General features: G+C 59.5%; 48 protein-coding genes (1 of these 48 running past the window's edge). 41 read left to right on the top strand and 7 right to left on the bottom strand.

Translation table 11 applies throughout. The annotated features are described in order from the left end of the window. The 25 genes from tssK to QLG07_RS11135 all read left to right on the top strand — a co-directional run. Positions 1-89 carry the 3' end of a type VI secretion system baseplate subunit TssK gene (gene tssK / locus QLG07_RS11255; RefSeq protein WP_282469236.1) on the top strand. It extends 1,255 nt beyond the left edge of the window, so the window shows 89 of its 1,344 coding nt (coding positions 1,256-1,344); its start codon lies off the left edge, out of view; it ends in the stop codon at positions 87-89. Positions 90-106: 17 nt separating this feature from the next. Continuing rightward, complete coding sequence (locus QLG07_RS11250) at positions 107-1,348, top strand: DotU family type VI secretion system protein (protein WP_048914719.1); 1,242 nt, start codon at positions 107-109, stop codon at positions 1,346-1,348. Next, entirely contained in the window at positions 1,348-4,974 is a 3,627-nt protein-coding gene (gene tssM / locus QLG07_RS11245) for a type VI secretion system membrane subunit TssM (protein WP_282469235.1), read from the top strand. The genes QLG07_RS11250 and tssM overlap by 1 nt, the downstream gene beginning before the upstream one ends. A gap of 16 nt (positions 4,975-4,990) precedes the next feature. Further along, positions 4,991-5,701, top strand: a complete 711-nt coding sequence (tagF, locus tag QLG07_RS11240) for a type VI secretion system-associated protein TagF (protein ID WP_048914721.1) — start codon at positions 4,991-4,993, stop codon at positions 5,699-5,701. 8 nt (positions 5,702-5,709) lie between these two features. Then, a complete protein-coding gene (tssA, locus tag QLG07_RS11235; protein ID WP_282469234.1) occupies positions 5,710-6,711 on the top strand; it encodes a type VI secretion system protein TssA in 1,002 nt (333 codons plus the stop codon). Positions 6,712-6,758: 47 nt separating this feature from the next. After that, positions 6,759-7,295, top strand: coding sequence for a type VI secretion system contractile sheath small subunit (gene tssB, locus QLG07_RS11230; protein ID WP_048914723.1), 537 nt, complete (start codon positions 6,759-6,761; stop codon positions 7,293-7,295). A 3-nt stretch (positions 7,296-7,298) separates the two neighbouring features. After that, positions 7,299-8,798, top strand: a complete 1,500-nt coding sequence (gene tssC / locus QLG07_RS11225) for a type VI secretion system contractile sheath large subunit (RefSeq protein ID WP_048914724.1) — start codon at positions 7,299-7,301, stop codon at positions 8,796-8,798. Between the two features lie 174 nt (positions 8,799-8,972). Next, entirely contained in the window at positions 8,973-9,185 is a 213-nt protein-coding gene (locus QLG07_RS11220; protein WP_282469233.1) for a hypothetical protein, read from the top strand. 391 nt (positions 9,186-9,576) lie between these two features. Continuing rightward, positions 9,577-10,059: a type VI secretion system tube protein Hcp gene (locus QLG07_RS11215; protein WP_048914725.1), complete on the top strand. Its 483-nt coding sequence runs from the start codon at positions 9,577-9,579 to the stop codon at positions 10,057-10,059. Positions 10,060-10,467: 408 nt separating this feature from the next. Continuing rightward, a complete protein-coding gene (locus tag QLG07_RS11210; RefSeq protein ID WP_048914726.1) occupies positions 10,468-11,349 on the top strand; it encodes a peptidoglycan-binding protein in 882 nt (293 codons plus the stop codon). A gap of 11 nt (positions 11,350-11,360) precedes the next feature. Next, entirely contained in the window at positions 11,361-11,759 is a 399-nt protein-coding gene (locus QLG07_RS11205) for a lysozyme inhibitor LprI family protein (protein ID WP_048914727.1), read from the top strand. A 430-nt stretch (positions 11,760-12,189) separates the two neighbouring features. Continuing rightward, positions 12,190-14,061 (top strand): type VI secretion system-associated FHA domain protein TagH, encoded by a 1,872-nt coding sequence (tagH, locus tag QLG07_RS11200; protein WP_282469232.1) that lies wholly within the window; start codon positions 12,190-12,192, stop codon positions 14,059-14,061. Beyond that, positions 14,061-14,855 carry a protein phosphatase 2C domain-containing protein gene (locus tag QLG07_RS11195; RefSeq protein WP_133625125.1) on the top strand — a complete coding sequence of 265 codons (795 nt, stop codon included), beginning with the start codon at positions 14,061-14,063 and terminating at the stop codon, positions 14,853-14,855. The genes tagH and QLG07_RS11195 overlap by 1 nt, the downstream gene beginning before the upstream one ends. 17 nt (positions 14,856-14,872) lie before the next feature. Then, positions 14,873-15,868, top strand: coding sequence for a hypothetical protein (locus tag QLG07_RS11190; protein ID WP_048914731.1), 996 nt, complete (start codon positions 14,873-14,875; stop codon positions 15,866-15,868). 9 nt (positions 15,869-15,877) lie between these two features. Then, positions 15,878-16,705, top strand: a complete 828-nt coding sequence (locus QLG07_RS11185) for a type VI secretion system accessory protein TagJ (RefSeq protein ID WP_282469231.1) — start codon at positions 15,878-15,880, stop codon at positions 16,703-16,705. Further along, on the top strand, positions 16,702-17,268 hold the full coding sequence (tssE, locus tag QLG07_RS11180; RefSeq protein ID WP_099754723.1) for a type VI secretion system baseplate subunit TssE: 567 nt from the start codon (positions 16,702-16,704) through the stop codon (positions 17,266-17,268). Before QLG07_RS11185 ends, tssE begins: the two co-directional genes overlap by 4 nt. A 17-nt stretch (positions 17,269-17,285) precedes the next feature. After that, positions 17,286-19,160 (top strand): type VI secretion system baseplate subunit TssF, encoded by a 1,875-nt coding sequence (gene tssF, locus QLG07_RS11175; protein WP_282469230.1) that lies wholly within the window; start codon positions 17,286-17,288, stop codon positions 19,158-19,160. Then, positions 19,157-20,209: a type VI secretion system baseplate subunit TssG gene (gene tssG / locus QLG07_RS11170; RefSeq protein WP_282469229.1), complete on the top strand. Its 1,053-nt coding sequence runs from the start codon at positions 19,157-19,159 to the stop codon at positions 20,207-20,209. Before tssF ends, tssG begins: the two co-directional genes overlap by 4 nt. Before the next feature lie 57 nt (positions 20,210-20,266). Further along, the gene (gene tssH, locus QLG07_RS11165) at positions 20,267-22,879 is read left to right on the top strand and encodes a type VI secretion system ATPase TssH (protein WP_282469228.1); all 2,613 of its coding nucleotides are present in this window, start codon (positions 20,267-20,269) and stop codon (positions 22,877-22,879) included. 21 nt (positions 22,880-22,900) lie between these two features. After that, positions 22,901-24,334 (top strand): serine/threonine-protein kinase, encoded by a 1,434-nt coding sequence (locus QLG07_RS11160; protein ID WP_282469227.1) that lies wholly within the window; start codon positions 22,901-22,903, stop codon positions 24,332-24,334. 46 nt (positions 24,335-24,380) lie between these two features. Then, positions 24,381-26,312 (top strand): type VI secretion system tip protein TssI/VgrG, encoded by a 1,932-nt coding sequence (gene tssI / locus QLG07_RS11155; protein ID WP_133624647.1) that lies wholly within the window; start codon positions 24,381-24,383, stop codon positions 26,310-26,312. Beyond that, complete coding sequence (locus tag QLG07_RS11150; protein WP_282469226.1) at positions 26,309-26,743, top strand: DcrB-related protein; 435 nt, start codon at positions 26,309-26,311, stop codon at positions 26,741-26,743. Before tssI ends, QLG07_RS11150 begins: the two co-directional genes overlap by 4 nt. A gap of 3 nt (positions 26,744-26,746) precedes the next feature. After that, on the top strand, positions 26,747-31,333 hold the full coding sequence (locus QLG07_RS11145) for an RHS repeat-associated core domain-containing protein (protein ID WP_282469225.1): 4,587 nt from the start codon (positions 26,747-26,749) through the stop codon (positions 31,331-31,333). After that, positions 31,333-32,316, top strand: a complete 984-nt coding sequence (locus QLG07_RS11140; protein ID WP_282469224.1) for a hypothetical protein — start codon at positions 31,333-31,335, stop codon at positions 32,314-32,316. Before QLG07_RS11145 ends, QLG07_RS11140 begins: the two co-directional genes overlap by 1 nt. 106 nt (positions 32,317-32,422) lie before the next feature. After that, entirely contained in the window at positions 32,423-32,710 is a 288-nt protein-coding gene (locus tag QLG07_RS11135) for a hypothetical protein (RefSeq protein ID WP_187497924.1), read from the top strand. A gap of 120 nt (positions 32,711-32,830) precedes the next feature. On the opposite strand, the gene yghU is transcribed toward QLG07_RS11135, so the two are convergent. After that, positions 32,831-33,682, bottom strand: coding sequence for a glutathione-dependent disulfide-bond oxidoreductase (yghU, locus tag QLG07_RS11130; RefSeq protein ID WP_282469223.1), 852 nt, complete (start codon positions 33,680-33,682; stop codon positions 32,831-32,833). A gap of 132 nt (positions 33,683-33,814) precedes the next feature. Between yghU and QLG07_RS11125 the strand changes: the two genes are divergently transcribed. The 11 genes from QLG07_RS11125 to QLG07_RS11075 all read left to right on the top strand — a co-directional run bounded on the left by QLG07_RS11125 (position 33,815) and on the right by QLG07_RS11075 (position 45,291). Continuing rightward, the gene (locus QLG07_RS11125) at positions 33,815-34,453 is read left to right on the top strand and encodes a DNA-3-methyladenine glycosylase I (protein ID WP_133624629.1); all 639 of its coding nucleotides are present in this window, start codon (positions 33,815-33,817) and stop codon (positions 34,451-34,453) included. Between the two features lie 120 nt (positions 34,454-34,573). Continuing rightward, entirely contained in the window at positions 34,574-36,163 is a 1,590-nt protein-coding gene (gene prfC, locus QLG07_RS11120) for a peptide chain release factor 3 (protein ID WP_048914744.1), read from the top strand. 276 nt (positions 36,164-36,439) lie between these two features. Then, positions 36,440-37,054 carry a molecular chaperone OsmY gene (osmY, locus tag QLG07_RS11115; protein ID WP_048914745.1) on the top strand — a complete coding sequence of 205 codons (615 nt, stop codon included), beginning with the start codon at positions 36,440-36,442 and terminating at the stop codon, positions 37,052-37,054. Between the two features lie 124 nt (positions 37,055-37,178). Continuing rightward, on the top strand, positions 37,179-37,340 hold the full coding sequence (locus tag QLG07_RS11110) for a DUF1328 domain-containing protein (RefSeq protein ID WP_072166347.1): 162 nt from the start codon (positions 37,179-37,181) through the stop codon (positions 37,338-37,340). A gap of 91 nt (positions 37,341-37,431) precedes the next feature. After that, positions 37,432-38,484 carry a patatin family protein gene (locus QLG07_RS11105; RefSeq protein ID WP_282469222.1) on the top strand — a complete coding sequence of 351 codons (1,053 nt, stop codon included), beginning with the start codon at positions 37,432-37,434 and terminating at the stop codon, positions 38,482-38,484. After that, the gene (locus QLG07_RS11100) at positions 38,481-39,257 is read left to right on the top strand and encodes a TatD family hydrolase (RefSeq protein WP_282469221.1); all 777 of its coding nucleotides are present in this window, start codon (positions 38,481-38,483) and stop codon (positions 39,255-39,257) included. Before QLG07_RS11105 ends, QLG07_RS11100 begins: the two co-directional genes overlap by 4 nt. Positions 39,258-39,533: 276 nt before the next feature. Continuing rightward, the gene (deoC, locus tag QLG07_RS11095) at positions 39,534-40,313 is read left to right on the top strand and encodes a deoxyribose-phosphate aldolase (RefSeq protein ID WP_282469220.1); all 780 of its coding nucleotides are present in this window, start codon (positions 39,534-39,536) and stop codon (positions 40,311-40,313) included. Between the two features lie 175 nt (positions 40,314-40,488). Beyond that, the gene (gene deoA, locus QLG07_RS11090) at positions 40,489-41,808 is read left to right on the top strand and encodes a thymidine phosphorylase (RefSeq protein ID WP_282469219.1); all 1,320 of its coding nucleotides are present in this window, start codon (positions 40,489-40,491) and stop codon (positions 41,806-41,808) included. Between the two features lie 190 nt (positions 41,809-41,998). Continuing rightward, the gene (deoB, locus tag QLG07_RS11085; RefSeq protein ID WP_282469218.1) at positions 41,999-43,222 is read left to right on the top strand and encodes a phosphopentomutase; all 1,224 of its coding nucleotides are present in this window, start codon (positions 41,999-42,001) and stop codon (positions 43,220-43,222) included. A gap of 29 nt (positions 43,223-43,251) precedes the next feature. Next, entirely contained in the window at positions 43,252-43,971 is a 720-nt protein-coding gene (gene deoD, locus QLG07_RS11080) for a purine-nucleoside phosphorylase (protein WP_048914751.1), read from the top strand. A gap of 309 nt (positions 43,972-44,280) precedes the next feature. Then, positions 44,281-45,291: an NAD(P)-dependent alcohol dehydrogenase gene (locus QLG07_RS11075; RefSeq protein WP_282469217.1), complete on the top strand. Its 1,011-nt coding sequence runs from the start codon at positions 44,281-44,283 to the stop codon at positions 45,289-45,291. A 104-nt stretch (positions 45,292-45,395) separates the two neighbouring features. Here the strand turns inward: QLG07_RS11075 and QLG07_RS11070 are convergent, their stop codons facing one another. Continuing rightward, positions 45,396-45,773, bottom strand: coding sequence for a DUF4354 family protein (locus QLG07_RS11070; RefSeq protein ID WP_282469216.1), 378 nt, complete (start codon positions 45,771-45,773; stop codon positions 45,396-45,398). 132 nt (positions 45,774-45,905) lie between these two features. Beyond that, positions 45,906-46,565 (bottom strand): YtjB family periplasmic protein, encoded by a 660-nt coding sequence (locus QLG07_RS11065; protein WP_048914754.1) that lies wholly within the window; start codon positions 46,563-46,565, stop codon positions 45,906-45,908. A gap of 134 nt (positions 46,566-46,699) precedes the next feature. Between QLG07_RS11065 and serB the strand changes: the two genes are divergently transcribed. From serB to nadR, 3 genes are read left to right on the top strand one after another with little or no spacing between them, the layout of a single operon-like run. After that, positions 46,700-47,677: a phosphoserine phosphatase gene (serB, locus tag QLG07_RS11060; protein ID WP_048914755.1), complete on the top strand. Its 978-nt coding sequence runs from the start codon at positions 46,700-46,702 to the stop codon at positions 47,675-47,677. Between the two features lie 9 nt (positions 47,678-47,686). Beyond that, the gene (gene radA, locus QLG07_RS11055) at positions 47,687-49,069 is read left to right on the top strand and encodes a DNA repair protein RadA (protein WP_282469215.1); all 1,383 of its coding nucleotides are present in this window, start codon (positions 47,687-47,689) and stop codon (positions 49,067-49,069) included. A gap of 15 nt (positions 49,070-49,084) precedes the next feature. Continuing rightward, positions 49,085-50,317, top strand: a complete 1,233-nt coding sequence (gene nadR / locus QLG07_RS11050) for a multifunctional transcriptional regulator/nicotinamide-nucleotide adenylyltransferase/ribosylnicotinamide kinase NadR (protein WP_048914757.1) — start codon at positions 49,085-49,087, stop codon at positions 50,315-50,317. Here nadR and QLG07_RS11045 read toward each other — a convergent pair. Together QLG07_RS11045 and QLG07_RS11040 are read right to left on the bottom strand one after the other, a co-directional pair. After that, entirely contained in the window at positions 50,308-51,495 is a 1,188-nt protein-coding gene (locus tag QLG07_RS11045; protein ID WP_282469214.1) for a hypothetical protein, read from the bottom strand. The genes nadR and QLG07_RS11045 overlap by 10 nt on opposite strands. 208 nt (positions 51,496-51,703) lie before the next feature. Continuing rightward, on the bottom strand, positions 51,704-52,705 hold the full coding sequence (locus QLG07_RS11040) for a zinc-binding alcohol dehydrogenase family protein (protein ID WP_048914759.1): 1,002 nt from the start codon (positions 52,703-52,705) through the stop codon (positions 51,704-51,706). A 97-nt stretch (positions 52,706-52,802) separates the two neighbouring features. On the opposite strand from QLG07_RS11040, the gene QLG07_RS11035 reads away from it, so the two are divergent. Next, positions 52,803-53,699: a LysR family transcriptional regulator gene (locus QLG07_RS11035; RefSeq protein WP_048914760.1), complete on the top strand. Its 897-nt coding sequence runs from the start codon at positions 52,803-52,805 to the stop codon at positions 53,697-53,699. Positions 53,700-53,739: 40 nt separating this feature from the next. Here QLG07_RS11035 and ettA read toward each other — a convergent pair whose 3' ends face one another. Then, the gene (gene ettA, locus QLG07_RS11030) at positions 53,740-55,407 is read right to left on the bottom strand and encodes an energy-dependent translational throttle protein EttA (protein WP_048914761.1); all 1,668 of its coding nucleotides are present in this window, start codon (positions 55,405-55,407) and stop codon (positions 53,740-53,742) included. A gap of 205 nt (positions 55,408-55,612) precedes the next feature. On the opposite strand from ettA, the gene QLG07_RS11025 reads away from it, so the two are divergent. Continuing rightward, positions 55,613-56,557 (top strand): 2-hydroxyacid dehydrogenase, encoded by a 945-nt coding sequence (locus QLG07_RS11025; RefSeq protein WP_282469213.1) that lies wholly within the window; start codon positions 55,613-55,615, stop codon positions 56,555-56,557. A gap of 77 nt (positions 56,558-56,634) precedes the next feature. Here the strand turns inward: QLG07_RS11025 and deoR are convergent, their stop codons facing one another. Continuing rightward, positions 56,635-57,375, bottom strand: a complete 741-nt coding sequence (gene deoR / locus QLG07_RS11020; protein WP_048914763.1) for a DNA-binding transcriptional repressor DeoR — start codon at positions 57,373-57,375, stop codon at positions 56,635-56,637. Between the last annotated feature and the right edge of the window lie 296 nt (positions 57,376-57,671).

The following is a 57,671-nucleotide window of genomic DNA, read 5'->3' as shown; positions in this document are numbered from 1 at the left end:
AGAAGTCCGGGGCCTTTGCCCTGCATCTCGCCGGGGAGTTCCCGGGGCTGGAGATGGAATTCTGGGCAATCCGCAGTCACGCCGTCTGAGCAGGGAATGAATCACCATGAAACAGGAACGACACGCTGATGCGCAAGCCTGGGTTTCCGGGGCCAACAGCCATAACCCGCTGGTGGCGGCGGCCAATCCGCTGCTGAATGCTATCCCGCAAATCCGCCATTCGGTTTCCCACCCCGATCCCGCCGGTTTACGCCAGCGCCTGATCGATGAGATCCGCCAGTTTGAGATGAACTGCCAGCGCGCCGGGCTGCCGTATGAAGCGATTATCGGCGCCCGTTACTGCCTGTGCACCGCGCTGGATGAAGCCGCCGCGCTCACTCCGTGGGGTGGGCGCGGCGTCTGGCCGGGCAGCGGCCTGCTGGTGACATTTCACAATGAAACCTGGGGCGGGGAGAAATTCTTCCAGCTGCTGGCACGCCTGTCGCAGACGCCGCGTGAACAGATTGCGCTGCTGGAGCTGATTAACTTCTGCCTGCAGATGGGCTTCGAAGGACGTTACCGGGTCATGGATAACGGCCGCTCGCAGCTGGAAACCATCAAGCAGCGCCTGCTGCAGATGATCCGCTCAGTGCGCGGCAGCTATGCGCCGCCGCTGTCGGTCCACCCGGAAGATCACCCGGTGACGCGCAAGCTTTGGCGCCCGGTGGTGCCGCTCTGGGCCTGCACCGCCGTGGTGGGTTTCCTCGCCTGCCTGCTCTACATCCTGCTCAACTGGCGTCTTGGGGATTACACCAGCCCGGTGCTGGCCTCGGTTTATCAGACCGCGCTGCCGGAAGTCACTATCCACGATCCGGCGCCAGCGCCGCCTGCCGCGCTGGACCTGAAAACCTTCCTGCGCCCGGAGATCGAACAGGGGCTGGTGTCGGTGCGTGACGAAGCCGACCGCAGCGTGGTGACGCTAAAAGGTGATGGCCTGTTCAGCTCGGCGGCCACCTCGGTGAGCGACGGCTACGCCAGCGTGCTCAACCGCATCGCGGCAGCGATGAACAACGTCAGCGGGCGCATTCTGGTGGTGGGCTACAGCGACAATGTGCCAATCCGCAGCGCCCGTTTTGCCTCGAATTATGAACTGTCGCTGGCGCGCGCGCAGTCGGTCACCGAACAGCTGCAGCAGCATCTCTCCCAGCCGCAGCGCGTCAAAGCGGAAGGGCGTGGGGAGAGCAACCCCATCGCGCCGAACAACAGCGCCGCTAACCGCGCGCGCAATCGCCGGGTCGAGATCACCCTGCTGGTGGCACCGGGAAATACCCAGGCCCAGCTTAACGGCCAGGTGCAAGGAACTCACTGATGCTGAATATTCTGTTTGCCGTCTTAACCAACCGCCTGCTGTGGGGCTTTGTTGGTATCACCGCGCTGTCGTTTATTATCTGGGTGATTGGCCCGGTGTTTTCGATTGTCGATTCACGCCCGCTGGAGCCGGAAGTCAACCGCCAGATCAGTATTGGACTGCTCTACCTGGTGTGGGCACTGGGCAACGTGGTGCCGCGCCTCTATAACAGCTGGCTGAACCGTAAGCTGATGGGCAGCCTGAAAACCACGCCGGGGGAGTCGCCAGAGGGGGAGAGCCCGCGTCTGACCAGCGAAGACCGGGTGCTGGCGGAGCGCTTTAACGAAGCCTCCGAGCTGCTGAAAAAAGCGCACTTCTCTCACGCCAGCGGCCGCTCGCCGTTCTGGGCGCAGCGCTTCAGCCGTCAGTATCTTTACCAGCTGCCGTGGTATGTGATTATCGGCGCGCCCGGGGCGGGTAAAACCACCGCGCTGGTTAACTCCGGCCTGCAGTTCCCGCTGGCCGACCGCTTTGGTAAGTCCGCGCTGCGCGGCATTGGCGGCACGCGCAACTGCGACTGGTGGTTCACCAACGAAGCGGTGCTGCTGGATACTGCCGGGCGCTACACCACCCAGGAGAGTCAGCAGCAGCAGGACGCCAGCGAGTGGCAGGGCTTTATCGGCCTGCTGCGCAAATATCGCGGCCGCCAGCCGATCAACGGCGTGATCGTCACCGTCAGCATCTCCGACCTGCTGACCCAGTCGGCGGAGGCGTCGCAGCAGCAGGCGGTGGCGCTGCGCCAGCGCCTGATGGAGCTGCACGAACAGCTTGGTATTCGCTTCCCGGTCTATGTCCTGGTGACCAAAGCGGACCTGCTGAAGGGCTTCCGCGCTTATTTCGCCAAATTCGATAAGGCGCAGCGCGAGCAGATCTGGGGCTTCACCTTCCCGTGGGATAAAGCCCGGCTGGCCGACTTCGATCTGATGGCGGCCTTCACTCAGGAGTTCGCCCTGCTGCAGCAGCGGCTGGACGCCGGGCTGCCGGACACGCTACTGCAGGAGAGCGATGCCAAAGCACGCGCGGAAAGTTTCCTCTTCCCGCAGGAGTTCGCCGCGCTGCGCCCGCTGCTGGCCGACTACCTCGACACCGTGTTTGCCCGCTCCAACTTTGAAACCCAGTTCTCGCCGCGCGGCATCTATTTCGCCAGCGGCACTCAAGAGGGGCTGCCGTTTGACCGCGTGATGGGCGAACTGAACCGCGCCATGCAGCTGCCGCAGGATGACAGCGGCGTTCAGGGCAGCTGGCAGCAGGTCAGTAAAGAGGCGCCGATCCCCGGCAACAAAGGTCAGAGCTTCTTCCTGAAGGATATGCTGCAAAAAGTGGTGTTTGCTGAGGCCGGTCTGGCGGGCAGCAACCGCTGGTGGGAGCTGCGCAACCGCGCGCTGCTGTGGTCCGGCTATATCGCTCTGGCCGCCGTGCTGGTGGTGGCCTCGCTGCTGTGGTTCACCAGCTACGGCAACAACAAAAGCTACCTGCAGCAAGTCCAGGCGCGGGTGCCGGAAGTGGCGCGCCAGAGCACGGCGCTGCAGGGCAGCGACCCGCGCGATCTCTTTGCGCTGCTGCCGTTCCTTAATAGCGTGCTGCACCTGCCGGAGAGCGACGAGTTTGACCTTAACTCACCGCCGCTGACCCGCCGCATGGGGCTGTATCGCGGCGCGGAAGTCAGCGATGCCACCCAGGCGCTGTACCAGAAAGCGCTGCAGCAGATGCTGATGCCGCAGGTGGCGCAGCTGATTACCACCTGGCTGCGTAACGACAACGGCAGCGATGCCGACTACAGCTATGAAGCGCTGAAAGCCTATCAGATGCTGTATCAACCGAAACACTACGACGGCAAATTCCTGCACGCCTGGCTGATGCTGAATATCCAGCGCACTCTGCCGCAAAACGTCACTCAGGCGCAGGTGAAGCAGCTGGAGTGGCATCTCAGCCAGCTGCTGGGGAACCAGATTCAGGCCTCGCCGTATGCCCGGGATGATGCGCTGGTAAAGCGCGAGCAGGCGCTGATTAATCAGATGCCGCTGTCGCAGCGCGTCTACGGACGCCTGAAGCGCCTGCTGGAACGTGATGACAGCTTACGGGCGGTGTCGCTGGCTTCGCTCGGCGGGCCGCAGAGCGAGCTGGTGTTTTCGCGCAAGAGCGGGCGCTCGATTGCTGACACCCTCCCGGGGCTGTACACCCCGGACGGTTACTGGAACAGCTTCGACAAAAACATCGCTGCGGTGACCAAAGCGCTGCATGACGATGACCAGTGGGTGCTCGGCGGTCAGGTACAGGGCGAGACGCAGCAGCAGACCGATGCGGCGGTGCGCCAGCTCTATATCAGCGACTATATTCGCCAGTGGGACGGGCTGCTGCAGGATATCCAGCTCAACGGCAGCGCCGACCTGGCGCAGCGCATCAACAGCGCACGGCTGCTCTCCAGCAGCAGCTCGCCGCTGCGCAAGCTGGTGATTAACCTCAGCCACTATCTGGTGCTGGAAAAAGTCCCGCAGGGCGATGACAAAGCCGCTAAGCCCGCCGACAGCGTCAGCGATAACAGCGCCACGCGGACACTGCAGGCGCTGTTCCGCTCGCGCCAGAACAGCCCCGGCGCGGCGGTACAGCAGACGCCGGAGCAGGCAGTGGCTAACCACTTCGCGCCGATTATTGAGCTGGCCGATCCGCTGGAAGAGGGGGGTAAAACCATCGCCTTCGACGACTTCCTTAAGCAGATTGACGACCTGTATCGCTACCTGACGGCGGTGCAGGACGCCGCCAACAGCGGCATGCCACCGCCGGCGGGTGAGGCGATCAGCCACCTGCAGGCCAGTGCGGGCAGGCTGCCCGGCTCGCTGCAAAACATGTTTACCAGTATGGCGGTTGGCGCCAGCAGCGACACCCAGCGCCGTGACCTCGACAACGTGCGTAAACGCATCAACGTCGAAGTCGGCGGCTTTTGCCGCCAGGCGATAGCCGGGCGTTATCCGCTGGTGCGTTCCGGGCGCAGTGAAGTCACCCCGGACGATCTGGCGCGCATGTTCGCTCCGGGCAGCGGCCTGATGGACAGTTTCTTCCGCGATAACCTGGCCAACAAGGTGGATACCACCCAGTCGGCGTGGCGCTTTACGCCAGGCATTGATGGCAAAACCCTGCCGGGCGGCGAGAGTATTCTGCGCCCGTTCCAGCAGGCGCAGAGTATTCGCGACGCCTTCTTTGCCAACGGCTCTACCACGCCGTCATTCCGCGTGACGGTGCGCACGGTGCGGATGGATAACGACATTCTCACCCTGACGCTGGACGTTGACGGTCAGCTGCTGCGCTACAGCCACGGCCCGCAGGCGGTACAGCTGATGAGCTGGCCGGGCAGCGGCGGCACCAATCAGGTGCGTATGCAGCTCGGGCTGGCCAACGGCACCACCTCGACGCTGGTGACCAACGGCTCCTGGGCGCTGAACCGCTTCTTTGACCGCGCCCAGCAGAGCGCAGGCAGCAGCAGCCTGAGCCGCCAGGCCACCTTTAATGTCGATGGTCACCGTGTGACGCTTGAGTTCACCCCGAACAGTATCCGCAATCCGTTCCAGCTTCCCGGGTTCTCGTGCCCGTAGCCGTGAGGAGAAGAGAATGAGCCAGACGCCCGTGATTAGCTGGTACGGCAAATTGCCCAGCGCCGGAGATTTTCTTAAGCGCCGCTTTCCCGATGTGCTGTTTAACCAGTGGAGCCACTGGTTCCAGGTTGGCCTGCTTAACTGGCAGAACGGTGAGGAGCAGCCCTCAGAGAGCCGCCGTCAGTTTGCCAATGCCCCGGTATGGAACTTCGTGGTGCCGCCGATGCTGGGCAGCCAGCAGGTGCAGATGGGCTGCCTGCTGCCGGGTAAAGACAGCGTGGGGCGCCGCTACCCGCTGTGCGCGCTACTGAGCTTCAATCCGGCGCAGTGGTCGGCGCAGCAGCTGGCGCTGGCGGGGGAGTGGTATCAGCAGCTCGGGCGCACGCTGCTGCACGCGGTGCGCAACGGCTACTCCGCCGAACAGCTTGACCAGGTATTGCTGACCATCCCGGCACCGCCGCAGCCCGAACACTTAGACACCTCCGGCATTCTGGCGGTGATTGGTCAGCCGGCGGAAGAGAACACCCTCGGCTGGTCACAGGTGGCGGACTGCTTCAGCCCGCAGCAGTACACCAGCTTCTGGTGGACCAACCGCACCGACGGTTACCCGCTCTACACCCATCTGCACAGCGGCAACTTCACCAGCCAGCTGTTTACGATGCTGTTCGACCCGGCGGCGGGTGCCAAACCCGGTCGGAACGGCCTTTATCCGCCGATGTTTGAATAGGAAATCCGATGAATATCGATGCGCTTCTTACCCCTGTCAGCAGCGAGCAGCCCTGCGGCGAAAACCTCGAATATGACGCCGACTATATGGCGATGGAGCAGGCCTGCGCCGGTAAAGCCGAGCAGCAGTTTGGCGACACCATCATCCCGGCGGAACCCGCCGACTGGAACAAAGTCGAGCAGCTGGCCCTCAGCCTGCTGGAGCGCAGTAAAGATCTGCGCGTGATGCTGGCGCTGACCCGCGCCTGGACCCAGCTGAAAGGGCTGCGCGGCTATGCCAACGGCCTGCTGCTGGTGCAGCAGGCGCTGCTGCTCTACTGGGAGCCGCTCTGGCCGCTGCTGGAAGAGGACGGGCAGCACGACCCGTTCTACCGCGTTAACGCGCTGGCGGCGCTGAGTGATAAATCGGCGCTCAGCACCGCCCTGCGCCAGGCCGCGCTGATACGCCATGCGTCCGACGAGATCAGCCTGCGCGATGCCTGTTCGCTGCTCGACGGCAGCAAGACCGACTGCCCCGGCTATCCCGGCGGTTTAACCCGCCTGCAGGATGAGCTGGCGCGCGGCGGTCCCGGCCCTGAAGCGGTGGTGCTGATAGCCGAACGCCTGCTGACCATTCGTGAAACCGTCACCGAGCAGCTGGGCAACGGCGGCCTGCCGGAGATGGAGCAGCTGCTGAAAACCGTCAACACGGTGGCCGCCGCCTGTCAGAGCACCGATCTCAGCAGCCTGATCCCACCGCCTGCCAGCAGCAGCGCCGCTGAGCCAACGCCTAAGAGCGCGCCGCAGTCCGCCGACTGGCGCACGGTGCAGCTCAGCTCACGCGCCGATGCGCAGCTGATGCTGGAGAAGGTGAAACACTATTTTGTCCGGCACGAACCCAGCCACCCGGCGCCGCTGATGATTGAGCGGGTGCAGCGTATGGTCGAGCTGGACTTTATGGAGATCATCCGCGACCTCGCGCCGGACGGCGTGCATCAGCTGGAAACTCTTTTCGGGCGTCGCGATAGCTAACGCTTGCGGCGCAATATTTTGTACGCGCACATCCAATGGAGAACACCATGCCAGTCAGTAAATCCAGTGGGCAGAAATTCATTGCCCGTAATCGCGCGCCCCGCGTACAGATCGAGTACGACGTGGAGATCTACGGCGCAGAACGCAAAATCGAACTGCCTTTTATCATGGGCGTGATGGCCGACCTGGTCGGTAAACCCGTCGACGCTCAGCCGGGCGTGGACGAGCGCAAGTTCCTTGAGATCGATATCGATAACTTCGACGAGCGCATGAAGTCGCTGAAACCGCGCGTGGCGTTCCAGGCTGATAACACCCTGACCGGGGAAGGGCGTCTGAACATCGACCTGACCTTCAACAGCATGGAAGACTTCTCGCCGGACGCGGTGGCGCGCAAGGTCGAGCCGCTCAACCAGATGCTGGAAGCGCGCACCCAGCTCTCTAACCTGCTGACCTATATGGACGGCAAAAACGGTGCGGAAGAGCTGATCGCCAAAATCCTGCAGGATCCCACGCTGCTGCAATCCCTCAGCCACCTGCCGAAATCAGACGATGCCGCAGCGGACAGCAGCGCTAAAGAGGAGTAACTGATGAGCAACCCATCCCAGCAGTCGCTGGCGCAGGAGCAGCAGGCCTGGAGCCAGGACGAGTTCAGCGCGCTGCTGAACAAAGAGTTCCGCCCGAAAAGCGATCAGGCGCGTAATGCCGTCGAGAGCGCGGTCAAAACTCTGGCGCAGCAGGCGCTGGAGAACACCGTTACCGTCTCCAACGATGCTTATCGCACCATTCAGGCACTGATCGCCGAGATCGACGAGAAGCTGTCAAAGCAGGTGAACCAGATTATCCATCACGACGATTTCCAGAAGCTGGAAGGGGCGTGGCGCGGTCTGAGCTACCTGGTGAACAACACCGAAACCGACGAGATGCTGAAAATCCGCTTTATGAGCATCTCCAAGCAGGAGCTGGGCCGCACCCTTAAGCGCTATAAAGGCGTGGGCTGGGACCAGAGCCCAATCTTCAAGAAAGTCTACGAAGAAGAGTATGGCCAGTTCGGCGGCGAGCCGTTTGGCTGCCTGGTCGGCGACTACTACTTCGACCACGGCCCGCAGGATGTTGAGCTGCTGAGCGAGATGGCCCGCATTGGCGCGGCCGCCCACTGCCCGTTTATCACCGGTACCGCGCCGGGGGTGATGCAGATGGAGTCCTGGCAGGAGCTGGCAAACCCGCGCGACCTGACCAAGATCTTCCAGAACACCGAGTACGCCGCATGGCGCAGCCTGCGCGAGTCGGAAGATGCGCGCTACCTCGGCCTGGTGATGCCGCGCTTCCTGTCGCGCCTGCCTTACGGCATCCGTACCAACCCGGTGGACAGCTTCGACTTTGAGGAAGAGACCGACGGCGCGAATCACGGCAACTACACCTGGACTAACGCCGCTTACGCGATGGCGGCCAACATCAACCGTTCGTTCAAGGACTTCGGCTGGTGTACCTCGATTCGCGGCGTGGAGTCCGGCGGCGCAGTGGAAAACCTGCCGTGCCACACTTTCCCGAGCGACGACGGCGGCGTGGACATGAAGTGCCCGACCGAGATCGCCATCAGCGACCGTCGCGAAGCCGAGCTGGCGAAGAACGGCTTTATGCCGCTGGTTCACCGCAAGAACTCCGACTTTGCCGCCTTTATTGGCGCACAGTCGCTGCAGAAACCGGCGGAGTACCACGATCCCGATGCCACTGCCAATGCCCGTCTGGCCGCGCGCCTGCCGTACCTGTTCGCCTGCTGCCGCTTTGCGCACTACCTGAAGTGCATCGTGCGCGACAAGATCGGCTCCTTCCGCGAGCGTGATGAGATGGAGCGCTGGCTGAACGACTGGGTGATGAACTACGTCGACGGCGACCCGGCTAACTCCTCGCAGGAGACCAAGTCGCGTAAGCCGCTGGCCTCCGCCGAAGTGCAGGTGGAAGAGATTGAAGACAACCCGGGCTACTACGCCGCGAAGTTCTTCCTGCGCCCGCACTACCAGCTGGAAGGCCTGACCGTGTCGCTGCGCCTGGTATCCAAACTGCCATCGCTGAAGTCGAACGACGCGTAAGTCTACGCTGAATGTACCGGTGGCCGTTGGGTGCCACCGGGTTGTTAACCCTTTAAAAAGCATTGCTTCAAAGAGTCTGCGAAGGATTAACGCTATGCGAATCATAGAGTTGAATGAAGTGCATTAATCATTAGATTAGCAGTGATCTCATAATGATGTTTTCGAGGTTTTTGAATGTTTAAACGAATTGTTAAGTGGTTAACTGCTAATTTGATTATTTCTCTTTCAGGCTTATTGCTTTTTAGCTCACTGGGATATTATTTATTCTGGTTTGATTGGAATGTCAGTGCGTTGGATAATTTTATTCATACGGTGATTTTTGTTTTATTAATCACCGTATCAGTAATTGCCTACGCTATTGGTGAAAAGCTTAGGTTAAAAGATTGAACGCCTGTTGCGCTATTAAAGAAGACTTTCCAAAAAGTTAAGTGAAGGTTGAGGGTGGTATAAGTCAATAACCCAATGGCATAAGTCATTAATCCTTGACAGATTCCAACATGGTAGAGTAAATGACAATTTCATTTTTAATTTCCCGTGTTGTACACGATGCTGCTGGGATAAGAAAATTTAGCTATTAACTACTATGGGTTATTAATAGCTATCTCCTCTGACATATCCATTCAGTGATATTCAGAAGCAAGGCAGAGGTGAAATATGGACTGTTTTATTCAGCCCCATTGCTTTCCTGTTTGCCATATCAGTGCTTTATCTATACCCAAAGGTTTCCTGAAGGAAGCAGGGTAAAAGCAAAAACTTTAACTAATGAGAGTAGATAACCATGGCTATTGATATGTATATGAAGGTTGACGGTGTGACTGGCGAATCAAAAGATTCTAATCACACTGGCTGGATCGATATTGATTCATTCTCCTGGGGTGCTTCTCAGCCGGGCAACATGTCTGTGGGGGGTGGTGGCGGTGCCGGTAAAGTGAACTTTAATGACCTGCACATCAATGCAAAAATTGATAAAGCCGTTACTGCACTGCTGAAGAACTGCGCCAGCGGTAAGCACGTAGCAAAAGTAGAAGTGTCTGTCTGCAAAGCGGGTGGTACTCAGGTTGAATATACCCGCATTACGCTGGAAGACGTGTTGGTGACCAGCGTTCAGTTTGTGGGTTCAGAGCATGATGACACGCTGGGTGTGACCTATGCCTTCCAGGCGGCGAAAGTGAAACAGCAGTACTGGGAGCAGAGCACTTCCGGTGGTAAAGGCGCTGAGAGCAGCGCTGGCTGGAATATCAAAGAAAACAAAGAAGCGTAATGCTACTGCCCACTCGCTATGGGTGGGCATCTCCGAAAAGTTTCACGGCAACGCATCGAGTATTTAATCGGGTAGAGTGAACAACCGGGGCAGGATCGGGTCGACGTTTTGGAAAAACATGGCGGCCACCAGGTCCAGCGCCGGCTGTTTAGTATTTCAGTTGACCATAAATCAGACAAATGCTCAGTGACTAAGATGATTTAGAAGACGGCTCGTTATTGTGACTTAACCTCTGTATGCCGTGATAACAGGTAAAGACTAAGAATAATCAGAGAGATGAAAGGCATCTAGTCGGTGAGCCATGTGTCTGATACGTGCTGGATAATCCATGATGCCTCAGGCTGCCAGGATACCAGCCGATTTACAGGGATTCCCCCCGCAATTGAAACAGTAACGTGAGGAGAGTAAATGGCTATTATGGCTTCAGTCGGCCAGGGTGGTAAAAACCATTTCGGCGACGTTAAACAAGTTCAGCAGCTGCTTCAGCGCAATGGCTTCCCGCAGATCCGAGATGATGGCCGCATTGGCCCGAAAACCATTCAAGCGATTAAAGACTTTCAGTCGCGTTTTATGGCCCGGCCGGATGGGGTGATTGATGCAAATGGTAAAAGTTACAGTTATCTGATTCGGGGTAACGCACCGGGGCGTGTCGCACCGCCTGCGCGCTCAACGCCACCGGCTAACACGCCCGCCACCTCAGGGACGCTGACCGTCAGTGCCGGGCAGGTGACATTCGATGCGGAGGGGGGCGATAACCCCAGCCGAAACAACTTCAGCCGCCATATTCACTGTCCAAGCGATGATTCCGGAGTCACTATTGGGCGAGGCTATGACATGAAGATGCGTTCAGAGTCGAGCATTATCAGCGACCTGACGCAGGCGGGCGTGCCACTGGCTCAGGCTCAGCAGATAGCGAAGTCGCATGGCAAGAGCGGGGCCGCTGCTAAAGCATTTGTCAGGGACAATCGTGCCGCAATTGGAACTATCACTCATCAAATGCAAGTCCGCCTTTTCGAACTGATCTATCCACGTTATGTTGAGACGGCCCACCATTTTTATGATTTACGTACGGCGAATATCCCGCAAAGACCGACTTGGGAAAACCTCAAGCCCGCCGTGCGAGCCCTGACCGTGGATTTCGTTTATCAGGGCTTCAAAAGTGAAAATACCATGAAGAAATGTATGTCTAATGATATCGATACACTCATTAACTACATTGAAACCACACCTGAATTATCGCAGTATGAGGGTGGACGAAATCGCGTAGGTTTTTTGAAAAGAAATCGCTGAAAGGATTGTTTATGAATAAGAAGTTATTATCTGTCGCCCTGTTGTCATTATCATTTTCCAGCTTTGCGGCGCTGGCAGAGCAGGATTGTTCTAAGATGGATTCAACGGGTGGTGTTTATGATTGTGTCCAGAAGAATAAAGACGAGTCAGAGGTAGCGCTTAATAAAGCGTATGGCGAAGCAAAGAAAAAAATCACCGCTGCATACAGTAATGACGCAAGCTATGAAAAGCCCCTGCAGTTGGCTTTACTGGATGGACAGCGCGCATGGGTAAAATTTAGAGAGAATCAATGCAAAATGGAGTCCTTGGTCGCCGAAGAGGGCAGCTCTGCAAACAAAACCGCAGCTAACAACTGTATCATCAGAATGAATAAACAGCGCATCGCCCAGTTTGGTGAGATGCCTTACTAATCAATCCAATCCGGGCAGGCATAATGCGATTTATGGCTGCCCGGCAATAAAAAACTTCTGAAAGACACTCTCACGATTATGGTTCCTGCGTTATTCATAGCGGCAAAGCCTGCTGGTATTAAACCTTATAGGAAAAGCCTGATCGTTCGCTTCAGCGGCGATAACAGGTAATTAAGCTGTCAGACAGGAAAGAAAAATATTTTTTATTATTGATTAAGTGCGGCGTTATTAATGCCGCTACTTCCGCTGAAAAATGTTCGTCAGCTAACTACAGCCGAATGTGACCCGCATGAAACGCATTAAGCAGCTAGATAACATTCTCAAAAACTGATTTCCCCGCGCCCACCGCTACCTGAATTTCGCCCGTTTTAGTTTCCCTGCCGAGACGGGCGCAGTGCAGATGCCGAATACACCTGAGCAGGAACATCTTATGCGATTTACGATTATAACCACCAAACAGGGTCATCAGCCGCCGCAGAGCAGCTGCGATTTCTTGCCACCCGGCGGCACGATTGGCCGTGGCGTTGACAATAACCTGGTGCTGCCGGACGACGATCGCACCATCTCGCGGCTGCAGGCGATTGTGCACATCAGCGCCGACGGTGAGTGCCGTATCACCAACCGTGGCAACGTGACGCGCGTGCTGCTCAACGATATCCCGCTGGAGCGCGGCCGTCAGGTGGAGCTGCAGGATGGCGATGTGCTGGGCATTGATGACTATCGCCTGCAGGTCAGCGAGCTGGGCGAGGTAGCACGCCCGCTGGTGCAGCCAACGGTGGCCCCGACGGCTGCGCGCCCGCAAAGTGCAGCTGCGGCGCCTGCCGCTGCCCCGCTGGCAAAACAGGCCGCGCAGACTGCCGCCATTCCCAGCGAGATCTGGGACAGCCTGGCGCAGGAGTTCTCCATCTCTGACAACCTCTCCAGCCGCCGGCAGAATAAAAGTGCAGAGAGCTATGCCAACCCGCTCACCGCGCCCGCTGCCGCAGAGCGTAACCCGGCCGACCCGCTGGCGCAGCTGGGGCAGGGCAGCGAGCCGCTCAACTTCGATCGCCGCCAGCAGACGCCGGAGAGCCTGTTCGAGCCTGACCCGCTGTTCAAGCAGGAAAGCATCTTCGATGACAGCACCCCGAGCACGCTGTTCCAGCAGCCCGGTGCTAAAAGCCCGCTGCCGGACAGCAAGCCGCAGGATGAGCAGGACCCGCTGGCACTGTTTGGCGCCGGCAGCAGCCCGGCGCAGGTTAACAGCGACGACCCGCTGGGCCTGATGATGGGTAGCGCCGTGCCGCTGGCGCCGCTGGATGAGGAGCCTGGCCAGCAGAGCGCGCCGATAATTACGCCGCCGCCGCCGCCGCCGCACGTGCAGCCTGAAGCCGCCGCCCAGCCCGAAGCGCACGACGCGCAAAGCGCGCCAGCCGACGACCCGCTGCCGCCGCTCGACAGCGACTTCTCGCTGTTTGGCGCTGACGCCAGCCAGCAGCCTGACAACGCCGGGTTTGCCAGCTCGCCGCTGTTTGATGAGCCTGTCGATGCCGCACCCGCACCGCCGCCGCCGGACTACAGCGGCATTACGCTGCCGACCCCGCAGGCGATGGTGCGCCAGAGCGCCCCGGTGCCAAAAGGCCGCCTGCGCATTGACCCGGTCGCCAACAGCAGCCAGCAGAGCAGCGCCGCAGCGGGCGGTGAAACGCTGGATGGCGAGCTGCTCAACGCGCTGATCGGCGGCATGGGTTTGCAGGACCTGCAGCCGACGCCGCGTTTTGACCACGACTCCATCCAGGAGCTGGGGCAGATGCTGAGCATGTTCTCGCAGGGCACCGTGGCGCTGCTGTCGTCGCGTTCGATCCTCAAGCGCGGGGTGAAAGCGGAAATGACGGTGATCCTCGATGAGGCCAACAACCCGTTCAAGCTGCTGCCTTCCGGTAAGTCGGTGCTGATGCAGATGTTTGGCAGCCGCATGCCCGGTTTTATGCCGCCGAAGCAGTCGGTGCGCGATGCGCTGGTGGATCTGCAGGCGCACCAGCTGGGGATGATCGCCGGGATCCGCGCGCTGATCGCCTCCATGCTGCAGTCGTTCAACCCGCAGCAGCTGGAAGAAGAAGCGCGGGCAGAGGGAGCCACCTCGCGCCTGTCACTGCCCAGCAGCCGCAAGGCCGCGCTGTGGGATCACTTCACCAAACGCTATGGCGAAACCGCCGGTGAGATAGAAGACGACTTCCACACGCTGTTTGGCGAAGCCTTCCTCCACGCCTACGACATGGAAGTGAACCAGTACAAAGACTCTCAGATCAGATCGGAAGAATGATGAATATCACCATTGCCTCAATGTCGAACCAGGGTGAACGCGCCAGCAATCAGGATCAGATCGGCGAGATCGTCGGTGAGCGCTCGGCCTGCTTTGTGGTGTGCGATGGCGTTGCGGGCCTGCCGGGGGGCGATATCGCCGCCAGCGTGGCGCGTAACACCATTATGCAGCGCTTTGACGGGCAGCAGCATCTGAATGCCCAGCTGATCCGCGAGTACGTCAACGGTGCCAACGGCGCTATCCGCCAGCAGCAGAAAAGCGAACCGGACTATCACCGCATGGGCACCACGCTGGTCAGCCTGTTTATCGACCGTGACTACGAGCTGGCTTACTGGGCGCACGCCGGGGACAGCCGCCTGTATCTGTTCCGCCGCGGTTATCTCTACCACGTCACCACCGATCACAGCCTGGTGCAGCAGATGAAGGATGCCGGGCATCAGACCGAAGGGATCAACGGCAACCTGCTCTATTTTGCCCTCGGCATGGGCGATGAAGATCGCGATGCCAGCTACAGCGACGTGGTGCCGATTGAAGATGGCGACGCGTTTCTGCTGTGTACCGACGGCTTCTGGCACGGCGTTTCCCAGCACCATATGCAGCAGTCACTGCATATGGTCAACACGCCGGACGAGTGGCTGACGCTGATGCAGCAGATGATTAAGAAAAACGAACAACAGTCGGAGGGCAGCCAGGATAACTACAGCGCCGTGGCCGTCTGGGTCGGGGAGCCGCAGGACACAACGCTGCTGCACTCGCTGTCGGAAGCGGCGCAGTTTATTCCGCTGCGTGATTGAAACAGGAAATGGATGTTATGAAATATTGGCTGTCAGGTGCTCTCTCACTCCTGCTCGCGTCCAGCGCCTGGGCGCAGGACTATCAGATTGTGCAGTCCCGCTCGCTCAAGCTGGATATCTGGATCGACAACGTTAAAAGCAACAGTCCGCAAAGCTGGTGCGCGCGCGAACTGCCGCTGCGCATCGTCGCCAACGGCAAGAAAGATCCGGCGCTGCTGGATGATTTCCTGCCGCGCGTCGCCAGCCTGTTACAGAGCCAGTGCGCTTCGCTCAGCCAGATCCACTGGCAGATGAACGATAGCGCCGGAGCCAAACTGGCGCAGGGCAGCGCCAGCAAAGCGCAGGAGTGGGTTCCCGTGGTGACGCCGGAGGCGCCCGCAGCACCTGCCGTGGCTGCGGCGACACCGCCGGCCGAAGTGGCGCCCACGGCCCCAGCGGCAGAAGATCTCTCCCCACCCGCCGATACCACGCCGTGGATGCAGTTCAGCCTGATGGACGGCTGCCACTTCCGCACCTGGTGGCGCGGCGGCAGCCAGACCAGTGCACTGTTCGTTCCGGCCAAAGGCGGCGTCAGCTGCGGTGCTGATGGCTGGCTGAGCGGATCGGGGCAGATCACCCTCGTCGGGCACGGCGCCAGCAAAAGCCAGCGCATGAGCTTCCTACAGGGCTTCCCGGTGGCTGGCCTGAATAACAGAGCGCCAGCCCACGCGCTGCAGATACTGACGGTCAACAACCAGCGCATGGTGCTGAGCGATGAGAAACAGCCCGGCAGCTGGATGGTGGTGCCCTACGCGCCGGAGCTGAACGGTTTCCAGGCCCGCGGCGAGCTGGTAGTCCAGATCAGCGCGCAGGACGCGGCGGATAAAGCGCTGCTGCAAAAGCGCCTGAATGAGATACGCAATTTGTGGTCACCGTACCTGAGTAACAGCACCGACCTGACCATCAAACTGGTGGACGCGCTGCATCCGCAGCTGCAGGACCCGGCCGCCGGGGCATTCAGCACGCTTCATTAAGGAAAGATCATGCACTCTCTACAACAACTGATGGCCGGACAGTCCCTGAATGACACGCTGGCGCAGGTGGAAGGCCAGATCAAGCAGAAGCCCGCCGATGCTGACCTGCGCGCCAGCTTCGTCCAGCTGCTGTGCCTGATGGGGAACTGGAGCCGGGCGCTGACCCAGCTGAAAAGCTGGCGGGCGCTGAAGCCGCAGGCGCAGCCGACGGTCACGCTGCTGGAGCAGGCGATCGGCGGTGAGCTGAAGCGGGCGCGGGTGTTCAGCGGCGAGGATTCCCCACGCATGCCGGGCGACGGCTGGAGCTGGGCAGAACAGCTGTTACAGGCGCTGAGGGCCGATCATCGTGGCGACCACGCGCAGGCCCAGGCGCTGCGTGCCGCCGCCTTTGACGCTGCCGCGCTTAATCCCGGCCAGCTGCAGCGCCAGGGTGAGGAGCAGGCGCACGCTTTTGACTGGCTGATTGATGGCGATGGTCGCCTCGGGCCGCTGTGCGAGCTGATCGTTAACGGTGAGTACAGCTGGCTGCCGTTCAGCGCCATCAGCGAACTGCGTTTACAGCCCCCGGCCAGCGTCACCGACCTGGTGTGGCGCCACACGCTGGTACGGCTGATCGACGGCAGCGAACAGGTGTGTCAGATCCCGGCGCGCTACCCGCTGGCGCAGGACGACGACGACCGTTACCGGCTGGGATCGCTGACCGAATGGCGGCCCCTGAGCGCCTGTGAGCAGCAGTTCAGCGGCCACGGCCAAAAAAGCTGGCTCAGCGCGCAGGATGACTTTCCGCTGCTGAACCTGGAGACGCTGACCTTCGCCACTGCGGAGTCTGCATCATGAGCCAGCACAGCGGAGACGGGCACGACCTGCTGCACGGCGGCTATCGCCAGCGGCGCCAGCAGGAAAGCTTAAGCGCGCGCGACAAAATGCAGGCCTCGCTGCTCGACCGCCTGACCGATAACGCGCCCGATAAGCAGCAGGAGGCGGCTTACCACACGTTGATCTCCCACAGCTCGCTGCGCCGTAACGTACTGCGCGACCTGCAGTGGTTGTTTAACACCATCAACAACGAAGCCCAGCAGGACCTGCACCCCTTTCCGCAGGTTAAACGCTCCACGCTGAACTTTGGTATCGCGCCGCTGGCCGGGCAGCGCATGTCGGACATTGAGTGGCTGGATATCCAGCGCAAGCTGACGGCGGCGATCCTCAACTTTGAGCCGCGCATTCTGCCGGGCGGCCTGCAGGTGCGCTGCGTCTCCGACACCGGATCGCTCGACCTGCACAACGTGCTGTCGATAGAGATTAAGGGCCGCCTGTGGTGCGTGCCGTACCCGCTTGAATTCCTGTTTCGTACCGATGTGGATCTGGAAAACGGTCACTTTGAACTGAAAGATATCGGTTAATAAAGAAGGTCATTGTCATGGACAGCAAGCTGCTTGATTACTACAACCGCGAACTGGCCTACCTGCGTGAGATGGGGGCCGAGTTTGCCGGGCGCTATCCCAAGGTTGCCGGGCGTCTGGGGATGCGCGGCGATGAAGTGGCCGACCCTTACGTTGAGCGGCTGATGGAGGGCTTCGCCTTTCTCACCTCGCGCGTACAGCTGAAGATGGATGCCGAGTTTCCGCGTTTTTCCCAGCGCATGCTGGAGATGATCGCGCCGAACTATCTCGCGCCGACGCCGTCGATGGCCATCGCCGAGCTGCACCCGGACAGCCGCAAGGGGGATATCAGCGGCGGATTCTGCGTGCCGCGCGGCACCATGATGGACAGCCAGATCCTCAAGCAGAGCGGCGTGACCTGCAGCTATACCACCGCCCACGACGTGATGCTGCAACCGCTGGAGATAAAACAGGTCGAGCTGGGCGGCATTCCGGCCAATATCCCGCTCGGCCAGCTTGGGCTGAGCCAGCTGGGGGCGGTAAGCGCGCTGCGCATCCGCCTGAAGTGTGATGAAGCGGTGACGCTGGCACACCTTAACTTCGACAGCCTGATGTTCTTCCTCAGCGGGCCGGATATGCAGGCGCAGCAGCTGCTGGAGCTGGTGATGCAGCACTACGTGGGCGGTTTCTGCCAGAGCGTCACGGCCAGCCCGCGCCGCACGCTGCTGGATGATGGCGCGGTGCAGCAGGAGGGCTTCGCACCGGAACAGGCGCTGCTGCCGGATGACCTGCGTAACTTTGATGGCTACCGCCTGCTGCAGGAGTATTTTGCCTTTCCGGCGCGCTTCCAGTTTATCAGCATCAGCCAGCTGCGCCCGCTGCTGCAGGGCGCAGGGGAAGGGGAGCGTGAGTTTGATATCGTGCTGCTGCTGGATAAAAGCAGCGAGGCGCTGGAGCGGGTGATTGACCGCAGCCACCTGGCGCTGCACTGCACCCCGGTGATCAACCTGTTCCCGAAGGTAGCAGAGCGCCAGAAGCTGAATGACAGCGTGCATGAGTATCACCTGGTGGTGGATAACATCCGCCCGCTCGATTACGAGATCTTCTCGGTGCAGAAGCTGTACGCCAGCGGCGACAACCAGCGCGAGGAGCAGCTGTTCCGCCCGTTCTGGAGCACCTTCAGCGACGACGGCGGTAACTACGGCGCTTACTTTTCGCTGCGCCGCGAGCAGCGCACGCTGTCGGAACATGCGCAGCGCTACGGCACGCGCACCGGCTATGTCGGCTCGGAAGTGTTTCTCTCGCTGGTGGATGAACAGCACGCGCCGTGGCATGAAGATCTGCGCCACCTCAGCGCGGAAGTGCTCTGTACCAGCCGCGACCTGCCGCTGCTGCTGCAGCAGCAGCAGGGCAACTTTGTGATGCCGGACTCGGTGCCGATCCGCCAGCTGACGCTGCGCAAAGGGCCAACGGCGCCGCGTGCTGCGCTGGCCGAGGGCAAAATCGCCTGGCGGCTGATCAGCCATTTGCAGATGAACTACCTCAGCCTGATGGACGGCGATAACGGCCAGGGAGCCGCTGCGCTGCGCCAGATGCTTGGGTTATATGCCAATCTGGCCGATGCCCCGGTGGCGCGCCAGATTGAGGGCATTCGCCACTGCCAGCTTAAGCCGGTGTTCCGCCGGGTGCCGGAGCCGGGACCGATTGTGTTCGCCCGCGGCATCAGCGTTGAGCTGGAGGTGGATGAACAGGCATTTTCCGGCGCCAGCCCGTGGCTGCTCGGCAGCGTGCTGGAGCGGGTTTTCTCACGGCTGGTAGCGATTAACACCTTCACCGAAGTAACGCTCAACAGCCAGCAGCGTGGGGAGGTCGGCTACTGGGCGCCGCGCATGGGTAAAAGGACGCTGATATGACCGCGCAGGCTGCAAAAATTCATCGCCTGAAGCGCCTGCCCGCCGACTTCTGGCCCGCGCTGCAGGCCGCGCCCTGGCGTTACGACCTGTTCCAGCTGCTGCGGCGCATCGATGCACAGGGCGGGGAGCGTTATCCGCTGGGGCGTGCGCCGCTGCCGCGCCATGAACCGCTGCGCATCGGCCAGCTGCCCTCGCTGGCGTTTGCTCCCTCGACCATTGCCAGCGTTACGCCGCGCGACGGCAGCCCGCTGCATGAGGTGTCGATCTACAGCTTCGGGCTGTTTGGCCCTAACGGACCGCTGCCGGTTCACCTGACCGAGTACGCGCGTGAGCGCATCTATCACCAGCAGGACCACAGCTTCACTGCCTTTGCCGACCTGTTTCACCACCGGCTGACGCTGCTGTTCTACCGCGCCTGGGCCGATGCGCAGCCGACCGTGGCGCTGGATCGCGCCGGGCAGCGCCATTTTGAGCAGTACATCGCCAGCCTGATCGGCATGGGCCAGCCGGGCCAGCTGCAAAAAGGCAGCCTGAGCGACCACGCCCGCTTCGCCGTTGCCGGGCATCTGGCGCGCCAGGGGCGCGACGGCGAAGGGCTGGAGAAGGTCCTGCGCCACTATTTTCGCGTGCCGGTAAAGCTGGTGGAGAACGTGCCGCACTGGCAGCCGATTGACCCGCGGGAGCGCGCCAGCCTCGGGGCCGGACGGCGTAAACCGCGCCTCGGCGAGTCGGCATTCCTCGGCGTGGCGGTGCGCGATGTGCAGCATAAGTTTCGTATCGAGCTGGGGCCGCTGCCGCTGGAGAAGTACAACCGCCTGCTGCCTGGCGAACCCTGGGCCATGCAGCTGCGCGACTGGGTGCGCCAGTATCTCGGCATCGAATACGTCTGGGACCTGCGCCTGACGCTGGCGGCGCCGGATGTGCAGGGCATCACCCTCGGCGGCAGCGGGCGGCTGGGCTACAGCAGCTGGCTCGGCCAGCCCGTGACGCCGCAGCCGCGCAGTGACTTAACCTTTAGCCCGGAAGTGCAGGAAGTGATCGTCAGCTGACCCATTGCTTAAGGGCAGAATCCTATCCCATCAGATCTATAACCACTGAGAATAATCATGTCAGAGATAAGCCGCGCCGTACTGTTCGGCAAACTGGATACGCTGTTATTTACCTCTCTGGAAAGCGCCACCGCCTTTTGTAAACTGCGCGGCAATCCTTATGTGGAGCTGGTTCACTGGCTGCATCAGCTGATGCAGCACCAGGACGGCGATTTACAGCAGCTGATCCGCTATTTTTCACTGGATGAAGAGGCGCTGACGCGCGATATCGTGGCGGCGCTCGATCGGCTGCCGCGCGGGGCCAGCGCGGTGTCTGACCTCTCTGAACATATCGACAGCGCGGTGGAGCGCGCCTGGGTTTACGGCTCGCTGAAGTTTGGCGTGCAGCAGATCCGCGGCGGCCATCTGCTGATCGGCATGCTGAAAACCTTCAACCTCGCCAATCTGCTGAAAGGCATCTCGCCCCAGTTCAGCCGCATCAGCATGGACGTGCTGCTGGAGCAGTTCGACGCGGTATTCGACGGCAGCAAAGAGGCGGCGCAGGTTGCCGCCGCACCGCAGGGTAACGCGGGTAACGTTCCGCAGCAGCAGGGCACGCTGGCGCAGTATGCGCAGGACCTGACGGCGCGCGCGCGCGACGGCAAGATTGACCCGGTGGCCGGGCGTGATGAGGAGATCCGCCAGATGGTCGATATCCTGATGCGCCGCCGCCAGAACAACCCGCTGCTGACCGGGGAGGCGGGCGTGGGTAAAACCGCCGTGGTCGAAGGGCTGGCGCTGCGCATCGCCGCCGGCGACGTTCCGGCCCCGCTGCAGGAGGTGCAGCTGTGGCTGCTGGATATCGGCATGCTGCAGGCGGGCGCAGGGATGAAAGGCGAGTTTGAGGCGCGCCTGCAGGCGCTGATTAATGAAGTGCAGTCCAGCCCGACGCCGATCGTGCTGTTTATCGACGAAATCCACACCCTGGTCGGTGCAGGCGGGCAGCAGGGCACCGGTGATGCCGCCAACCTGCTGAAGCCAGCGCTGGCGCGCGGCCAGCTGCGCACCATCGGCGCCACGACCTGGGCGGAGTACAAAAAGTATATTGAGAAAGACCCGGCGCTGACCCGCCGCTTCCAGACCGTACAGGTCCACGAGCCGGACGAAGAGAAAGCGCTGCTGATGCTGCGCAGCACCGTCAGCCCGCTGGAGAAGCATCACCGCGTGCTGCTGCTGGATGAAGCGGTGGCGGCGGCGGTGAAGCTGTCGCACCGCTACATCCCTGCGCGCCAGCTGCCGGATAAAGCCGTGGCGCTTTTAGATACCGCCTGCGCGCGCGTGGCCGTCAGCCAGAGCGCGCAGCCGCCGCAGCTGGAAGACTGCCTGCACCGCATTCACGCGCTGGAGATCGAGCGCGATATCGCCGGGCGCGAAGCACGTCTCGGCATGGGTGAAGCCGGGCGCGTGGCAGCGCTGGAGCAGCAGCTGAGCGAGCTGGCCGTACAGCGCGACCAGCTGAGCGCGCGCTGGCAGCAGGAGCGGACGCGGGTCGATGCGATTATCGCCCTGCGGGCGCAGCTGCACGACGACGAGGAGGAAGATCGCGCTGCGCTGCACCAGCAGCTCAGCGCCCAGCAGCAGGCGCTGCGCGAGCTGCAGGGGGAAGCGCCGCTGCTGTTTGCCGCGGTGGATGCTAACGTGGTGGCGGCGGTGGTTTCCGACTGGACCGGCATCCCGCTGGGACGCATGGTGAAAAACGAGATCGACGCGGTGCTGAAGCTGGCCGATACCCTCAACCAGCGGGTGATTGGTCAGCGCCACGGGCTGGAGCTGATCGCCCGCCGCGTGCGTACCTCGCGCGCGCGGCTTGATGACCCGAACAAGCCGGTCGGCGTGTTTATGCTGTGCGGCCCGTCCGGCGTTGGTAAAACCGAGACCGCGCTGGCGCTGGCAGAGACGCTGTACGGCGGCGAGCAGAACATCATCACCATCAATATGAGCGAATTCCAGGAAGCGCACACCGTCTCCACCCTTAAGGGCGCGCCTCCCGGCTATGTCGGCTACGGCGAAGGCGGTGTGCTGACCGAGGCGGTGCGCCGCCGTCCTTACAGCGTGGTGCTGCTCGACGAGATCGAAAAAGCGCACCCGGACGTGCACGAGATCTTCTTCCAGGTGTTTGATAAAGGCTGGATGGAGGATGGCGAAGGACGGCATATCGACTTCCGCAACACCATTATCATCCTCACTTCCAACGTCGGCACCCAGCTGATTGACGCGATGTGTGCCGACCCGGAGCTGATGCCGGAGCCGGAAGTGCTGGCCGGGGCGCTGCGCCCGCCGCTGCTGGAGGTGTTCCCGCCTGCGCTGCTCGGTCGCCTGCTGGTGGTGCCGTACTACCCGCTGAGCGATGCGATGCTGGCGCAGATTGTGCGCCTGCAGCTGCAGCGCATTCAGCGCCGCCTGGAGGAGAACCACGGTATCGCCTCGGTGGTCGACGACAGCGTGATTGCGCAGATTGTGCAGCGCTGCACTGAAGTGGAGTCCGGCGGCCGTATGGTTGACGCCATCCTCACTAATACCCTGTTGCCGCAAATGAGCCAGATGCTGCTGTCTGCCAGCGCGCGCGACGAACAGTATCGCCGCCTGCACGTCTCACTGCTTGAAGGTGAGTTCCACTGTCAATTTGCTTAAGCTATCAGAGAGTTATCCATAATGTCTGAACATGATAACAACCGCACGGTGCCGAACGCACTGCCGGTCGGCTACCGCTTCAATGAGTTTGAGATTGAGCAGGTGATTGGCGGCGGCGGCTTTGGCATTGTCTATCGCGCCCGCGACCATCAGCTGGAGCGCACCATCGCCATCAAAGAGTTTATGCCCGCCTCACTGGCGGCGCGTAACAGCGACCTGACGCTGGTGCTGCGCAGCGAGCACTTCAGTAAAACCTTTCACGCCGGGCTGAACAGCTTTATTCAGGAAGCGCGCCTGCTGGCGCGTTTTAACCACCCGAACCTGCTGCACGTGCTGCGCTTCTGGGTGCAGAACGACACCGCCTATATGTGTACCGCGTTTTATAGCGGCACCACGCTGTCGCAGCTGCACCAGCAGCGGCCGCAGATCATCGACGAGGCCTGGATCCGCCGCCTGCTGCCGCCGCTGTTTGGCGCGATTAACGCCATCCACCAGGAGGGCTACCTGCACCGTGATATCTCGCTGGATAACATCCAGATCCAGGATAATGGGGTGCCGGTGCTGCTCGACTTTGGCTCGGCGCGTAAGGCGATCGGCAACCTGTCTGACGAAACCGAAACCATGCTCAAGCCTGGCTTCGCGCCGATTGAGCAGTACAGCGACGACAACGAGAGCGAGCAGGGCACCTGGACCGATATCTATGCGCTTGGCGCGGTGCTGCACACCCTGATTGTCGGCACGCCGCCGACCGTCAGCGTGGTGCGCAGTATTGAAGACAGCTACCAGCCGCTGACGGAGCGCCGCCCGGCGGGCTACTCGCTGCCGCTGCTTAACGCCATTGACCAGGCGCTGGCGCTGCACCCGGAAGATCGCCCGCAGACCGTCGATGCCTTTGCCGCACTGATGGAGCTGCCGGTCTCTGACATCAACGAGATCCACGAAGTGAAAGTCAGCGGACCGGGCACCATGCTGGTGCCGGTTGAGCCAGAAGCGCAAGCGCCCGCCCCGATTAACAGGCTGCAGCGCTTTATGCTGCCGGGCCTGGTGGCGGCCGGGGTGCTGGTGGGGATCGGCGTTGGGGTGCTGATGGGTTCATCCGGCGGCGATGATGCCCCGGTGGCCGCGCAGGCGCCGGCTGAAACGCCTGCGCAGCAGACCGCCAGCAATGCCGCGCCCGCTAACAGTGCTGCGGCAGCGCCAGAAGCGGCGGCGACGCCTGCTGCCGCACCGCCGCCGCCTGAGCCGATTGCCCAGGTCTATATCCGGCTGCAGCCGGGCGACAAAGTGCAGGTGAACGGTAAAGCCGAAGCGCTGGTGCCGTCGCCAAACGGCTTCGCCACCCTGCAGCTGCCGCCTGGCAACTACCAGTTTGACGTCACGAATCGCGGTGAAACCCGCAGTCAGAGCATCACTATTGAGCAGGAAGGTGCGTGGCTGCTGAACCCGCAGAGCTGACGCTATCGCCCGCCGCGTGCGGGCACCGCATTCAGGGAGCAAGATAATGTTTGATCGTATTACCGCCACCACCCCCGCCGGAGACGGCACCCTGCAGTTCTGGAAGCTGGAGGGAATGGAAGTGGTCTCGCGCAGCTTTGAGCTGACCGTGACGCTGCTCAGCACCGACGCGCGCCTTGACCGCCGGGCGATGCTCGGCCAGCCGATCACGCTGACCATTCCCACCACCGCGCTGGCCGCCGCGCCGCGCTACCTGAATGGCAAAATCACCTCGGTGAAGGTGCACAGCGCCGACCTGAACGGTACGCGCTACGCGGTGTATACCCTGGTGATGGAGTCCGACCTGTGGCCGCTGAAGCGCGACCGCAACCAGCGCATCTTCCAGAACCAGCGGCTGCCGGACATCATCAAAACCGTGCTCGGCGAGTACGGGGTCAACGTGGAGGACAGGCTGGCGGGCGACTACCGCACGTGGGAGTACTGCGTGCAGTACCAGGAGAGCAGCTACGACTTTATCTCGCGCCTGATGGAGCTGGAGGGGATCTACTTCTTCTTCCGCCACGACGCGGAGCAGCACACGCTGGTGATGTTCGACGCGCCGCAGCAGCACCAGCCGTTCGCCGGCTATGAGGCGATCCCCTATCACGCCACCGCCTCCGGCGGCTCGACGGATGAAGAGGGGATTGGCGCATGGTCGATAGCCGAGCGGGTCACGCCGGGCATCTACAGCCTGGACGACTACGACTTCCGCAAGCCGAACGCGTGGATGTTCCAGGCGCGGCAGAACCCGTCGTCGCCGCAGCCGGGCAAGATTGACTACTACGAGTGGCCGGGGCGCTTTGTTGAGCACAGCCACGGCGAGTTTTACGCGCGCATCCGCCAGGAGGAGTGGCAGGCGGAGCACCAGCGCATCGACGCCAAGGCGACCTCGACCGGCATCGTGCCGGGCTGCACCTTCACGCTGAGCAACCCGCCGTTCGCCAGCGACGCCGACGACTACCTGATCCTCAGCGCGCTGTACCACTTTGAAGAGAACAGCTACGCGTCCGGCGGGGGCGAGAGCAACCACACGGTGTGGCTGACGGTGATCCCGTCCAGTACGCAGTTCCGCTCGGCGCAGCGCACCGCGTGGCCGCGCACCCACGGTCCGCAGACGGCGAAGGTGGTGGGGCCGCAGGGTGAATCAATCTGGACCGACAAATATGGCCGGGTGAAGGTGAAGTTTCACTGGGACCGTCACGCGAAGGGCGACGACACCAGCTCGTGCTGGGTGCGCGTGTCGAGCGCGTGGGCGGGCCAGGGATTTGGCGGGGTGCAGATCCCGCGCGTTAATGACGAGGTGGTGATCGACTTTATCAACGGCGACCCGGACCGGCCGATTATCACCGGGCGCGTGTACAACGAAGCCAGCATGCCGCCGTGGGCGCTGCCCGCCGCCGCCACGCAGATGGGCTTTATGAGCCGCTCAAAAGACGGTACCCCGGATAACGCCAACGCCCTGCGTTTTGAAGATAAAGCGGGTGAGGAGCAGCTGTGGGTGCAGGCCGAGCGCAATATGGATACCACCGTTAAAAATGATGAGACGCGCTCGGTTGGCGGTAACCAGACGCTGGCGGTGGCAAAAAGCTTTGACGGCAAGGTGAGTGGCCTCTACAACCATGCCACCCAGCTGAACCGCAGCGAGCTGGTGGGCGGCGATTACAGCCTTGATAGCCAGGGCGCGATCCTGCTCTCTTCAGGTCAGGGCATTCGCCTGCTGAGCGGCGACAGCATGCTGATCCTCGACCCGAACGGCACCATCTCGCTGCAGTGCCTTAACTTCCAGATAAATGCCTCGCAGCAGGGCGAGATCAATACCGGCGGTACGCTGGATCTCAACGTCAAGCAACCCGCGCAGGCCGCCCCGCAGCAGCCAACCCCGGCGGATATCACCGCCAAAGTGAAGGATGCCTTTAACAACTCAGGGAGCAACTCATGAGCCAGCCAGTCGAATTTCACCTGTCGGAAGGCACCCTGACGCTGCCGGAAGTGGCGCAGGATCAGAGCGTGACCATTCTGCGCCTGCCAGCAAGCCGCGCCACGCTGGTGCTGACGCGCGCGTGGGAGGTGAAAGCCGGCGACGAGCAGGCTTTTATCGACCAGCAGATTGCCAAAGTTAAGCGAGATATGAAGAAGTTTTCCGGCGCTGAGCCGCAGGAGAGCCATTTCGGGCCGCTGCCCGCCCGTGAAATCACTATGCGCTTTGAGACGCAGGGCGTGCGCGTGGCACAGAAACTGCTGGTGGTCATGCTGCCTACGCATCTGCTGGCGGTGACGTTTAGCTGCAGCGGCGAGTTCGATGCGGCGGCGCTGGCCACCTGGGAGGGGATCCGTCAGGGATTCACTCCGTTGCCGGGCGGGGAGGCGTAAGCGATGGCGGATGAGTTAATCGCAGCGCGCATCGACGACCCGCTGGTCCACAGCTCGCTGCTGGGGGACTTCGCCGCCGGGCTGGTGGAAGGCGCGATCTATCTGGCGGTGTTCTCCGCCGGGGCGGCGATGGCCGCCAGCGGTGTCGGCGTGGCGATTGGCGCCGCGCTGGTGGTGGGGGCGATGGTCAACGGTTTTCCGGAGCGCATCGGCAGCATGGTCAGTGACGCCGTTGATGGCCTGCTGGATACCCTCGGCATGCGTGGCCCGCCGGATGCGCTGATTACCAGCGGTTCCGATAACGTGCTGATAAAGGGCAAAAAAGCGGCGCGTGCGGCGGGTAAAGTCGACCATGATTTTCTCAACGCCCCGGCCCCGAAAGCGGAAGATGAGCCGGGCGCGCTGGCGATTGCTATGGCGATGGCCACCAGCGTGGCCGATACCGTGCGCCATCCGGGGGCTTTTCTCAGCGCACTGGGCGAGAGTATCAGCAGCATCAACGCCGATTCGGTAGGCAACTTCTTCAAAAACGTCGGCCAGGACATTGTTCAGCCGACCGTGGCCAGCGCCAGCCCCTATGCGACTCCGGCGGATAAAGATACCGTGGCGTGCAGCAAAGGGCATATGGTGGAGAGTGAAAACTTTCTTGCGGAAGGCTCAAAGCGCGTACTGATTAACGGCCACCCGGCGGTGCGCAACGGTCACCGCAGCACCTGCGAGGCGAAGATAGAAGTTGCTGACGACCCGCGCGTGCGCATCGGCGGCGACAGCATCGTGGTGCGCGACATCCGCAGCGGTAAAAATTTCCTCGCCTACTTTGCCGGCAACCTGATTGGCGGCGGACTCGGCAAGGAGCTGGGGCAGCTGGGCGTGCAGATGCTTGACCGCTCGGTCAGTCGCCTGATGGCGCGCCTGGCGGTGCGTAAAACCGCCTGCGCCATCGGCGGTGAAGCGGTGGGGAACGCGGCGGCGGCGGCCGTTGGCAGGCTGGCGCAGAACGCCATGGCGACCGCGCACCCGGTCAATATTGCGCTGGGGTCGAAGATCCTCGCCGGGCAGGAAGATCTCGACTTTGTGCTGCAGGACCGTATCCCGCTCTACTGGCAGCGCATCTACCATAGCCGCAACCGCGCCAGCGGGATGCTGGGCAGCGGCTGGATGCTGCCGTTTGAGACCCGCCTGCTGCGCGTGCAGGCAGCGGACGGTACGCTGCATTTTCTCTGGCGCGATATGTCCGGGCGCGAGCTGGGGCTGGGCGAAGTGCGCCCAGGCGATGTGATCCAGTTCCATGAAGATGGCTTTACCCTGTACTGCACCCTGCAGGGCGTGGTGGTGATGCAGACCGCGCAGGGGGAGTTTTTCCTCTACGAGCCGGACCCGACCCGCGAAGGCGAGTGGCGCATTGCGCGCCAGTACGATCGCCACGATAACTGCCTGCACTTCAGCTGGAACGACGCCGGGCAGCTGGTTTCCATCGCCAGCGACAATGAGGCGCTGGAAGTGCGCCTCAGCTATGAGAATGCTCACGGGCGGCTGGCGGCGGTGCATCAGCAGGTAGACGGCGCGCCGCAGCTGCGGGTGCGCTATGCCTACAACCCGCAGGGGCAGCTGATTGCGGTGCAGGATGCGGACGGCATCACCACCCGCTGCTTTGGCTGGGATCGCGCCAGCGATCTGCTGGCCTCGCACAGCTACGCCACCGGCCTGACGGTGGCCTATCAGTGGCGGCCCGCCGCCGACGGCGAGAACTGGCGCGTCAGCGAATATCAGGTTCTTGATGGCGAACAGAGCCTTGAGCACTGGCTGATCGATGCGGATGAACAGGCGCGCAGCGCCACCGTCACCTGCCTTTCAGGGGGCAGCAGCGAGCATCGCTGGGATGCGCTGTACCGTATTACTCACTATACCGACAGCTACGGCGCGGAGTGGCGTTATCGCTGGGCGGCGCAGGGCGAACTGCTGCTCAGCACCACCGGCCCGCAGGGTGAGCGCTGGGAGTATGGCTACGACGAGCGCGCCAACCTGACGCAGGTGAAAGATCCGCTGGGGCGCTCGACGCTGACCGTCTGGCACCCGGTGTGGGCGCTGCCGGAGCAGGAGGTCATGCCGGACGGTGCCGCCTGGCAGTATCAGTACAGCGCGCTGGGCGATGTGGTGGCGGTAACCGATCCGCAGGGTGCCGTGACGCGCTATCAGTGGAACGCGCAGGGCGACCTGACCTGCACGATTGATGCGCTGGAGAATACGCACCGCTACGCCTGGGATGAGCGCGGCCAGCTGCTGCATGACGAGGACTGCTCGGGCTACCAGAGCCATAACCAGTATGATGCCGCCGGACGGCTGGCAGCGCACACCGACGCTGCCGGTAACTGCACGCGCTACCGCTGGAGCGCGGCGGGCCGTTTGCAGCGGTTGATCCGCCCGGACGGGCGCGAGACGCTTTACGAGTACGATGCCGCCGGGCTACTGACCGGCGAGAATATTGACGGCTTCAGCGAGCGTAAGGTAAAACGCAACGTGCGCGGGCAGATTGTCAGCGAGATCAGCCCCGCCGGGCACGTCACCCGTTACCAGTACGATCGCTTTGGCCGCATGACCGGATTGATCAACGCCAACAGCGACCGCTGGCAGTTTGAGTACGACAGCGGCGATCGCCTGCTGGCGCAGACTGACTACGCCGGGCGGCGTAAGCGCTATCGCTATGACCAGCAGGGCCAGGTGGTTGAGATAACCCAGCAGCCGCTGCTGCAGGCGGGCGAAGCACTGGCCGCACACAGCACAAAGATGGAGTATGACGCGCTGGGCCGCATCACCGCCCGGCAGACGGCGGAGCACCGCACCGAGTACCGGTATCAGCCGCGTGGCATCACGCTGCGCAAAGTGGCGCTGGCACAGTGGCAGCAGGCGCAGTCTGCGGGCCAGGCGGTAGCGTGGGCGGAAGAGCTGAACTTTACCCGCGACGCGCTCGGCAACCTGCTGAGCGAGGAGAATCACGGCGGCCTGTGGCAGTATCAGTATGATGCGCTGGGCAACCTCAGCCAGAGCAGCCGCCCCGATGGTCGGGCGCTGAATTTCCTGCGTTACGGCAGCGGGCACCTGCTGCAGCTCAACCTGCAGCACGCCGGGCAGAACCAGGAAATTACGGCTTATCAGCGCGACGCGCTGCATCGCGAGATCGTGCGCAGCCAGGGCGCGCTGAGCCTGGAGACGCGCTATGACCGCGTCGGGCGCATTGTGATGCGGCGCAGCCCGGTGCTGGAACGCCGCTATCAGTGGGACCGGCTTGACCAGGTGGCGCAGCAGACGCTGATTAACGGCGTCAGCGCCGACGGCGAAGCGCCGTTTGCGCAGCAGCGCTTTGGCTACGATGCCGAAGGGCAGGTGACGCGCAGGCTGCGCCCGCAGCAGGAGGAGCGCTTCCACTACGACCCGGCGGGCAACCGCACCGATGCACCGGGGCAGGTGGTGTGGCACAACCTGCTGCAGCGGCTGAAGGGGGCGCGCTGGCAGTATGACGGCTTTGGCCGCCTGACGTGGCGCCGCGCCGCGCGCGACGGCGTGGAGCAGCATTTCGCCTGGGACGACGAGCACCGCGTGTCGGAGGTGACCCTGAGCGGCCACCGCGAGTTCAGCCGGGTGGCCTACCGCTACGACCTGCTGGGGCGGCGTACGCAGAAGATCCTGCATCGCCACGGCGAGTCACCGGATGATGCCGAGATTGTCACTTTCCACTGGACCGGCCTGCAGATGGTCGGCGAGCAGAGCAGCCGTCAGCCTGCGCGCAGCACGCAGTATATCTATGCGGAGGGCGGCTGGGAGCCGCTGGCGCGGGTGGACAGCGTGGGCGAGAGCAGCGAAACGTACTGGTATCACAGCGAGCTGAACGGCCTGCCGGAGCGCATGACCGACCAGTATGGCGAGGTGGTGTGGCAGGGGAGTTTCTCCACCTGGGGGGAAACGGAGCGCGAGAGCAGCCCGCGCGGGCTCAAGCAGAACCTGCGCTTTCAGGGGCAGTATTTTGACGCGGAGACCGGGCTTCACTACAATTTATTCCGCTACTACGACCCGGTGGCAGGAAGATTTACCCAGCTGGACCCGATAGGGCTGGCGGGGGGGCTGAATACCTATGCTTATGTGCCGGACCCGCTGACTATCATAGATCCTCTTGGCTTAATGCCACTGAGTAATCCAGTAAATCAAGGCCATCATATGGTCCCTCATGAGGTAGCAACTCATCTAGATATTGCACCGTTTAATTCTCAAACAGGTGTTCCCGCAATGTATTGGGATGAAAACCAATGGACTAACATCGAGCATAGTGCAATGCATGGCTATAATGGCATTGGAACAAAAACTAAGCCCTTAGTTAAACCATCTGCGGTTATTAAATCGGGCATGTCTAAAGAACAGTGGATAAAATCCCTCGAAACGCATTACAATAATCCCGAGCTGAAAAAAATTAGAGGAGATGTGCATTTAATAACATCCTCTGGAAACAAAGGTGAGTTATTAGCTAAGAATGTAACTGCTTCTGAGGCTTGGGATGTAACCAAAAAATGGGCGAAGAAAATTAGATGTGGAGGTAGGTGATGAGTGCCAGAACAGTTTATGCAGTAGACAGCGCAGCTTCAATCGAAAATTTAAAATTAATTCCAGAAGGAAGTGATGAAGCTAGTGTTGATCTAAAAAAATTTATTCCTGATGGTTTTAAAGGTAAGGTTATAGTCAATATTGAAGACGTCGGGTGTATTAGTCAGAGCTTGGTATCTCTGAAAGAAAATCCTTGTTTTTTTGATGTGGGTATTATCAGTTCAGCATTTAGGTTAGAAATAAAAACTACTAATAATATAATAAATAACTTCCTCGATGAATCGATCTTGCTAAATAATGGCTCAAACAAGACCCCTTTGATCTGTAGCGCAGTAGACATACCCTACGTAGCCACAGGCGTTGTTCCTGAAACAAAGAAAGATCTTGTCGAAATGTCTAAAGTATTAAATTTATATGTCATTTATTCTGATGATAGTCGTTCAAAAAAGGTTGGCAAACAACATCGGCAGGTGTTTGACGCTTACGGTACTTTAGGGTTTGCAATTGTTGATATAGAAATGTTTGATCGCTATGTCTCTATGAAAGATGCATCAAACGATCTTGTCGAAGAGTTTACAACAACTGAATTAGCGAATGAATTATTTGATGAAGGTTTGATGATCCTTAGTTGGGGGCATACGCCATGGGTATACTATATTAATTCAGCTTCTGATTTGGATACTGTAGCCTTGTTAGGCGAATATACAAATTATTCTGGGTTTTATAAATTTAAAAATGAGTTTAAGCAGGTATCTGTAATTCCTGGAAATGAGTTGAGAGATTGGTCTTCATGCAAAGATAAAAAATGGCCAGTTATCGACATTGATGGCCAGGGTGAATATGTTTCAATTAAATTATATGTTAAAAATGCTGTGTCGCAAAGTGATAGTGACTACCCAATTCCCACATTCAAAATAGAACGTGTGTGTAATGAGGGTGATACGGTAAGTCCTTTGCTTCAGTCAAATATACTAGAGCTTTGATTATCTCAAAGTGAATGGATGCTAAAGCAGGAAGATTATGCCAAAGTAGGATAGTGTGATTAAATTTACGCAGGTGTTTCTTCAACTATAGCAATAAGGATAGCTAATGAACGATAAAAAAATCAGTAGCCTGGTAATATACAAACTGATGCTGATAGGCTTTGGGGTGTCAATAATGGTATTGTCCACCATCATTGGCATAGCCGGTATATTCGGTGCAGGCGTGGTGAAATTTAACGATAAACTCATTACGGGTATTGCTGCATTACCTGTTTCTCTGTTTAGTGGCCTGCTCATCACGGTGGGATTTACTGCTATTTTTGGTACCCTGGCTTTTATCGGGCTGTGGTTATATAGCAAAGTCAGGCCGCTTAAAATAAAAGTCATTGATTAATCATCTTATCGGTGAGCACGACATCCCACTCTATACGGCACGGCCGGTATCTCTCCGTGAGGCTTAAGGCAAAATGCCGATGGGATTGGGCGGCCTGGCTCAGGCCGCCCTCTGCCGCTCTTACAGCCCCAGCTTAGCAAAGTCCTGCGCGTCGTGGCGCTCCGCCAGCTGCTCGTTCTCCGGGCCCCAGGTGCGGTTAACCACGCGGCCGCGTTTCACCGCCGGGCGGGCTGCCACTTCGTCGGTCCAGCGCAGCAGATTTTTGTACGATGCTGCATCAATAAACTCCGCCGCCTCATACATCAGCCCCTTCACCAGCGCGCCGTACCACGGCCACACCGCCATATCGGCAATCGTGTAATCATCCCCGGCAATATAACGATGCTTCGCCAGCTGCTGGTCGAGCAGGTCGAGCTGTCGCTTGGCTTCCATGGTGAAGCGGTCGATAGCGTATTCGATTTTCACCGGTGCATAGGTGTAGAAGTGGCCAAAGCCACCGCCCAGGTAAGGCGCAGCGCCCTGCAGCCAGAACAGCCAGTTCAGCGTTTCGGTGCGCGCTGCCGGGTCTTTCGGCAGGAAGTGGCCAAACTTCTCGGCGAGGTAAAGCAGGATAGCGCCGGACTCAAATACGCGGGTACCGGGAATGGTGGTGGTGTCGAGCAGCGCCGGGATTTTCGAGTTCGGGTTCAGCGCAACGAAACCGGAGGAGAACTGGTCGCTGTCGCCGATGCGGATCAGGTGCGCGTCATACTCCGCACCCTGCACGTTTAACGCCAGCAGCTCTTCCAGCAGGATAGTCACCTTCTGGCCGTTCGGCGTGCCCATCGAATAGAGCTGTAGCGGGTGCTTGCCGACCGGCAGTTCGGCGTCAAAGCGCGCTCCGGCAGTCGGGCGGTTGATGCTGCCCCAGGTGCCGCCGAGGGCTTTGTTTTCGCTCCAGACTTTTGCTGGCTGATACTCTTTATCGCTCATAATTTACACGGCCTTGTTAAGTGGGAATGGAGTAAACGTAGTTGAACAGGTTGGATTATGCGATTAGGTATAGCATTGCGTGCGCGTTGGCGTTTACCCTCAAAGAGCACTGTTAAACAAGGAGAGCGTTAAATGGATAACGTGGATCTTGCCGCTTCAGGGCTGACCCTAAGCGCAGACGGGCGCACCTGCTGTGCCTGGCAGCCTGCCATGCCGCATTACCACGATAGCGAGTGGGGGCGGGTGGTGGTGGATGACATCCTGCTGTTTGAAAAAGTGTGCCTGGAAGGATTTCTCTCCGGCATGTCGTGGAAGATGATTTATAACAAGCGCGATAACTTCCGCCGGGCGTTTGCCGGTTTTGATTTTCGCCAGGTAGCGCGCTTCGACGATGAGGATATCGCCCGGCTAATGGCGGATAAGGGCATCGTGCGCAACCGCGCTAAAATCCTCTCGACCATTAATAACGCGCAGCGTGCCATCGAGCTGGTGGACGAAGCGGGTTCGCTGGCGGCGTGGTTCTGGCAGTTTGAGCCTGCGGCGGACCAGCGCCCGGCGCAGGTTGACCTGGCGTACTGGCAGACGGTGAAAACCTGCCCGGAAGCGCAGGCGATGTCAAAAGCGCTAAAAAAACGCGGCTGGACGTGGGTGGGGCCGGTGGCGACCTACTCGCTGATGCAGGCGCTCGGGCTGGTGAACGATCATCTGGCAGGCTGCTGCATTCGGGCCGAGTGCGAGGCCGAACGATCGGCTGCGATAAGACCGTCCTGACCGCTGTTTACGGCGTTTGTCGGCCATTCGGCTGAATAAGCGCCGTTGTTCATTGTTTCTCACGCCGGGATCGGCGAAAATGCCGGCCATTAATGATTCATCATCTGTAGAAGAATTTTCATGTCAAATGCACCCTTTATGCAAGAGGTGGCTCGCCGCCGCACTTTTGCCATCATCTCGCACCCGGATGCCGGTAAAACCACCATCACTGAAAAAGTGCTGCTGTTCGGACAGGCGATCCAGACCGCCGGTACGGTAAAAGGCCGCGGCTCCAACCAGCACGCCAAGTCCGACTGGATGGAGATGGAAAAACAGCGTGGTATCTCCATTACTACCTCGGTGATGCAGTTCCCCTATCGCGATAGCCTGGTCAACCTGCTGGACACCCCGGGGCACGAAGACTTCTCCGAAGATACTTACCGTACTCTGACGGCGGTTGACTGCTGTCTGATGGTGATCGACGCCGCGAAAGGCGTTGAGGATCGTACCCGTAAGCTGATGGAAGTGACCCGTCTGCGCGACACGCCGATCCTGACCTTTATGAACAAGCTCGACCGTGACATCCGCGACCCAATGGAAGTGATGGACGAAGTTGAGAGCGAGCTGAAAATCGCCTGTGCGCCAATCACCTGGCCAATCGGCTGCGGCAAGCTGTTTAAGGGCGTTTACCACCTGTATAAAAATGAAACCTACCTGTACCAGACCGGTAAGGGTCATACCATTCAGGAAGTGCGCGTGGTTAAAGGGCTGGATAACCCGGAGCTGGACGCCGCCATCGGTGAAGATCTCGCCGGTCAGCTGCGCGACGAGCTGGAGCTGGTGCAGGGCGCATCGCACGAGTTTGACCGCGAGCTGTTCCTGGCAGGCCAGCTGACCCCGGTGTTCTTCGGGACTGCGCTGGGTAACTTTGGCGTTGACCATATGCTCGACGGGCTGGTTGAGTGGGCGCCATCGCCGATGCCGCGCGATACCGATCTGCGCACCGTCACCGCTGCCGATGAGAAATTTACCGGCTTCGTGTTTAAGATTCAGGCCAATATGGACCCGAAACACCGCGACCGCGTGGCATTTATGCGCGTGGTGTCCGGTAAATATGAAAAAGGCATGAAGCTGCGCCAGGTGCGCACCGGTAAAGATGTCACCATCGCCGACGCGCTGACCTTTATGGCCGGTGACCGTTCGCACGTGGAAGAGGCCTATCCGGGCGATATTATTGGCCTGCACAACCACGGCACCATCCAGATCGGCGACACCTTTACCCAGGGTGAGAACATGAAGTTCACCGGTATTCCGAACTTCGCCCCTGAGCTGTTCCGCCGCATTCGCCTGCGCGACCCGCTGAAGCAGAAACAGCTGCTGAAAGGGCTGGTGCAGCTGTCGGAAGAGGGCGCCGTGCAGGTTTTCCGCCCGGTCCACAACAACGATCTGATCGTGGGCGCGGTGGGTGTCCTGCAGTTCGACGTGGTGGTTGCGCGCCTGAAAAGCGAATACAACGTGGAAGCGATCTACGAAGCGATTAACGTCTCTACCGCCCGCTGGGTAGAGTGCAGCGACGCGAAGAAGTTTGATGAGTTCCAGCGTAAGAATGAAGTTAACCTGGCGCTCGACGGCGGCGATAACCTGACCTACATCGCGCCAACCATGGTGAACCTCAACATTACCCAGGAGCGTTATCCTGACGTGGTGTTCCGTAAAACCCGCGAGCATTAATCTTCTTAGGGCCGATCGAAAAAAAAGATCGGCCCCTATAATCTTACAGACTCCTCCTAAACACTCTCTTTTCTGCTGCTTTATCCATCAATTCAACCACTATCCCCGGTGAAATCCTGATTACCGTCTATATTGATTTCTACAGGACGCAAAATATGCGGCGCGGTTGCTGCAACGTTCACGGGCTAAGCTCCATCTGGCCGACAACTACAGCCACGCCGTTTGTGGCTGAAAAGCTCACCGTTGTGAGTGGTACTAATCAAAAGGAACGAATCGATGATCAACACTAAGATTGCAAAAACTCTGATGGCGGTAATGGTAGGTTCGGTACTGGCTGGTGGCTCTGCGATGGCAGCGGACACTATGACGGGGAAAGCGGAGTCTACCGCCGACAGCGCGGGTTCGAAAATCGATAGCTCAATGAAAAAAGTCGGTGGCTACATGGACGACAGCGGCGTAACGGCGAAGGTGAAAGCAGCCCTGGTCGATGACGAAGCGATTAAAAGTACCGATATTTCTGTCGAAACCCACAGTGGCGTTGTCACTCTGAACGGCTTCGTGACTTCCCAGGACCAGGCCGAGAAGGCTGTAGCGGTCGCGGGTAAAGTTGAAGGCGTGAAATCGGTTAGCGACAAACTACACGTAAAAGACAGCACTAAGCAGACAATGAAAGGTTACGCTGGAGATACGGCAACAACCTCTGAAATTAAAGCTAAACTGTTAGCAGATGACATCGTACCGTCACGTAATGTGAAAGTGGAAACCACCAATGGCGTGGTGCAGCTGTCCGGTACGGTGAAAACGCAGGCGCAGTCAGAACGCGCTGAAGGTATTGCCAAGGCCATTGATGGCGTGAAAAGTGTTAAAAACGATTTAGTGGTTAAATCGTAATTACCCGGCGGCCTTCGCTCTGCGGGGGCCACCACTGTCAGACCTGCAAAGAATAACGTTCAGCCACAAGCCGTGAGCTGAATGATAAAAACAGTTTGAATACACTACTGGTAAGGAGAGGCTTATGTTTCGTTGGGGTATTATCTTCCTGATTATCGCACTGATTGCAGCTGCGTTAGGGTTTGGTGGTCTGGCTGGTACAGCAGCATGGGCAGCAAAAATTGTCTTCGTTGTCGGTATCATTATCTTCCTGGTCAGCCTGTTTACCGGTCGTAAAAAACTCTAGTTTCCAAACGTTACATCTGAGAGCAAGAAGCGCCTCACAGATTTGACTGATAACAGGTATCCTCTCTTTTTCATCTGAGAGGATACCTGGCTTGGGCATACGCATCCCGATAACCCTCGGCAATATTGAGCCGCTGGCGTTAAAACCTTTCACCCCGGGCAGAATTGCTCTGGTGTGCGAAGGGGGTGGGCAGCGCGGTATCTTTACCGCGGGAGTGCTGGATGAGTTTCAGCGTGCTCACTTCAATCCTTTCGACCTGATGCTCGGCACCTCCGCCGGGGCACAAAACCTTTCCGCTTTCGTCTGCGCACAGCCCGGCTACGCGCGGCGCGTCATCACCCGCTACACCACCAGTAAACTGTTTTTTGACCCGATGCGCTTTGTGCGCGGTGGTCACTTGATCGATCTCGACTGGCTGGTGGATATTACCCGTTCTGAGTTCCCGCTGGCGCTCAGCGCTGCCGAAAAAATGTTTGCTGACGGGCGCGAATTTTATATGTGCGCCTGCCGTAGCGACGACTACACCCCAAGCTACTTCGCGCCGACGGCGGATAACTGGCACGATATTATTAAAGCCTCCAGCGCTATTCCCGGTTTTTATCGCCCCGGGGTGGATCTGGCGGGCGTCAGCTATCTGGACGGCGGTATCCGTGATGCGATCCCGGTGCGTGAAGCGGCGCGGCGCGGGGCAGATACCATTGTGGTGATCCGCACGGTCCCCTCTCAGATGACCTATACTCCGCAGTGGCTGAAGCGCGTGGAGCGCTGGCTGAGTGAGGGCGCTTTGCAGCCGCTGATCAACATTATGCAGGTGCACGAAGAGAGCTATCACCAAATTCAGAGCTTTATCGATAACCCGCCGGATAATCTGCGCATTATTGAGATCTACCCGCCGCGCCCGCTCGCCAGTATGGCGCTCGGCAGCCGGGTCGCCTCACTGAATAAAGATTATCATCTGGGCCGCCGCTGCGGGCGTTACTTCCTCGCCACCGTCGGCCAGTGGCTGAATGGCGGTGACAGCGTGGTGCGTCGTCATATCGTGGTGCCACCTGCGCCGGTGGCGAATGAGCCTGATCGCCAGGGGATTATTGTCGACCCGCTGGTGGGTAATGAAACCGATTACGATAAAGGATCGCTGGCATGACAATGCGTTTTGTCGATACCCACTGTCACTTTGATTTTCCGCCGTTTGTCGGTGACGAGGCCGCCAGCCTGGCGCGTGCCGCCGCTGCCGGGGTGGAGAAGATCATTGCGGTGGGCGTGTCGGCGCAGCGCTTTGCCGGCGTGCTGGCGCTGGCAAAGCAGCATGACGCTGTCTATGCCGCGCTGGGCATGCACCCGATGGCGATTGCCGAACACGGTGAGCCGCAGCTGGCAGCGCTGGAGCAGCATTTAAAAGCACGCCCGCCAAAGCTGGTGGCGATTGGGGAGATCGGCCTCGATCTGTTTATCGACAATCCGCAGTTTGAACGCCAGCAGGCGCTGCTGGATGCGCAGCTGCGGCTGGCGCGTGACTACGATCTGCCGGTGATCCTCCATTCACGCCGCACTCATGACAAGCTGGCGCTGCACCTGCGGCGCATTGCGCTGCCGCGCCGTGGCGTGGTGCATGGCTTTGCCGGCAGCGAACAGCAGGCGCTGGCCTTCATTCGCGCCGGATATTCCATTGGCGTCGGTGGCACCATCACCTATGAGCGCGCCAGCAAAACCCGCAATACCCTTGCCCGCCTGCCGCTCTCTTCGCTGCTGCTGGAAACCGACTCCCCCGATATGCCGCTGCAGGGCTTTCAGGGCCAGCCCAACCGCCCGGAACGGGTAAAAGAGGTGTGGCAGGCCCTGTGTGAACTGCGCCCCGAATCCCCTGAGCTAATTGCTGAAACCCTGCGCCAAAACACCCGCACGCTCTTTGGCCTGTGAAGCACGGGCTACACTTCTGAGAGACCTGTTTTGGCTTGAAGATGAAATGTTATAATTATAACATTTTCTTCTGGCTGGCTGTGGCTGCGTTATTGCGTGCCGCTTAGGGCGCCATGCGGTTAAATTGTGATGGGTGTCACTATTCATGCAATAATGGTGCAACTGTCATCTTTTTAATGTGAAACTACACGCAAAATAGCTCGCCACGGGCTGTTATAATTTTAACATTATCAGGTGCGCTGACCGTGCCTGCTGCTAAATTGTCTGGAGACAACCATGTCCGATGTAAAAACTCTGGCGCTGCGCGCGCTGCAGCTGATGGATCTCACCACCCTGAACGACGATGACACCGATGCGAAAGTGATCGCGCTGTGCCATCAGGCGAAATCCCCGGCCGGAAACACCGCCGCCATCTGCATCTACCCGCGCTTTATTCCGATTGCGCGTAAAACGCTGCGCGAGCAGGGCACCCCGGATATCCGCATCGCTACCGTCACCAACTTCCCACACGGCAACGACGATATTGATATCGCGCTGGCGGAAACCCGTGCTGCTATCGCTTACGGCGCGGACGAAGTGGACGTGGTATTCCCGTACCGTGCGCTGATTGCCGGTAATGAAACCGTCGGCTTCGAGCTGGTAAAAGCCTGTAAAGATGCCTGCTCTGCGGCAAACGTGCTGTTAAAAGTGATTATTGAAACCGGTGAGCTGAAAGAGGAAGCGCTGATCCGTAAAGCCTCCGAAATTGCCATCAAAGCGGGTGCGGACTTTATCAAAACCTCGACCGGTAAAGTGCCGGTTAATGCAACGCCAGAAGTCGCAGAGATTATGATGCGCGTGATTGCCGAGCAGGGCGTGAAGCAGCAGGTGGGCTTTAAGCCTGCTGGCGGCGTGCGCACCGCTGACGATGCGGCGATCTACCTCAAGCTGGCCGATGACATCCTGGGGGCGGAGTGGGCCGATGCGCGCCATTTCCGCTTTGGCGCTTCCAGCCTGTTAGCCAGCCTGCTGAATGCGGCAGGGCACAGCGGTGCAACCAGCGACAGCAAATATTAATTCCGGCATGCGGGTCAGGCATGCCTGACCCCTACGACGGTGCATAACTCGCCGCCGTCGGGCATGCCGATGCGAGACGGCGGCACAGGCAAACGTGCTGTTTACCCGCAGGGGCCGGGCATGCCCGGCCCGTAAATCCGTTGTTCGATTTTCAACTTAAATACCGGGGGTTAGCGTGTTCCTGCCACAAGAAATTATTCGTAAAAAACGTGATGGTCAGGCGCTGAGTGAAGAAGAGATCCGCTTCTTTATTAACGGCGTGCGCGACAACACCGTGTCAGAAGGGCAGATTGCCGCGCTGGCAATGACCATCTACTTCCACGATATGTCGCTGCCGGAGCGCGTGGCGCTGACCATGGCGATGCGTGATTCTGGTTCGGTACTGAACTGGAAGGCGCTGAACCTCAATGGCCCGGTGGTGGATAAGCACTCCACCGGCGGCGTCGGCGACGTGACCTCGCTGATGCTGGGCCCGATGGTGGCGGCCTGCGGCGGCTACGTGCCGATGATCTCCGGGCGCGGCCTGGGGCACACCGGCGGCACGCTGGACAAGCTGGAAGCGATCCCCGGTTTTGACATTTTCCCGGAAGATGACCGCTTCCGTCAGATTATTAAAGACGTTGGCGTGGCGATTATCGGCCAGACTAACTCGCTGGCGCCGGCGGATAAACGCTTCTACGCCACGCGCGATATCACCGCGACCGTCGACTCTATTCCGCTGATTACCGCCTCGATCCTCGCGAAAAAACTGGCTGAAGGGCTGGATGCACTGGTGATGGATGTGAAAGTGGGGTCCGGCGCGTTTATGCCGACCTATGAACTGTCGGAATCGCTGGCGCAGGCGATAGTCGGCGTGGCCAACGGCGCGGGTTGCAAAACCACCGCGCTGCTGACCGATATGAACCAGGTGCTGGCCTCCAGCGCCGGCAATGCGCTGGAAGTGCGCGAAGCGGTGCAGTTCCTCACCGGGGCTTACCGCAACCCGCGCCTGCTGGAGGTGACGATGGCGCTGTGCAGCGAAATGCTGATCTCCGGCGGCCTGGCCGCAACGGCGCAGGAGGCGCAGGCGAAGCTGCAGGCGGTGCTGGACAATGGCCGTGCCGCCGAAGTCTTCGGCCGCATGGTGGCGGCGCAAAAAGGTCCGCTGGACTTTATCGAGCGGATGGACCACTACCTGCCCGCGCCGATGCTGAGCAAAGCGGTGTATGCCGACCGGCCGGGGATCGTCGGTGCCATGGATACGCGCGCGCTGGGAATGGCCGTGGTATCGATGGGCGGCGGGCGTCGTCGTGCCAGCGACAGCATTGATTACAGCGTTGGCTTCAGCGAGATGGCGCAGCTGGGCGACAGCGTTGATGCGCAGCGCCCGCTGGCAGTGATCCACGCGGCGACGGAAGCCAGCTGGCAGGAAGCCGCCGCCGCCGTGAAGCGCGCGGTGGCGGTGGGCAGTGAACAGCCGCAGGTAACGCCGGTTATCTATCGCAGAATCTCCTGAGTTACCCTAAATATTTCGGGCTGCAGGAAGGCGGCAAGCCCGCGAGTCCCCGGAGCATAGACAACTATGTGACTGGGGTGAGCGGGGGAAGCCAACGCATCTGCAGCTTGAAGGATGACGGGTATTACGAGTATTCTGTTCTGATCGCATTTTTTTAATGCCTATCGCGACAATCGCGCAGGAGACCAGGATGAAACGTGCATTTATCATGGTGCTCGATTCCTTTGGAATCGGCTCCAGTAAAGACGCCGACAAGTTCGGTGATGAAGGCTCGGATACGCTCGGCCATATCGCCGAGGCGTGCTTCAGGGGTGAAGCAGACAAAGGGCGTAAGGGCCCACTCCATCTGCCGAATCTGACCGCCTTAGGGTTGGGCAAAGCGGCAGAGGCCTCAACCGGGAAATTCCCGCCGGGGCTGGACAAAGAGGCCGAAATTATTGGCGCTTATGCCTACGCCAGCGAGCTCTCCTCCGGGAAAGATACGCCGTCCGGCCACTGGGAAATCGCCGGGGTGCCGGTGCTGTTTGACTGGGGCTATTTCAGCGACGTGGAGAACAGCTTCCCGCAGGAGCTGCTCGACCTGCTGGTGGAAAAAGCCAACCTGCCGGGTTATCTCGGCAACTGCCACTCCTCCGGTACGGTGATCCTCGACCAGCTCGGCGAAGAGCATATGAAAACCGGCAAGCCGATTTTCTATACTTCCGCCGACTCGGTATTCCAGATTGCCTGCCATGAAGAGACCTTCGGCCTTGACCGTCTGTATGAGCTGTGCGAAATAGCGCGCGAAGCGCTGACCGAAGGCGGTTACAATATCGGCCGCGTGATCGCCCGTCCGTTTGTTGGTGATAAGCCGGGCAGCTTTGAGCGCACCGGGAATCGTCATGACCTGGCGGTGGAGCCTCCGGCCCCGACCATCCTGAAAAAACTGGTGGACGAGCAGGGTGGGGAAGTGATCTCCGTCGGCAAAATCGCGGATATCTACGCCCACGTTGGCATCACCAAAAAGGTGAAAGCCACCGGGCTGGACGCGCTGTTTGACGCTACCGTTGAAGAGATGAAAATTGCCCCGGATAACAGTATTGTGTTCACCAACTTCGTTGATTTCGACTCAACGTGGGGGCATCGCCGCGATATCCCTGGCTATGCCGGTGGTCTCGAGCTGTTTGACCGCCGCCTGCCGGAGCTGATGGCGCTGGTTAAAGAGGGCGATATTCTGATCCTCACCGCCGACCATGGCTGTGACCCAAGCTGGCGCGGCACCGAGCACACCCGCGAGCATATCCCGGTGCTGATCTACGGCCCAGGCGTGAAACCGGGCGATTACGGCTATCGCGACACCTTCGCCGACATTGGTCAGACGGTTGCCAGCTATTTTGGCCTGTCGCCGATGGAATACGGTAAAAGTATTCTTTAAACCCCATTTAATAAGATTAAGGATTTAACATGGCTACGCCTCATATTAACGCTGAGATGGGTGATTTCGCTGACGTGGTACTGATGCCGGGCGACCCGCTGCGCGCTAAGCACATCGCGGAAACCTTCCTGCAGGACGCGGTCGAAGTGAACAACGTGCGCGGCATGCTGGGTTATACCGGCACCTATAAAGGCCGTAAGATTTCAGTGATGGGCCACGGTATGGGTATTCCATCCTGCTCCATCTATGCGAAAGAGCTGATTACCGATTTCGGCGTGAAAAAAATCATCCGCGTCGGTTCCTGCGGTGCGGTGCGCAGTGATGTGAAACTGCGTGACGTGGTGATTGGCATGGGTGCCAGCACCGACTCCAAAGTGAACCGTATGCGCTTCAAAGACCATGATTTCGCGGCGATTGCCGATTTCGACATGGTGCGCAACGCGGTTGATGCGGCTAAAGCGCTGGGTGTGGATGCCCGCGTGGGTAACATCTTCTCGGCGGATCTGTTCTACACCCCGGACCCGCAGATGTTCGACGTGATGGAGAAGTACGGCATTCTCGGCGTGGAGATGGAAGCCGCGGGTATCTACGGCGTGGCGGCAGAGTTCGGCGCGAAAGCGCTGGCGATCTGCACCGTGTCTGACCATATCCGCTCCGGCGAGCAGACCACCGCCGCCGAGCGTCAGACCACCTTCAGCGAAATGATCGAGATCGCGCTGGAGTCCGTCCTGCTGGGTGACAAAGAGTAACCCCGGACCGACGGGCTGACCGAAAAAGAGGGTCAGCCCCTACGACTTCGGTGTTACCCAATAGGGTAGGGGGCGACCGTTTTTATTCAGGCTGACCGAAAAAGGGGGTCAGCCCCTGGGACTTCGGTGTTACCCAATAGGGTAGGGGGCGACCGTTTTTATTCAGGCTGACCAAAAAAGAGGGTCAGCCCCTGGGACTTCGGTGTTACCCAATAGGGTAGGGGTCGACCGTTTTTCCGGTCGACCCGGTTTGCCCCTACAATTAAAGGAAAGGTCGCGTGTTTGCGATCGATGAACAGGGAGAACGTTATGAATTCACGCGCGATGTTCGTCAATGCCGGTGGCGGCTTTGACCATGTCTTTCCCGGCGAAAGCCCGGCTGCCGCCCCCAAAAGCGGCGAAATTACCGTGCGCCTGCACGCCAGCTCCCTTAACTTCCATGATTACGCGGTGGTCTGCGGCATTATGCCCCCTGCGGAAAAACGTATCCCGATGGCCGACGGTGCCGGAGAGGTGATCGCCGTTGGCCCGGACGTCAGCGAGTTTGCCGTGGGTGATGCGGTGGTCAGCACCTTCTTCCCTGACTGGCTGGATGGCGACTCGGCGGAATCGAGCTTTATGAATACGCCGGGTGACGGTATCGACGGCTATGCGCGCAGCGTGGTGACCGCGCGCGTCAATGCCTTTACCCGTGCCCCCAAAGGCTGGAGCCACGCTCAGGCCTCAACCCTGACCACCGCCGGACTGACCGCCTGGCGTGCGCTGATGGTTGACGGGCAGCTGAAACCCGGCGACAGCGTGCTGGTGCAGGGCACTGGCGGCGTGTCAATTTTTGCGCTGCAGCTGGCAAAACTGGCGGGCGCGACGGTGATTGCGACCTCCTCCAGCGACAGTAAACTGCAGAAGCTGCTCGACCTGGGCGCGGATCACGTCATCAACTATCGCAAGCACGCTAACTGGGGCGAAAAGGTTCAGCAGCTGACGCGCGGGCGGGGTGTTGACCATGTTATCGAAGTGGGCGGGCCGTCGACGCTGGAGCAGTCGCTGATCGCCGCACGGATTGGCGGCCATATTGCGATGATCGGCATTCTTACCGGCATGGCGGGCGAGCTGCCGGTGATTAACGTGCTGCTGAAGCAGCTGCGTCTGCAGGGTGTGCTGGTGGGCAACCGCAGCCAGCAGCTGGCGATGATCCGTGCGCTGGATGCCAGCCCGCTACGCCCGGTGATTGACCGCCAGTTTGACCTCAGCGAAATGGTGGATGCCTTCCGCTATCAGGAATCGAATCAGCACTTCGGCAAGATTTGCCTGAGCATCTGACGCCGCGGGCACGGTGCCGCTGCGCCGCGCTTCTACCTGAATTATCTATTGAAGTATCCACTCCTAAGGCGGCTTGCAGAGAATCTGCAGGCCGTTTGACTGCGCTACTGGCAGCTGTCGCTGATTTTGACGATGACCGCCTGATAGACGCTGGCATCATCAGCGGAGAAGATCGCCAGCCCCTTGTGGTTGCCCTGCGCGGGCAGCTGGCCGCTCAGCAAAGCGTCATCAACCGTATCGAGCTTAAAACGTTTACCATCTGGAGAGAGGGCAGTCAGACAAAGGTTCTTCAGGTTGATAGCCTTATCGGATAAATTCGCCAGAGTCACTTCAAAACGTTTGGTGAATACCTGTTTCGCGCCGGTGGAAATTGACCCTATCTCCTGCTGTGTGGCAATAACGGCAATCGAGTCTGTCTTCGCCGCGACGGCGGAAAAACTGAGAATAGCGGTGAATAAGAGGGCGAGTTGATTCCGTTTCATTTTATGTTCCCCGATCCGTGACAGTCAGAAAGCGCGTGATGCGCGGGTGAAAGCCTAACATGCGTGGGATAGGGATTAACGTACAGGTCAGCAAGAGCTATTCCTGGTGAATAGCTCTATTTGCCGGGGGGATCAGCGCGGGGTCTCTTCCGGTTTTTCGTCCTCGTCGTCATCCTCTTTTACCGGGTTATTGGCGGTGAGCAGGAATGGCGACTGCTGCCAGCGCGTACGGCGCGCGCGCAGCAGGGTGCGGGTCAGGATAATCCCGATAGCCAGCGCCAGCAGCATCATCAGGCGCAGAATGTTGGTGGTGTTATCCACCTGCTTGGATTCCGTCACCAGCACGTGGGTATCCAGCGTAACGCGCAGGGAGCCGCGCGGACCCTCCTTTGTCGCCAGCGGCTCAACAATCTGATGGTTAAAATAGCTACCGGCACGCTGGCCGTCGAGCGCCAGGCGATCGCGCACGTTGATGTTTTCACCACTGTGGGCGATGAGGCTGCCTTCATCGTCATACACTGAAGCATCAAGAATACGGCTTTCGTGCGTCAGCTGGTCGAGGGTGTCGACAATTTTCTGATGGTTATCATCGCTGTTTTCCATCAGCGGGGTCAGATTCCACGCTACCTGGCGGGTCAGCGTATGCGCCAGCTCTTCCACCTGCTCGGAACGGGCCATCTGGTGCCCAAGACTGAACCAGGAAGCACCCTGCATCAACACCACTAACAGCGTCAGGCAGATCAGCACGATCACCGTACGGTGCAGGCGAAATTTTAGTTTGGCTTTAGCCATCTTGACCCTTCAGACTTGGTAGAGGAACCGGCTCCCGGTCCTTAGCTTTATGTTGCCAGAACACGCTGTAACAAGGTAGCCTCTTGCATTATTTTGCGCAGAATTGCGTGTTGAATGTCCCTACAGGAGCTGTAATGCCAAATAGTCTGACCTGGTGCGACCTGCCTGCTGAAGTCTCTCTCTGGCCGGGGTTACCTCTTTCATTAAGCGGTGATGAAGTGATGCCGCTGGACTACCGCGCTGGCCGTAGCGGCTGGCTGCTGTATGGACGCCAACTCGACAAAGCGCGCCTGACCGAATATCAGCGCCAGCTGGGCGCGGCAATGGTGATCGTCAGCGCGTGGGTGGTGGAAGATTATCAGGTCGTGCGCCTGGCCGGATCGCTGACCCCACTGGCAACCCGGCTGGCGCATGACGCCGGGTTTGACGTGGCGCCGATGGGCAAGATCCCGCATCTGAAAACGCCGGGCCTGCTGGTGATGGATATGGACTCCACCGCGATTGAGATCGAGTGCATTGATGAGATTGCCAAACTGGCCGGCAGCGGCGAGCAGGTGGCGGAAGTGACCGAGCGGGCCATGCGCGGCGAGCTGGACTTTGCCGCCAGCCTGCGTCAGCGCGTGGCTACCCTGAAAGGGGCCGATGCCAATATCCTGAAAGCGGTACGCGATACGCTGCCGCTGATGCCGGGCCTAACCTCGCTGGTGGCCAGGCTGCAGGCGATGGGCTGGGAAGTGGCTATCGCTTCCGGCGGCTTCACCTACTACGCTGAGCATCTGCGCGACACCCTGCACCTCTCTGCGGTGGCCGCTAACGTGCTGGAGATCGAGGACGGCAAGCTGACCGGTGAAGTGCTGGGCGATATTGTCGATGCGCAATATAAAGCCGACACCTTGCAGAAGCTGGCTCAGCGCTTCAATATCGCGCCTGAGCAAACCGTGGCCGTCGGTGACGGAGCCAACGACCTGCCGATGATCAAAATTGCCGGCCTTGGTATTGCCTATCACGCCAAGCCGAAAGTGAATGAACAGACCGCCGTGACGATCCGTCACGCGGATTTAATGGGCGTGTTCTGCATTCTGAGCGGCAGCCTGATTTTTGACGAGCGTTAAGGGGACGATTTGGCCAAAGCGGTAAAGCGCGCCTTTGTATGTAACGAGTGCGGCGCAGACTATCCTCGCTGGCAGGGGCAGTGCAGCGCCTGTCATGCCTGGAACACCATCACCGAGATGCGGCTTGCCGCCTCCCCTACCGTGGCGCGTAACGAGCGGCTCTCCGGCTATGCGGGCAGTGCGGGCGTCAGCCGCGTGCAGAAGCTGTCGGAGATCAGCCTCGACGAACTGCCGCGTTTCAGCACCGGTTTTAAAGAGTTTGACCGCGTGCTTGGCGGCGGCGTGGTGCCGGGCAGCGCTATTCTGATTGGCGGTAACCCCGGGGCGGGGAAAAGTACGCTGCTGTTGCAGACTCTGTGCAAGCTGTCAGAGAGCATGAAAACCCTGTACGTCACCGGGGAAGAGTCGCTGCAGCAGGTGGCGATGCGCGCCCATCGTCTGGGATTACCCAGCGAAAATCTGAATATGCTGTCGGAAACCAGCATCGAGCAGATCTGCCTGATCGCCGAGCAGGAGCAGCCGAAGCTGATGGTGATCGACTCGATCCAGGTGATGCACATGGCGGATATCCAGTCTTCGCCGGGCAGCGTGGCGCAGGTGCGCGAAACCGCCGCCTACCTCACGCGCTTCGCCAAAACCAAAGGCGTGGCGATTGTGATGGTCGGGCACGTGACGAAAGATGGCTCGCTGGCTGGCCCGAAGGTGCTGGAGCACTGCATCGACTGTTCGGTGCTGCTTGATGGCGATGCCGACACGCGTTTTCGCACGCTGCGCAGCCATAAAAATCGCTTTGGCGCGGTGAATGAGCTGGGCGTGTTTGCCATGACCGAGCAGGGGCTGCGTGAAGTCAGCAACCCGTCGGCGATCTTCCTGAGCCGGGGGGATGAAGTGACTTCCGGCAGCTCGGTGATGGTGCTGTGGGAGGGAACGCGCCCGCTGCTGGTCGAGATCCAGGCGCTGGTCGATCACTCAATGATGGGTAACCCGCGTCGCGTGGCGGTGGGGCTTGAGCAGAACCGCCTGGCGATTCTGCTGGCGGTGCTGCACCGCCACGGCGGCCTGCAAATGGCCGATCAGGACGTGTTTGTTAACGTGGTTGGCGGGGTGAAAGTCACTGAAACCAGCGCCGACCTGGCGCTGATGCTGTCGATGGTCTCCAGCCTGCGCGACCGCCCGCTGCCGCAGGATCTGGTGGTGTTTGGCGAGGTTGGGCTGGCCGGGGAGATCCGTCCGGTGCCAAGCGGCCAGGAGCGTATTTCTGAAGCGGCCAAGCACGGATTCCGCCGCGCGATTGTACCTGCCGCCAACGTGCCGAAAAAATTGCCGGAAAACATGAAAGTGTACGGCGTGAAAAAGCTGGCCGATGCGCTCTCTATCCTTGACGATCTCTAATTGCCGGAGGCATAAATGTCGTCTTTTGATTACCTGAAAACCGCGATCCGCCAGCAGGGCTGTACTCTGCAACAGGTGGCGGACGCCAGCGGCATGACCAAGGGCTACCTCAGCCAGCTGCTGAATGCCAAAATCAAAAGCCCCAGCGCGCAAAAGCTGGAGGCGCTGCATCGCTTTCTCGGCCTGGAGTTTCCCCGCCGCGAGAAAACCATCGGTGTGGTGTTCGGCAAATTTTATCCGCTGCATACCGGGCATATCTACCTGATCCAGCGCGCCTGTAGCCAGGTTGACGAGCTGCACATCATCATGGGCTATGATGAACCGCGCGATCGCCAGCTGTTTGAAGACAGCGCGATGTCGCAGCAGCCGACGGTCAGCGACCGCCTGCGCTGGCTGCTGCAGACCTTTAAGTATCAGAAGAACATCCGCATTCATTCGTTTAATGAAGAGGGGATGGAGCCGTATCCGCACGGCTGGGACGTCTGGAGCAAAGGGGTGCAGGCGTTTATGGACGATCGCGGCATCGTGCCCAACTGCATTTACACCAGCGAAGAGGGTGACGCCGAACAGTTCAGCGCGCAGCTCGGGGTGGAGACGATCGTCATCGATCCGCAGCGCTCGTTTATGAGCATCAGCGGCGGCCAGATCCGTCAGGATCCGTTCCGCTACTGGGAATATATTCCGACCGAAGTGAAGCCGTTCTTCGTGCGCACCGTGGCGATCCTCGGCGGGGAATCGAGCGGCAAATCGACGCTGGTCAACAAGCTGGCGAATATCTTCAATACCACCAGTGCGTGGGAGTTCGGCCGCGATTACGTCTTCTCACACCTCGGCGGCGACGAGATGGCGCTGCAGTATTCTGACTATGACAAAATCGCCCTCGGCCAGGCGCAGTACATCGATTTTGCGGTGAAGTACGCCAATAAAGTGGCGTTTATCGATACCGACTTCGTGACCACCCAGGCGTTTTGTAAAAAGTATGAAGGGCGCGAGCACCCGTTTGTGCAGGCATTGATCGACGAGTATCGCTTCGACCTGGTTATTCTGGTGGAAAACAACGTCCCCTGGGTGGCCGATGGTCTGCGCAGCCTCGGCAGCTCGGTCGACCGTAAAGAGTTCCAGTCGCTGCTGATCTCGATGCTGGAAGAGAACAACATCAGCTACGTGCGCGTCGAGCAGGATAACTACGACGAGCGCTTCCTGCGCTGCGTCGAGTTAGTGAAAGAGATGCTGGGCGATCAGAAATAGTAGCCAATATTGACGTTGCTGCGGAAATACCACTTACCGCTACCGGGGGACTGAGTGCTGGTCCAGCCGGTGGCGTTAAGCGCACCGCCCCAGGGATTGGCGTTTTTTGCCCAGGTTAAATCCAGCCAGAACATCACCGGCAGCGCAAACAGCTGCATTCCCAGCGTGTTCATCTGCGAGTCATCCCAGCTGCCTTTATCTTTCCACAGCACGCTGTAATCATCATAAAAGCGCAGTTTGCTGATCGGGCCAAAATCGACTTTAACATCGCGCGCGATATTCAGCGCTGCAGTGGTGGCTTTAGCCGGGATCAGATAGGCCGGCGACAGCCCGTTGGTTCCCATCAGGATGGTATCTTTATCACCCCCGCTGGGGTTCTTCGCCGCGTAAGCATAGCGGATCGCCTGGGTGCTGAGCTGCCACGGTCCGTTGTTCAGCGTGGCGTGCAGCCCGCCCGACCAGAATGAGCCGTTATCGCCGCTGCGGTGGTTATACAGGCGCGAGGCCGCCAGCGAGCCGCCCAGCTCGCTGTGCCAGCTGCCGCTGTCAACCTCGCGCGCCAGCCGCAGGTTAAGCTGATCGCGCTTCTCATTGAGCTGCAGGTGGTGCGGGCCATATATTGTGCCTTTCAGCTCGCCGTAATAGCCCACGTCCGGCGCATAGCGCACCCCCTCAGGCAGCATTTTGGCAAAATACGCCGCCTCAAACGTCCAGTTATTCGCCCGGTAGCGATACTTAGCGCCGAGCCCGCTGTTGACCGCAAAGCCGAGATAAAACGGAATATCATATGACCAGCCAAACTGCGGATAGGGGGCCAAACCAAAAGGTTTCTCCGGTGCGCCGATCTGAATCTGCTGGTCGCGGTTAATTTGGTAGCCAATATAGGCGCGGTCAATAGCATATTTGCGCTGGTCCTGAAACCAGAAGCCGGAATCAAAAAAGAAATTATCTGCATGGCCGCTGGCATCAATGCGAAAAGTATCAAAACGCAAATGGGGCTGGCGGCGGTTGCGGCTGGTGTTCCAGTCTTCATAGCGATAGTTGGCGCGCAGCGCGCCGCCAATATCAATGCCCTGTTGACCATCCGCGCTCTGCCAGTGCAGGTGGGGCGGGGCGCTGGCGGCCTGAACGCCGCTGCTGAGGCAAAATGTCAGTAACAGCTGCTTTATTTTACGCATAACGATCCCTCGTCTTTTTTCTTAATTAAAGAAAAAATCCATGAAGTATTAAATATGAAACTTGTGCGGGTTAAATTACCGTTGAACCATAAAATAACCAGCAGCTATGTCAAGATGAAATAAATGGAAGTGCCAGCGGGGTAAAATAAAAAAAGATATTACGGCGAGATGTTTCATGGGCGAACCAAATAAGGTCCGCCCGTCGGAATTAATAGACCATCACAACCTTGCCGCGCATATGACCTTCCAGCACCTGCTTATGGGCCGCGGTCAGCGTGTCGACGCTTAAGCCGTGCAGGGTCTGGCTCAGTGAGGTAGTGACTTTCCCCTCATCCAGCAGTTTTGCCGTGGCGTCGAGGATCTCCCCCTGGCGCGCAATATCCGGGGTGTTATACATGCTGCGGGTGTACATAAACTCAAAGTGCAGCGCGGCGCTTTTCAGCTTCAGCTGGTCCATGCTCAGCGGTTTTTCATTCTCAACGATGGTACAGATTTGCCCCTGCGGCGCGATAAGCTGGCTCATCGTTTCCCAGTGGCCGTCGGTATCGTTCAGGCAGAAGATATAGTCCACCTGCTTGAGGCCATGTTTCTCCAGCTCTGCTGGCATATCCTGATAGTTGATCACCAGGTCCGCGCCGCGATCTTTACACCACTGCACCGAGTCCGGGCGCGAGGCGGTGGCGATCACTTTGACCTTGGTGTGCAGCTTAGCAAACGGGATCGCCAGCGATCCAACGCCACCGGCACCGCCGACGATCAGCAGGGTTTTACCTTCTGCAGCGCGGTCAAGCTGCAGGCGGTCGAACAGGCCTTCCCATGCGGTAAGCGCGGTCAGTGGAATAGCCGCAGCCTGCGCCCAGTCGAGCGAGCGCGGCTTGTGCCCGGTGATACGCGCATCAACCAGCTGCTGGCTGGCGTTGCTGCCGGGGCGAGTGATGTCCCCGGCGTAGTAGACTTCGTCACCCGCTTTAAAGCCGCTGACCTTACTACCTACCGCCAGCACCACGCCGCTGGCATCCCAGCCGAGAATACGCGGCTGCTGCAAGCCATTTTTCTGCGCACCCTTATGCACTTTGGTATCCACCGGGTTGACCGAGGCGGCTTTCACTTCAACCAGCAGATCAAACTCGCCCGGAGTGGGCTGCGGCTGCTGGATTTCAATAAAGCTCTGCGGATTTTCTGGATTGATAGCAATCGCTTTGATTGTCATAGCACTTCTCCTTAATGATGTGATATTCAGTGTAGGTAATAAGCAGGCTAATGATAAGCTGCACAATAACGCACTAAGTGTTCGTCTGGGGTGAACAATAATGTTTAAACAGTTGCAGGATATGGCGCTGTTTGCGCTGGTCGCAGAGTGTGGCAGTTTCACGGCGGCGGCTACGCGCGCGGGATTACCGAAGTCCAGCGTCAGCCAGCGCGTCAGCCAGCTTGAACAGGCGCTGGGGCTGCGCTTAATCAACCGTACCACCCGCCAGCTCAATCTGACCTTTGCCGGGGAACGTTATCTGGTGCACTGCCAGGAGATGCTGGCCGCCAGCGAACGCGCCAGTATGGCTATCGAACGCCTGCGTGATAACCCCAGCGGGCGACTGCGCATCACTTCTCCCGCTGGCATCGGTGCCACGCTGCTGGCGCGCTTCAACGCCGGGTTCCAGCGCCAGTTTCCCGACGTCACGCTGGAGGTCTCAGTCTCTGATGAGATCCGCGATCTGGTGCAGGACGGTTTTGATGTGGCGCTGCGCACCGGGCGGCCGCAGGACTCGTCGCTGATCGGTCGGCGTATTGGTTACTGTGAGCGGATGCTGGTGGCCTCACCCGCCTATCTGGCCGATTACGACGTCCTGACACACCCCAGCCAGCTGATGGAGCATCGCAGTATTGCCCACCGGGCCTGGAGCGAATGGGTATTGAAACGTAACGAAGAGTTCTACAGCTGGCTGCTACCGCCGACCCATATGACCGACAACCTGGTGTACGCGCGCGAATGTGCGCTGGGCAATGCCGGGATCACGTTATTGCCGCTCTTTATGATCAATGAATTATTACCGCGGGGTGATTTAGTGCGGGTGTTACCGGAATGGGAAGTGGAGGGGAATGAACTGTGGCTGGTTTACCCGAGCCGAAAGCTGAACTCACCCGCGCTGGCGCGCTTTATTGAATTTGCCATGCAGTCGCCGGTATTCCGCGAATTTTATCAGTAGGGGGCGACCTTTTACTGGTCGCCCCGCAAGCCTGAATAGCTTACTTAATCATACGCTTGTACTTGATACGCTTCGGCTCCAGCGCTTCGGCGCCCAGCGTGCGTTTCTTGTACTCTTCGTATTCGGTGAAGTTACCTTCGAAGAACTCGATCTTGCCTTCATCCTGATAGTCCAGAATGTGGGTGGCAATACGGTCGAGGAACCAGCGGTCGTGCGAGATCACCATGGCACAGCCCGGGAACTCCAGCAGGGCGTTTTCCAGCGCGCGCAGGGTTTCGATGTCGAGGTCGTTGGTCGGTTCATCCAGCAGCAGCATGTTGCCGCCAACCTGCAGCAGCTTCGCCAGGTGCAGACGACCGCGCTCACCACCGGAGAGTTCGCCAACGCGTTTACCCTGATCAACCCCTTTAAAGTTAAAGCGGCCAACGTAGGCACGGCTTGGCATCTCGGTGTTGCCGATACGCATAATATCCTGGCCGCCGGAGACTTCTTCCCAAACGGTTTTAGAATTATCCATGCTGTCGCGGAACTGATCGACCGACGCCAGCTTAACGGTTTCACCCAGCACGATCTCGCCGGAATCAGGCTGTTCCTGACCGGACATCATGCGGAACAGCGTGGATTTACCCGCGCCGTTCGGACCGATGATGCCGACAATCGCACCCTTAGGAACCGAGAAGGAGAGGTCGTCAATCAGCAGGCGGTCGCCGTAGGATTTACGCAGGTTGCTGACTTCCAGCACCTTGTCACCCAGGCGTGCTCCCGGTGGAATGAACAGTTCGTTGGTTTCGTTACGCTTCTGGTACTCGGTGTTGTTCAGCTCTTCAAAGCGCGCCAGACGGGCCTTGCCTTTGGACTGCTGACCTTTGGCACCTTTGCGCACCCACTCCAGCTCTTTCTCAATCGATTTACGACGAGCGGCTTCGGATGAGGCTTCCTGCGCCAGACGCGCATCTTTCTGCTCCAGCCAGGAAGAGTAGTTACCTTCCCACGGAATACCTTCGCCGCGGTCCAGCTCGAGGATCCAACCCGCTACGTTATCCAGGAAGTAACGGTCGTGGGTAATCGCCACCACGGTCCCTTCGAAGTCGTGCAGGAAGCGTTCCAGCCAGGCCACGGATTCGGCATCCAGGTGGTTGGTCGGTTCGTCCAGCAGCAGCATATCCGGCTTTTCCAGCAGCAGGCGGCACAGAGCGACGCGGCGGCGCTCACCACCGGACAGGTTAGCAATTTTTGCATCCCAGTCCGGCAGGCGCAGCGCATCGGCCGCACGCTCCAGCTGGGTATTCAGGTTGTGGCCGTCGTGCGCCTGGATGATCTCTTCAAACTTGCCCTGCTGAGCGGCGAGCTTGTCGAAGTCAGCATCCGGCTCGGCGTACTTGGCGTACACCTCGTCCAGCCCTTTCAGCGCGCCCACCACTTCGGCCACGGCTTCTTCCACCGATTCGCGCACGGTGTGTTCCAGGTTCAGCTTCGGTTCCTGCTCCAGGTAGCCGATCTTCAGGCCAGGCTGCGGGCGTGCTTCCCCTTCGATATCTTTATCGATGCCGGCCATGATGCGCAGCAGGGTGGATTTACCCGCACCGTTCAGACCCAGTACGCCGATCTTGGCACCTGGGAAGAAACTGAGGGAGATGTTCTTTAAAATATGACGCTTCGGCGGAACGACTTTGCCGACGCGATGCATGCTATAGACGAATTGAGCCACGTTGGGTTGAGCCTCTTATGGTCTGGGGTTTAATTGGGGCAAAACAGCTGCCCACTCAGATAGCGGAGTTTAGCTGTTTTCCCCTGCTATTCACAGCCGGGACGGCCTGATTATCCTGATATCGCTACAAGCGCCTGTTTCTGATTGATTTCTGTTCAGTTACGGCTAAGCTGGTTTTTTTGCCTTTAAAACCATGGAGATATCAATGAGAGTTCTGATAGCCGCGGAAGAGAATGCCTGGGGTGGGATGATCCAGCAGTTTCGCCAGCGTTTGCCCGACGTCGAATTTGTCGCATCGCCGGGCCACGCGGCGGAAAGCCTGGCCGGTTTTGACGCGTTGATCCCCGGCATGGCGAAGGTCACTCCCGCTCTGTTGCGCACCGCCGATCGCCTCAAGCTGATTCAGCAGGCCGGGGCCGGGCTGGAAGGGGTGGATATCGCCAGCGCCCATGCGCAGGGCGTGATGGTGGCGAACGTACCGTCCGACCGCTCCGGCAACGCCGACTCGGTGGCGGAGCTGGGCATCTGGATGATGATCGGGCTGGCGCGTAAGGCTAACCAGCTGCCGCAGATGATCGCCACGCGCCAGCTTGGCCTGCCGGTTGGCATGGGACTGAAGGGCAAAACCGTCGGGCTGGTCGGGCTGGGGGGCATTGGCAAAGCGCTGGCGCAGAGGCTGGCGGCGTTTGAGATGCGTACGATCGGCGTTAAGCGCAGCGCCGACGATGACTTTGCCCGCCAGCATCGCATGGCGTGGGTCGGAGAGATGGACTGCCTGCCGCAGCTGCTGCGGGAAGCTGACTTTGTGGTGCTCAGCCTGCCGGATAACCCGGCGACCCATCATATTATCGATGAAGCGGCGCTGGCGCAGATGAAGCCGGGGGCTTTCCTGATTAATCTCGGGCGCGGCGGGCTGATTGAGAAGTCTGCGCTGCTGGCGGCGCTGGCGAACGGTCAGCTGAGCGGCGCCGGGCTGGACGTGTTCTGGCAGGAGCCGCCCGAGCCGCAGGATGCGTTGTTCAGCTATAACGTGATTGGCACCCCGCACATTGGCGGCGTGACCGATATCTCGCTGGCTGGCAATGTCGCCGCGGTGTGTGAGAATTTACGCCGCCTGCGCGACGGCGAAGAGATTTTAAATCGCTGGTAAAGCGCAGCGGGCGGAGCGAAAAAGAAGGTCCGCCCCTACCGTTTCTGCGGTCGCCGCGCGCCGAGAGTTTGCGCCGGTTACGGGGTGATAACCTCAATACCGATGTCGTACCCGGGGGCGGCATCGCTGATTAAGCCGTTAAACGCGCTGAGATCGGCAATGCGCGCCGGCAGCACCTTGCCATATTTGCTGCTGTCGGCCACCAGTAACTTCTGGCGCGCGCGCTGCAGTGCCAGAAGCTTCATCGGCAGTTCGTTCAGGTTGTAGCAGCTGGCACCCTGCTGCACATCGATTCCGGCGGCGGAGATGAACGCCTTATCCGGGCACAGGCTGTCCATCACTGACAGCTGACCCAGCGGGGTGAAGATGGCGTTATCCGCGTGGAACTCGCCGCCGCACAGGATCACCCGGGCATTTTTCTCTTTCAGCGCGAGGAAAGTGTTCATCGCACAGCAGACGGCGGTAAACGGCAGGTCGGGATCGATGGCGTCAATCACCCACGGAATGGTGGTACCGCAGTCAAAATAGACCGTTTCATTGGCATTGATCAGCGAGCTGGCGTGCTGGCCCAGCAGGCGCTTTTGCTCGACATGCTGCCCCTGCTGATCGGAAACAAAATAGTGGTTCTGGTGACGCATCGGGTCGCTGACGATGTAGCCGCCCAGCAATACCACCGCGCCCGGGCCTTCATTCAGGTCGCGGCGAATGGTCATCTCAGACACCCCAAGCAGTTGAGCCGCCTCTTTCAGATGGATTTTATCGGTGCCTTTCAGCGCCTGGGCCAGCTTATTGATGCGCTCGTCGCGCCGGGTTTCCATGAGTTTGCTTCCAGTTGTCGCGGAATTTGGAGTTTACCGTCAATAAGATAGGGCTGCAAACAGCAGGGTGCAGGCAGGTAAAAACAGGGGTCGGGCATGCCCGACCCCTACGCAGGAACGCGGATGTTGTAGGGGTCAGGCATGCCAGACCCGCCGCGCAGGAACGCGGATGTTGTAGGGGTCAGGCATGCCTGACCCGCCGTGCAGGGACGCGGATGTTGTAGGGGTCAGGCATGCCCGCCCCCTACGCAGGAACGCGGATGTTGTAGGGGTCAGGCATGCCAGACCCGCCGCGC

Source organism: Erwinia sp. V90_4 (assembly GCF_029967685.1).
Lineage (GTDB): Bacteria > Pseudomonadota > Gammaproteobacteria > Enterobacterales > Enterobacteriaceae > Erwinia > Erwinia aphidicola.
Note: the sequence above shows the minus strand (reverse complement) of the source record. Positions and strands in the feature narration are given on the sequence as shown.

What these genes read in the sequence shown, in the direction of transcription:
- QLG07_RS11210 (WP_048914726.1), top strand. Translation starts at nt 10,468, where the DNA reads ATGGCTATTATGGCTTCAGTCGGCCAGGGTGGTAAAAACCATTTCGGC.
- tssB (WP_048914723.1), top strand. Translation starts at nt 6,759, where the DNA reads ATGCCAGTCAGTAAATCCAGTGGGCAGAAATTCATTGCCCGTAATCGC.
- QLG07_RS11215 (WP_048914725.1), top strand. Translation starts at nt 9,577, where the DNA reads ATGGCTATTGATATGTATATGAAGGTTGACGGTGTGACTGGCGAATCA.
- tagF (WP_048914721.1), top strand. Translation starts at nt 4,991, where the DNA reads ATGAGCCAGACGCCCGTGATTAGCTGGTACGGCAAATTGCCCAGCGCC.
- nadR (WP_048914757.1), top strand. Translation starts at nt 49,085, where the DNA reads ATGTCGTCTTTTGATTACCTGAAAACCGCGATCCGCCAGCAGGGCTGT.
- QLG07_RS11025 (WP_282469213.1), top strand. Translation starts at nt 55,613, where the DNA reads ATGAGAGTTCTGATAGCCGCGGAAGAGAATGCCTGGGGTGGGATGATC.
- QLG07_RS11250 (WP_048914719.1), top strand. Translation starts at nt 107, where the DNA reads ATGAAACAGGAACGACACGCTGATGCGCAAGCCTGGGTTTCCGGGGCC.
- deoD (WP_048914751.1), top strand. Translation starts at nt 43,252, where the DNA reads ATGGCTACGCCTCATATTAACGCTGAGATGGGTGATTTCGCTGACGTG.
- tssM (WP_282469235.1), top strand. Translation starts at nt 1,348, where the DNA reads ATGCTGAATATTCTGTTTGCCGTCTTAACCAACCGCCTGCTGTGGGGC.
- deoC (WP_282469220.1), top strand. Translation starts at nt 39,534, where the DNA reads ATGTCCGATGTAAAAACTCTGGCGCTGCGCGCGCTGCAGCTGATGGAT.
- tssA (WP_282469234.1), top strand. Translation starts at nt 5,710, where the DNA reads ATGAATATCGATGCGCTTCTTACCCCTGTCAGCAGCGAGCAGCCCTGC.
- QLG07_RS11185 (WP_282469231.1), top strand. Translation starts at nt 15,878, where the DNA reads ATGCACTCTCTACAACAACTGATGGCCGGACAGTCCCTGAATGACACG.
- QLG07_RS11195 (WP_133625125.1), top strand. Translation starts at nt 14,061, where the DNA reads ATGAATATCACCATTGCCTCAATGTCGAACCAGGGTGAACGCGCCAGC.
- tssF (WP_282469230.1), top strand. Translation starts at nt 17,286, where the DNA reads ATGGACAGCAAGCTGCTTGATTACTACAACCGCGAACTGGCCTACCTG.
- yghU (WP_282469223.1), bottom strand. Translation starts at nt 33,682, where the DNA reads ATGAGCGATAAAGAGTATCAGCCAGCAAAAGTCTGGAGCGAAAACAAA.
- QLG07_RS11205 (WP_048914727.1), top strand. Translation starts at nt 11,361, where the DNA reads ATGAATAAGAAGTTATTATCTGTCGCCCTGTTGTCATTATCATTTTCC.
- deoR (WP_048914763.1), bottom strand. Translation starts at nt 57,375, where the DNA reads ATGGAAACCCGGCGCGACGAGCGCATCAATAAGCTGGCCCAGGCGCTG.
- QLG07_RS11100 (WP_282469221.1), top strand. Translation starts at nt 38,481, where the DNA reads ATGACAATGCGTTTTGTCGATACCCACTGTCACTTTGATTTTCCGCCG.
- osmY (WP_048914745.1), top strand. Translation starts at nt 36,440, where the DNA reads ATGATCAACACTAAGATTGCAAAAACTCTGATGGCGGTAATGGTAGGT.
- deoB (WP_282469218.1), top strand. Translation starts at nt 41,999, where the DNA reads ATGAAACGTGCATTTATCATGGTGCTCGATTCCTTTGGAATCGGCTCC.
- tagH (WP_282469232.1), top strand. Translation starts at nt 12,190, where the DNA reads ATGCGATTTACGATTATAACCACCAAACAGGGTCATCAGCCGCCGCAG.
- QLG07_RS11040 (WP_048914759.1), bottom strand. Translation starts at nt 52,705, where the DNA reads ATGACAATCAAAGCGATTGCTATCAATCCAGAAAATCCGCAGAGCTTT.
- tssG (WP_282469229.1), top strand. Translation starts at nt 19,157, where the DNA reads ATGACCGCGCAGGCTGCAAAAATTCATCGCCTGAAGCGCCTGCCCGCC.
- QLG07_RS11075 (WP_282469217.1), top strand. Translation starts at nt 44,281, where the DNA reads ATGAATTCACGCGCGATGTTCGTCAATGCCGGTGGCGGCTTTGACCAT.
- QLG07_RS11150 (WP_282469226.1), top strand. Translation starts at nt 26,309, where the DNA reads ATGAGCCAGCCAGTCGAATTTCACCTGTCGGAAGGCACCCTGACGCTG.
- tssI (WP_133624647.1), top strand. Translation starts at nt 24,381, where the DNA reads ATGTTTGATCGTATTACCGCCACCACCCCCGCCGGAGACGGCACCCTG.
- tssH (WP_282469228.1), top strand. Translation starts at nt 20,267, where the DNA reads ATGTCAGAGATAAGCCGCGCCGTACTGTTCGGCAAACTGGATACGCTG.
- QLG07_RS11045 (WP_282469214.1), bottom strand. Translation starts at nt 51,495, where the DNA reads ATGCGTAAAATAAAGCAGCTGTTACTGACATTTTGCCTCAGCAGCGGC.
- QLG07_RS11190 (WP_048914731.1), top strand. Translation starts at nt 14,873, where the DNA reads ATGAAATATTGGCTGTCAGGTGCTCTCTCACTCCTGCTCGCGTCCAGC.
- QLG07_RS11125 (WP_133624629.1), top strand. Translation starts at nt 33,815, where the DNA reads ATGGATAACGTGGATCTTGCCGCTTCAGGGCTGACCCTAAGCGCAGAC.
- QLG07_RS11160 (WP_282469227.1), top strand. Translation starts at nt 22,901, where the DNA reads ATGTCTGAACATGATAACAACCGCACGGTGCCGAACGCACTGCCGGTC.
- QLG07_RS11070 (WP_282469216.1), bottom strand. Translation starts at nt 45,773, where the DNA reads ATGAAACGGAATCAACTCGCCCTCTTATTCACCGCTATTCTCAGTTTT.
- QLG07_RS11145 (WP_282469225.1), top strand. Translation starts at nt 26,747, where the DNA reads ATGGCGGATGAGTTAATCGCAGCGCGCATCGACGACCCGCTGGTCCAC.
- prfC (WP_048914744.1), top strand. Translation starts at nt 34,574, where the DNA reads ATGTCAAATGCACCCTTTATGCAAGAGGTGGCTCGCCGCCGCACTTTT.
- QLG07_RS11220 (WP_282469233.1), top strand. Translation starts at nt 8,973, where the DNA reads ATGTTTAAACGAATTGTTAAGTGGTTAACTGCTAATTTGATTATTTCT.
- QLG07_RS11065 (WP_048914754.1), bottom strand. Translation starts at nt 46,565, where the DNA reads ATGGCTAAAGCCAAACTAAAATTTCGCCTGCACCGTACGGTGATCGTG.
- QLG07_RS11140 (WP_282469224.1), top strand. Translation starts at nt 31,333, where the DNA reads ATGAGTGCCAGAACAGTTTATGCAGTAGACAGCGCAGCTTCAATCGAA.
- serB (WP_048914755.1), top strand. Translation starts at nt 46,700, where the DNA reads ATGCCAAATAGTCTGACCTGGTGCGACCTGCCTGCTGAAGTCTCTCTC.
- tssC (WP_048914724.1), top strand. Translation starts at nt 7,299, where the DNA reads ATGAGCAACCCATCCCAGCAGTCGCTGGCGCAGGAGCAGCAGGCCTGG.
- tssE (WP_099754723.1), top strand. Translation starts at nt 16,702, where the DNA reads ATGAGCCAGCACAGCGGAGACGGGCACGACCTGCTGCACGGCGGCTAT.
- QLG07_RS11135 (WP_187497924.1), top strand. Translation starts at nt 32,423, where the DNA reads ATGAACGATAAAAAAATCAGTAGCCTGGTAATATACAAACTGATGCTG.
- QLG07_RS11110 (WP_072166347.1), top strand. Translation starts at nt 37,179, where the DNA reads ATGTTTCGTTGGGGTATTATCTTCCTGATTATCGCACTGATTGCAGCT.